The 41,724-nt window shown below is 60.5% G+C and carries 37 protein-coding genes (1 of these 37 running past the window's edge); 15 read left to right on the forward strand and 22 right to left on the reverse strand.

Annotated elements, in window-relative coordinates; all coding sequences use genetic code 11:
• The 10 genes from accD to leuC form a co-directional block, all read right to left on the reverse strand.
• Nucleotides 1–491, reverse strand: the 5' end (the start) of a protein-coding gene (gene accD, locus KG088_RS11320) for an acetyl-CoA carboxylase, carboxyltransferase subunit beta (RefSeq protein WP_213825635.1). It extends 529 nt beyond the left edge of the window; only the first 491 of its 1,020 coding nucleotides appear in the window; its start codon is at nt 489–491; the stop codon falls past the left edge of the window.
• Nucleotides 492–573: 82 nt separating this feature from the next.
• Complete coding sequence (trpA, locus tag KG088_RS11325; protein ID WP_213825675.1) at nt 574–1,389, reverse strand: tryptophan synthase subunit alpha; 816 nt, start codon at nt 1,387–1,389, stop codon at nt 574–576.
• Nucleotides 1,390–1,398: 9 nt separating this feature from the next.
• Nucleotides 1,399–2,613, reverse strand: coding sequence for a tryptophan synthase subunit beta (gene trpB / locus KG088_RS11330; RefSeq protein WP_213825636.1), 1,215 nt, complete (start codon nt 2,611–2,613; stop codon nt 1,399–1,401).
• A 53-nt stretch (nt 2,614–2,666) separates the two neighbouring features.
• Nucleotides 2,667–3,302 (reverse strand): phosphoribosylanthranilate isomerase, encoded by a 636-nt coding sequence (locus tag KG088_RS11335; RefSeq protein ID WP_213825676.1) that lies wholly within the window; start codon nt 3,300–3,302, stop codon nt 2,667–2,669.
• A 16-nt stretch (nt 3,303–3,318) separates the two neighbouring features.
• Complete coding sequence (gene truA / locus KG088_RS11340; RefSeq protein WP_213825637.1) at nt 3,319–4,266, reverse strand: tRNA pseudouridine(38-40) synthase TruA; 948 nt, start codon at nt 4,264–4,266, stop codon at nt 3,319–3,321.
• A 7-nt stretch (nt 4,267–4,273) separates the two neighbouring features.
• A complete protein-coding gene (locus KG088_RS11345) occupies nt 4,274–6,832 on the reverse strand; it encodes a FimV/HubP family polar landmark protein (protein ID WP_213825638.1) in 2,559 nt (852 codons plus the stop codon).
• A gap of 247 nt (nt 6,833–7,079) precedes the next feature.
• Nucleotides 7,080–8,192, reverse strand: a complete 1,113-nt coding sequence (asd, locus tag KG088_RS11350; RefSeq protein ID WP_213825639.1) for an aspartate-semialdehyde dehydrogenase — start codon at nt 8,190–8,192, stop codon at nt 7,080–7,082.
• A 95-nt stretch (nt 8,193–8,287) separates the two neighbouring features.
• Entirely contained in the window at nt 8,288–9,367 is a 1,080-nt protein-coding gene (gene leuB, locus KG088_RS11355) for a 3-isopropylmalate dehydrogenase (protein ID WP_213825640.1), read from the reverse strand.
• Between the two features lie 26 nt (nt 9,368–9,393).
• A complete protein-coding gene (leuD, locus tag KG088_RS11360; RefSeq protein ID WP_213825641.1) occupies nt 9,394–10,041 on the reverse strand; it encodes a 3-isopropylmalate dehydratase small subunit in 648 nt (215 codons plus the stop codon).
• Between the two features lie 3 nt (nt 10,042–10,044).
• Nucleotides 10,045–11,508, reverse strand: a complete 1,464-nt coding sequence (gene leuC, locus KG088_RS11365; protein ID WP_213825642.1) for a 3-isopropylmalate dehydratase large subunit — start codon at nt 11,506–11,508, stop codon at nt 10,045–10,047.
• Nucleotides 11,509–11,690: 182 nt separating this feature from the next.
• Here leuC and KG088_RS11370 point away from each other — a divergent pair, with 182 nt between their 5' ends.
• Both KG088_RS11370 and KG088_RS11375 read left to right on the forward strand, forming a co-directional pair.
• Nucleotides 11,691–12,602 carry a LysR family transcriptional regulator gene (locus tag KG088_RS11370; protein WP_213825643.1) on the forward strand — a complete coding sequence of 304 codons (912 nt, stop codon included), beginning with the start codon at nt 11,691–11,693 and terminating at the stop codon, nt 12,600–12,602.
• A gap of 26 nt (nt 12,603–12,628) precedes the next feature.
• Complete coding sequence (locus KG088_RS11375) at nt 12,629–13,954, forward strand: hypothetical protein (protein WP_213825644.1); 1,326 nt, start codon at nt 12,629–12,631, stop codon at nt 13,952–13,954.
• A gap of 41 nt (nt 13,955–13,995) precedes the next feature.
• On the opposite strand, the gene KG088_RS11380 is transcribed toward KG088_RS11375, so the two are convergent.
• On the reverse strand, nt 13,996–14,514 hold the full coding sequence (locus KG088_RS11380) for a zinc ribbon-containing protein (protein ID WP_213825645.1): 519 nt from the start codon (nt 14,512–14,514) through the stop codon (nt 13,996–13,998).
• A 214-nt stretch (nt 14,515–14,728) separates the two neighbouring features.
• Here KG088_RS11380 and leuS point away from each other — a divergent pair, with 214 nt between their 5' ends.
• The 6 genes from leuS to KG088_RS20050 all read left to right on the forward strand — a co-directional run bounded on the left by leuS (nt 14,729) and on the right by KG088_RS20050 (nt 20,761).
• The gene (gene leuS / locus KG088_RS11385) at nt 14,729–17,311 is read left to right on the forward strand and encodes a leucine--tRNA ligase (RefSeq protein ID WP_213825646.1); all 2,583 of its coding nucleotides are present in this window, start codon (nt 14,729–14,731) and stop codon (nt 17,309–17,311) included.
• Nucleotides 17,312–17,364: 53 nt separating this feature from the next.
• The gene (locus KG088_RS11390) at nt 17,365–17,853 is read left to right on the forward strand and encodes an LPS-assembly lipoprotein LptE (RefSeq protein WP_213825647.1); all 489 of its coding nucleotides are present in this window, start codon (nt 17,365–17,367) and stop codon (nt 17,851–17,853) included.
• Between the two features lie 54 nt (nt 17,854–17,907).
• The gene (gene holA, locus KG088_RS11395) at nt 17,908–18,966 is read left to right on the forward strand and encodes a DNA polymerase III subunit delta (protein ID WP_213825648.1); all 1,059 of its coding nucleotides are present in this window, start codon (nt 17,908–17,910) and stop codon (nt 18,964–18,966) included.
• A gap of 196 nt (nt 18,967–19,162) precedes the next feature.
• Entirely contained in the window at nt 19,163–19,561 is a 399-nt protein-coding gene (locus KG088_RS11400; RefSeq protein ID WP_213825677.1) for a PA2779 family protein, read from the forward strand.
• An 11-nt stretch (nt 19,562–19,572) separates the two neighbouring features.
• Nucleotides 19,573–20,568 (forward strand): PA2778 family cysteine peptidase, encoded by a 996-nt coding sequence (locus KG088_RS11405; RefSeq protein ID WP_213825649.1) that lies wholly within the window; start codon nt 19,573–19,575, stop codon nt 20,566–20,568.
• A 10-nt stretch (nt 20,569–20,578) separates the two neighbouring features.
• Nucleotides 20,579–20,761 carry a DUF488 family protein, N3 subclade gene (locus KG088_RS20050; protein WP_406565602.1) on the forward strand — a complete coding sequence of 61 codons (183 nt, stop codon included), beginning with the start codon at nt 20,579–20,581 and terminating at the stop codon, nt 20,759–20,761.
• A gap of 74 nt (nt 20,762–20,835) precedes the next feature.
• On the opposite strand, the gene KG088_RS11410 is transcribed toward KG088_RS20050, so the two are convergent.
• From KG088_RS11410 to KG088_RS11425, 4 genes are all read right to left on the reverse strand, one after another.
• The gene (locus KG088_RS11410) at nt 20,836–20,985 is read right to left on the reverse strand and encodes a hypothetical protein (RefSeq protein WP_213825650.1); all 150 of its coding nucleotides are present in this window, start codon (nt 20,983–20,985) and stop codon (nt 20,836–20,838) included.
• A gap of 159 nt (nt 20,986–21,144) precedes the next feature.
• On the reverse strand, nt 21,145–22,482 hold the full coding sequence (locus KG088_RS11415; RefSeq protein ID WP_213825651.1) for a UDP-glucose dehydrogenase family protein: 1,338 nt from the start codon (nt 22,480–22,482) through the stop codon (nt 21,145–21,147).
• A 356-nt stretch (nt 22,483–22,838) separates the two neighbouring features.
• A complete protein-coding gene (locus KG088_RS11420) occupies nt 22,839–24,422 on the reverse strand; it encodes a phosphohexomutase domain-containing protein (protein ID WP_213825652.1) in 1,584 nt (527 codons plus the stop codon).
• Between the two features lie 80 nt (nt 24,423–24,502).
• Entirely contained in the window at nt 24,503–25,639 is a 1,137-nt protein-coding gene (locus KG088_RS11425; protein WP_213825653.1) for a glycosyltransferase family 4 protein, read from the reverse strand.
• Nucleotides 25,640–25,959: 320 nt separating this feature from the next.
• Between KG088_RS11425 and KG088_RS11430 the strand changes: the two genes are divergently transcribed.
• The 5 genes from KG088_RS11430 (at nt 25,960) to KG088_RS11450 (ending at nt 31,974) form a co-directional block, all read left to right on the forward strand.
• Complete coding sequence (locus tag KG088_RS11430) at nt 25,960–27,126, forward strand: glycosyltransferase (RefSeq protein ID WP_213825654.1); 1,167 nt, start codon at nt 25,960–25,962, stop codon at nt 27,124–27,126.
• A 196-nt stretch (nt 27,127–27,322) separates the two neighbouring features.
• Nucleotides 27,323–28,480, forward strand: coding sequence for a glycosyltransferase (locus KG088_RS11435; protein WP_213825655.1), 1,158 nt, complete (start codon nt 27,323–27,325; stop codon nt 28,478–28,480).
• 148 nt (nt 28,481–28,628) lie between these two features.
• The gene (locus KG088_RS11440) at nt 28,629–29,294 is read left to right on the forward strand and encodes a response regulator transcription factor (protein ID WP_213825656.1); all 666 of its coding nucleotides are present in this window, start codon (nt 28,629–28,631) and stop codon (nt 29,292–29,294) included.
• The gene (locus KG088_RS11445; protein WP_250148214.1) at nt 29,275–30,597 is read left to right on the forward strand and encodes a sensor histidine kinase; all 1,323 of its coding nucleotides are present in this window, start codon (nt 29,275–29,277) and stop codon (nt 30,595–30,597) included. Before KG088_RS11440 ends, KG088_RS11445 begins: the two co-directional genes overlap by 20 nt.
• Before the next feature lie 216 nt (nt 30,598–30,813).
• Nucleotides 30,814–31,974 carry a polysaccharide pyruvyl transferase family protein gene (locus KG088_RS11450; RefSeq protein ID WP_213825658.1) on the forward strand — a complete coding sequence of 387 codons (1,161 nt, stop codon included), beginning with the start codon at nt 30,814–30,816 and terminating at the stop codon, nt 31,972–31,974.
• A gap of 93 nt (nt 31,975–32,067) precedes the next feature.
• On the opposite strand, the gene galE is transcribed toward KG088_RS11450, so the two are convergent.
• Nucleotides 32,068–33,078, reverse strand: a complete 1,011-nt coding sequence (gene galE, locus KG088_RS11455) for a UDP-glucose 4-epimerase GalE (protein WP_213825659.1) — start codon at nt 33,076–33,078, stop codon at nt 32,068–32,070.
• 206 nt (nt 33,079–33,284) lie between these two features.
• On the opposite strand from galE, the gene KG088_RS11460 reads away from it, so the two are divergent.
• Nucleotides 33,285–33,641, forward strand: coding sequence for a hypothetical protein (locus tag KG088_RS11460; RefSeq protein ID WP_213825660.1), 357 nt, complete (start codon nt 33,285–33,287; stop codon nt 33,639–33,641).
• A 111-nt stretch (nt 33,642–33,752) separates the two neighbouring features.
• On the opposite strand, the gene KG088_RS11465 is transcribed toward KG088_RS11460, so the two are convergent.
• From KG088_RS11465 to KG088_RS11490, 6 genes are all read right to left on the reverse strand, one after another.
• The gene (locus tag KG088_RS11465; protein WP_213825661.1) at nt 33,753–34,766 is read right to left on the reverse strand and encodes a hypothetical protein; all 1,014 of its coding nucleotides are present in this window, start codon (nt 34,764–34,766) and stop codon (nt 33,753–33,755) included.
• Between the two features lie 120 nt (nt 34,767–34,886).
• Nucleotides 34,887–35,429 carry a hypothetical protein gene (locus KG088_RS11470; RefSeq protein WP_213825662.1) on the reverse strand — a complete coding sequence of 181 codons (543 nt, stop codon included), beginning with the start codon at nt 35,427–35,429 and terminating at the stop codon, nt 34,887–34,889.
• Between the two features lie 298 nt (nt 35,430–35,727).
• Nucleotides 35,728–36,564 (reverse strand): CsgG/HfaB family protein, encoded by an 837-nt coding sequence (locus tag KG088_RS11475; RefSeq protein ID WP_213825663.1) that lies wholly within the window; start codon nt 36,562–36,564, stop codon nt 35,728–35,730.
• A 53-nt stretch (nt 36,565–36,617) separates the two neighbouring features.
• Nucleotides 36,618–37,043: a curli assembly protein CsgF gene (locus KG088_RS11480; RefSeq protein ID WP_250148215.1), complete on the reverse strand. Its 426-nt coding sequence runs from the start codon at nt 37,041–37,043 to the stop codon at nt 36,618–36,620.
• 20 nt (nt 37,044–37,063) lie between these two features.
• Complete coding sequence (locus tag KG088_RS11485; RefSeq protein ID WP_213825664.1) at nt 37,064–37,624, reverse strand: CsgE family curli-type amyloid fiber assembly protein; 561 nt, start codon at nt 37,622–37,624, stop codon at nt 37,064–37,066.
• Nucleotides 37,600–38,304 carry a LuxR C-terminal-related transcriptional regulator gene (locus KG088_RS11490; RefSeq protein WP_213825665.1) on the reverse strand — a complete coding sequence of 235 codons (705 nt, stop codon included), beginning with the start codon at nt 38,302–38,304 and terminating at the stop codon, nt 37,600–37,602. Before KG088_RS11490 ends, KG088_RS11485 begins: the two co-directional genes overlap by 25 nt.
• 1,086 nt (nt 38,305–39,390) lie before the next feature.
• On the opposite strand from KG088_RS11490, the gene KG088_RS11495 reads away from it, so the two are divergent.
• The gene (locus KG088_RS11495; RefSeq protein ID WP_213825666.1) at nt 39,391–41,184 is read left to right on the forward strand and encodes an acyltransferase family protein; all 1,794 of its coding nucleotides are present in this window, start codon (nt 39,391–39,393) and stop codon (nt 41,182–41,184) included.
• Nucleotides 41,185–41,724 lie beyond the last annotated feature (540 nt).

A 41,724-nucleotide genomic window follows, 5' to 3' on the forward strand; every position in this document is an offset into this window, starting at 1 on the left:
GAAAAACAGATCAGTGGAATTCGTTCTTGCAGGGCAAGAGTGGCAGCGCGTATGAATTTCTCGCCCACCACACTTCCCATCGAGCCGCCCATGAAGGTGAACTCAAAGGACACCACGACGACCGGCAGCCCATCGAGCGTACCCCTCATGGCGATCAGCGCATCCCTTTCCCCGGTCTCCTTCTGCGCCGCTGCCAGGCGGTCCTTGTATTTCTTGGAATCGCGAAACTTGAGTCGATCGATCGGTTCTACCTCGGTGGCCAGCTCCTCGCGGCCCTCCTTGTCGAGAAACCAGTCAAGCCGCTTGCGCGCCGTCAGCCGCAGATGATGGTCGCACTTGGGGCAGACGTTATGGTGTTTCTCGAGTTCGGGGAGATAGAGTACCGCCTCGCACTTGGGACACTTTCGCCAGAGACCATCCGGCACACTCGCCCGGCGATCATTGCGCTGAATGCGACCCATGGAGGGCACGATCTTGTCTAGCCAGCTCATGTCAGAAGAGGTTCCGTAACGTGGTTGGCGCCCGGGAGCACCGGGCGACGAAACAAATCAGGGGGTCAGGTCAAGACGGCCTTCAGCCGACGCTCAGTGCATCGATCGCCTGACGCATCTCGCCAAGCACGGCCTTGAGTTCTCCACTGATACGATCAGGTGTCTGGACATTTTCTGCAATACGATTGACCAGCGCGCTGCCGACGATTACGCCATCGGCTACCTTGGCGACTTCGGCCGCCGAGGCACCATCGCGAATACCGAATCCGACGCACAGCGGCAGATCGGACATTTCACGCAGCGGCGCCAGATGTTGTGCCACATCACCGGCATCGAGAATGGCAGACCCGGTGACGCCCTTGAGCGAGACGTAATACAGGTAGCCTTCGCCATGGTCACATATTGTAGCGGCCCGAGCGTTGGAAGTGGTAGGGGCCACGAGGAAGATCGAGGCAAGCCCTCGCGACTTCAACACGGGGCCGAACTCACTGGCCTCCTCCGGCGGCATATCGACGGTCAGCACACCATCCACCCCCGCTGCTGCTGCCTGCTCGGCGAAGGCCGCCAGCCCGATACGCTCGATGGGATTGAGATAGCCCATCAACACGATCGGCGTATGCGTGTCGAGCTGGCGAAACTCGCTTACCATGGCGAAGAGGTGCGAAAGGCGAACTCCGTGCGTCAATGCACGCTCGCAGGCCTTCTGGATCACCGGGCCATCGGCCATGGGATCTGAAAACGGGACACCCAACTCGATGATGTCGGCGCCCGCCTCCACCAGAGCATGCATGAAGCTAACGGTGTGCTCGGGGGCCGGGTCGCCGGCGGTGATGTAGGGAATCAACGCCTTGCGGCCCTGGGCCTTGAGGTCGGCGAAACGCTGGTCGATTCGATTCATCATGGTCCCTTAGATCTCGATACCGTCGAGCTTGGCGACGGTCAGGATGTCCTTGTCGCCCCGTCCGGAAAGATTGATGATGATGTTCTGTTCGGGGCGCATGGTCGGAGCCAGCACCTTGGCATAGGCCAGCGCATGGGCGGTTTCCAACGCCGGCATGATGCCCTCGACGTGGGTCAGTTCACGAAATGCTTCGAGCACATCGCTGTCGTTGGCGGCCACGTACTGGACCCTGCCGACGTCCTTCCATAGCGCGTGCTCAGGCCCGACGCCCGGATAATCCAGGCCAGCCGAGATCGAATGGGTAGTGGATACCTGTCCTCCCTCGTCGGACATCAGATAGGTGCGGTTGCCGTGGAGCACGCCACGCGGCGCATTGGACGCCAGCGGTGCCGCATGCCGACCCGTCTCGACCCCATCACCACCGGCCTCCACGCCGTACATGACGACATCGTCGTCTTCCACGAACGGGTAGAATAGCCCCATGGCATTCGAGCCACCGCCGACACAGGCGATCAGCGCATCCGGCAACTGGCCGAATTCCTCGAACGACTGACGGCGTGCTTCGCGCCCCGCCACTGCATTGAAGTCGCGCACCAGCATGGGGTAGGGGTGCGGCCCCGCCACGGTACCAATGATGTAGAAGGTGTCGTCGACGTTGGTGACCCAGTCGCGCAGCGCCTCGTTCATGGCATCCTTGAGCGTACGGGTCCCGGACTCGACAGGAATCACGTTGGCGCCCAGTAGACGCATCCGGTAGACATTGAGCTTCTGTCGCTGCACGTCCTCGGCGCCCATGTAGACTTCACACTTGAGTCCCAGGCGCGCCGCCACGGTGGCAGTCGCCACACCGTGCTGGCCGGCGCCGGTCTCGGCGATCACTCGCGGCTTGCCGCTCTTCTTGGCCAGCAACGCCTGGCCGATCGTGTTGTTGACCTTGTGGGCGCCGGTGTGATTGAGATCTTCACGCTTGAGCCAGATCTGTGCCCCGCCGAGTTGCCTTGACCATCGCTCGGCATGATAGAGGGGCGATGGCCGACCCACGAAGTGGGCCAGGTCATAATCGAATTCGGCCTGGAAATCCGGATCGTCGCGAAGACTCAGATACGTCTTGGTCAGATCGTCCAGGGCGAAGCTCAGGGTCTCCGAGACGAACCGACCACCATAGGCGCCGTAATGGCCAAGGGCGTCCGGTAGTCGGGTCAGGTCGCTGAACTTGCTCACGAAAGACACCTCACAGGGTCAAGGGCATTGAGGGAAATACGAAAACGGCGTAGTCATCGGTCGTTCAGGTTCGCGTGGTCTGCGCGTCGTACGGCGTCCATGAAGGCCAGCATCCGCTCTGGGTCCTTGATGCCAGCATCGGCTTCGACACCGCCGGAAACATCCACCGCAAAGGGCCGGACCGTGGTGACGGCGCCCGCTACATTGTCTGGCGTCAAGCCTCCGGCGAGAATAACAGGTTTTGCCAGACTTGCGGGGATTCGCGACCAGTCGAAGGTCTCGCCTGTGCCGCCCGGCACCCCGGGGCGATAGGCATCGAGCAACACGGCCCGGGCGCCGCCGTGCGCCTCGATAGCCGCGTGCAGGTCCAGGCCTTCTCGCATGCGCAGTGCCTTGATCCACGGGCGGGAAAAGGACGAACAGAACGCGGGTGGCTCATCGCCGTGAAACTGCAGCAGGTCCAGGGATTCGGCGCACCGTGCAACGAGGGCCGGCGACGGGTCGACAAAGAGCCCCACCCGTGTAACGAAGGCCGGTACGCGGGCACTCAGCTTGGCCAGTCGCGACTCGTCGATACCACGCTTGCTTCCCGGCCATAGCACGAAGCCCAGCGCATCGGCACCGGCCGCGACAGCGGCGTCGACATCCTGTTCCCGCGTCAGTCCGCAGTACTTGATGCGCGTACGCATCAACGGTAACCGGCGCTCACTCACTGCAGCCCTCCTCTACCGCTGGACCTGGCATCCGGAGCGTGGCTCCAGGCTTGCCACGGCGAAAGTCGATCATCGGACAGTCAGGCAGTTCTCGCTCACCGGTCCACTCGCCCAGAAAGGCGAGCAGGTTGGGACCGAGCGGCTCCCGTGGCAAGCCCCAGGCCTCATCATACAGCGAGTCTACGAAATGAAGGCCACATCCCGGCGCCGTGACATCGCCCAACTTACGATCCTGGTGCGCCAGCAGGCCGGTAAGGTAATCGGCTCCGCCACCACCGCGCCCGACAGTTACCAGTGCCCCGACGATATTACGCACCATGTGCTTAAGGAAGGCATTGCCCTGGACATCGATCACCACCAGCGGGCCATGTCGGTGGACCTCGATGAAATGCAGGTGGCGCCAAGGCGTGTTCGACTGACAGCCGGCGGCGCGGAAGCTAGAGAAATCATGCTCGCCGACCAGCGCCTGCGCGGCCAGGTGCATGGCGCCTTCATCCAGGGGGTCACGACACCAGGTAGTATTGGCACGCTCCAGCACCGGCCGGCTGGGCTGATTGAGAATGACATACCGGTAGCGCCGCGCCAGCGCCTTGAAACGGGAATGGAAGTCAGCCGGCACCGGTCTGACCCAACGCACGGCAATGTCGCGGGGCAGGTTGGCGTTGGCACCAAAGACCCAGCCCTTTTCCGACCGCAACACGGGAGGGTCGAAATGGATGATCTGGCGAGTTGCGTGGACCCCGGAGTCCGTTCGCCCACTGGCATGGACTGTGATCGCCTGGGCAGCCACTCGGGAAAGCGCTTTCTCGACTTCGGCCTGGACCGAGGCGGCGTGCTTGAGACGCTGCCAGCCACAGTAGGCGCTGCCGTCATACTCCACCCCCATGGCCAGACGTCCATGAAGGGGAAGATGTTCATCGAGTTGTCGAAATAGCGTCATGCGGCCTTCAGAGGTCGTGGCGAGTAAGCAGCGATTGCGCCTCCTCCCGCGTCGTCGCGTCGTCGGCGGCGGCCAGATCCGTCAACAGCGAGCGTGCCTGCCTGGCATCACCCGCCTGCAACAGTTCTCGAGCCTCGTCGAGTGCGTCAGAAGAAGAGTCATCAGCGGCAGGGGGTACATTATCCTGATCGAGAGACGGGAAGGCCACCTCCTCGACCTCCCAATCTTTCGAGAGGTCATTGCCGAAAAAGCTCTCGGTCGCTGAAGAGGCTGCCTCCGTCGGCTCGGGGGCGGGGGCTGGCGACTTGACGGAAGACGTAAATTCGATGCTGGGCTGCATCGGTGTCTCCTGCCGAGCCGCCGGTGCCGGGTCCAGTGTCGGCGGCTGGTAATCGATGATATCACTGTCCTGTTGGTCTTCCCGAGAAGGCAGCTCAGGCGTCACCGCAGACGGCTCGTTCGTGTCCGAGGCAACCTCGGCTGCTTCTGTCGCGTCTGTGGGTTGAGGCCATGACGTCGACGGCCTCACCATCTCGGTATCCTCCTGAGCCTCGTCAGCTTTCTTCTTGATATCTTCTCCTGTGTTGACAGGCGTCGCTTGAGCTTTGGTATCGGTGCTTCGGCCGTCTTCTTCGGCGAGTCGGTCGCTGTTGTCGGCAGTGAGCGTCGAGGATTCACCGAGCCTGTTCATCACTCTGGCGACTTCCGCCTGGATGGTCGGGTCTGTGCTTGCTTCCAAATGCTCGGCCTGGCGGATGGCGTCTTGCCGGTTACCCTGTTCTAGATTCACCATCAGCAGCTTGAGACGCAGGTCGTCCCGTTCCGGCTCCTTTTCGAGACTGGCATCCAGCAGCTCTCGCGCCTGGTCGAAACGCCCATAGGCGATGAAGATATCTGCCTCATTGATCGCTTCTGCCTGGGGCATGGACGCTCGCACCGGCGCCGTCTGATGCTCCTGACGACCGGTCGTACTGGGACTGACGACGCCGTCACCTTGCGGCCCGACAGCCTGAACACTATCGAAGGTATACGCCTCAGCCTGATCACCCCGACGCCGGTGACGCACTAACGCCCAGAGTGCCAACAGAGCCGCCAGTCCGGCGACTCCAAATATCAGCGAGCGATCCGTCTTCGCCTGGTGGAGGGCTCCCCACCAAGGCGCATCTGCTGCTTGGTCGGTATCGTCCATTGGGGACACGACGCCACCGACCCCAGGGCCAGTGTCGCCCTGTCCACCGGCGCTCAAGGCGGCCAGCATCGATCGCATGGTATCGATTTCGGCACGCATGTCGTCGAGCGATGCCTGAAGCGTGTCGCGTTCGTCACGCACGTTTTCCAGCGCATCCCGGCTTTTAGCCCATTGGCTCTCGAGACGCAGCAGGCGCGCGTCACGAGTCATTTCCCCGTCGCCGTAAAGCGCCTGCAACACGTCAGGCGAGATTTTCACCTGTCGGTCACCGGCAACGAGTCCTGTCTCGTCCGGCCCGGCCGCCCGATTTCGTCCATCCGCCCTTACGCCGCCACCGTCAGCTTCCGTGACGTTGGCGCTGACACGCGAGGCAGCCGCTTGCGCATCGGTCAACAGCGTCAGGCGGGCGCCCTGGGCATCCGACGCGGCGGGCTCTGTTGTCGACTCGGCCACACCGGAGGCGCCGGTATCACCGCTACCTACGGACGCCTCAGTCCTCGCTGGCGCATCGGCAATGGGCGACTCCTCCGAGGTAATGGCCGCTGCCACCTCACCCATTGCTTGAGGGTCACCCAGAGGCACGCTTACCGGTGTCCCGCTACCGCGGCTGGCCCAAGCCTGATTCATCGATTGCACGATACGCTGCGCGTCAGCGGTGGAGCGTGCTGCAATGGCATCGCGGGGCGGTACCACCAGTTCAAATCCGGCACGCATGGCATTGATATTGCCTGAGGGAAAGACGTCAGGGTTGGCTTCGACCAGCGCCACCATCATCTGCTCCATGCTGATGCCACTGTCGGGGCGCAGACGATCAGCAACCGACCAGAGGGTGTCGCCACTGCTGACACGAGTCGACGACGAGGACACCTCTTCCGTCGAAGTGCGCGGCGCTGAACGGGGTGACGATTCGGTATCACGGCGCGCTGAGGGAGAACCCGCAAATCGCCCCGCATTCGCGCCACCTACCAGTGCCGGCATGCTGTCGTAGCCCGGCGGATCCAACAGGAGCGTGACCTCGCGCAGTTGCTGACCGCCGGGCCATTCGAAGCGCAGCAACAAGTCCAGCCAGGGCTCGCGAATAGCTCTCTCACTGGTCATGTCGAGTATCAGCCTGTCCCCACGCTCCGAGACAGTCAGACGAACGCTCGCCGCCAGCGGGGTTCGATCCAGACCGGCGGCCGCGTAGGCCCGAGCGTCGGCAATCGACGCCTTGATCCGGCTGGGCTCAAGGCCCGCCACATCGGTCAGAGGAATACTGGCTCGAAGCGGGGCATTGAGGGTCGAACGCACCTCGACGTCTCCCACCCCCAAGGCCATCGCCAAGTGGCTGGTCGCGGATAGCGAAATCAGCATCGCGAGAGTCAGCTTGCGTTTCATCGATTTCCCTTGCGTTCATCGGCAGCATCGACCGTCGATTACATCACGGCAGCCACCTGTCACTATTTTATTAGCCTTTATAATATCTTTGCATCGTATCGCATTAGACCTAATGACTGTCTGCATTGTCGCCGCACCTCATGTTTTTAACGTACCTCATTACCAGGGGGCGAGGCGAATCTGAATGTATCCATAAAAAAACGGGGCGACTCCCGATGGGAGCGCCCCGTTAACCCCATAATCAACTTTACTGTTCGCGCAGGATCTTCAGCATCCGCTTGAGCGGCTCGGCAGCTCCCCACAGCAGCTGGTCACCGACGCTAAAGGCCGAGAGGTACTCGCCACCCATGGCCAGCTTGCGCAGGCGCCCCACCGGCACGGTCAGGGTGCCGGTGGCAGCCGCCGGCGTGAGCCCATCAATGCTGGCATCCTTGTCGTTGGCAACCACCTTGACCCAGTCATTGTGACGGGCCAGGCGATCCTCGATCTCGTCGATCGGGACGTTCCTCTTGAGCTTGATGGTGAAGGCCTGGCTGTGGGAGCGCATGGCGCCGATGCGCACGCAAAGGCCATCGATGGGGATCGGATTGTCTTGAAGTCCCAATATCTTGTTGGTCTCGACCGAAGCCTTCCACTCCTCCTTGCTCTGGCCGCTCTCCATAGGCTTGTCGATCCAGGGCAGCAGGCTACCGGCCAGGGGGGCACCGAAGTTATCGGTGGGAAAATTGCCACTGCGCATGGCCGCCGTGACCTTGTGATCGATATCCAGGATGGCGCTGGCGGGGTCGGCCAGCTCTGTCGCCACACTATCGCGCAGGCTACCCATCTGGTTAAGCAGTTCGCGCATGTGCTTGGCGCCTGAGCCGGAAGCGGCCTGATAGGTCATGGAGGTCATCCACTCGATCAGGTCCGCCTCGAACAAGCCGCCGAGGCCCATCAGCATCAAGCTGACGGTGCAGTTGCCGCCGACGAAGGTCCGGGCACCCTTCGCCAGTTGGGCATCGATGACGTGACGATTGACCGGGTCGAGGACGATGGTCGCCTCGTCTGCCATGCGCAGGGTGCTGGCGGCATCGATCCAGTACCCCTTCCAGCCGCTCTGACGCAGGTCGCCATAAACCTTCTCGGTGTAATCGCCGCCTTGGCAGGTGATCACGACATCCAGCGCCTTGAGCGACTCGATGTCGAAGGCGTCCTTCAGCGAAGGCACGTCGACGCCGACGTCGGGACCGGCCTGGCCTACCTGGGAAGTGGTGAAGAAGATCGGCTCGATCCCCTTGAAATCGTCATCGTCGAGCATGCGCTGCATGAGCACTGAGCCCACCATGCCCCGCCAACCGATAAAACCGACTTTCAACATGTGAAGTCCTCCCGCAATCGAATGTGAGACGTATTATACATGAGCCGCCCCCACCTGGCAGGCGGGGGCGGCTCATGGCATGCGCCAGGTTCACGTCAGAGCGCTTCGAAGGCAGCGAGCACAGCGTCGCCCATCTCGGACGTCGAGACCATCCGCTTGCCGGCCGAGGCGATATCGGCCGTACGCAGGCCGTCGTCAAGTACCTTGCCGACGGCGGCCTCGATGCGCCCGGCCAGCGCAGCCTCGCCTAGCGAGTAGCGCAGCATCATCGCCACGGAGAGAATAGTGGCCAACGGGTTGGCGATGTTCTGTCCGGCGATATCCGGTGCGCTGCCATGGCAGGGCTCATACATGCCCTGGCCGCTCTCGTTCAGCGAGGCCGAGGGCAGCATGCCGATCGAGCCGGTGAGCATGGCCGCCGCATCCGAGAGGATGTCACCAAACATGTTACCGGTGACCACCACGTCGAATTGCTTGGGCGCCCGCACCAGTTGCATGGCAGCGTTGTCGACGTACATGTGGGAGAGTTCGACATCCGGATACTCGGGTGCCAGCCGCTCCATCACCTCGCGCCAGAGGATGGTGACCTCGAGCACGTTAGCCTTGTCGACGCTACAAAGCTTCTTGCCTCGCTTCTGGGCCATCTCGAAGGCCACGCGGCCGATACGCTCTATCTCGCTCTCCGAGTAAACGTAGGTGTTGAAGCCGACCCGCTGACCTTCGCGCTCCTCGATTCCGCGCGGTTGCCCAAAATAGATACCGCCCGTCAGCTCGCGGACGATCATGATGTCGAGCCCCGAAACAATCTCGGGCTTGAGGCTCGAGGCATCGGCCAGCTGAGAATAGAGGATCGCCGGGCGCAGGTTGGCAAACAGCCCCAGGTTCTTGCGCAGTCCCAGTAGCCCTTTTTCCGGACGCCTGGCGAGATCCTCGATGGCATCCCACTGAGGCCCCCCCACGGCGCCGAGCAGGATGGCATCCGCCCCCCTGGCCTTGTCGAGCGTGGCGGCGGGCAGTGGCTCACCGAAGGCGTCGTAAGCGGCGCCACCGACCGGCGCCTCCTCGACCTCGATATCCAGGCCGCGCGCCCGGCAGGCCGCCAGCACCCGGCTCGCCTGGGCGGTAATTTCCGGGCCGATGCCATCACCGGGCAATACCAGAATCTTGCGTGTCATCTTTGCATCCTTGTGGTCTTGAGCCCTCAGGCGCTGTCGCGGAACAGCCAGGGACGCGCCGCGCGATGCTTATCCTGGAACGTACGAATGGCCGCTTCATCCTTGAGGGTAATACCGATGTCATCCAGTCCCTCGAGCAGGCACTGCTTGCGGAAGGCATCCACCTCAAATTCGATGATCTCCCCCGATGGAGTGGTCACGCGCTGGTTTTTCAGGTCCACATCGAGCCGATAGCCTTCGCTTGCCGCCGCCTCGTCAAAAAGGCGATCAACCGTCTCCTCGGCGAGCGGAATCAACAGGAGGCCGTTCTTGAAGGCATTGTTGTAGAAGATATCGGCAAAGCTTGGGGCAATCACGGCGCGGAAACCGAAATCCTCCAGCGCCCAGGGGGCATGTTCCCGCGAGCTTCCGCAGCCGAAGTTACGCCTCGTCAGCAAGACGCTGGCGCCCTGGTAGCGCGGCTGATTGAGCACAAAGTCCGGATTGAGCGGCCGCTGGCTGACATCCTGCCCTGGCTCGCCTTCATCCAGGTAGCGCAGTTCGTCGAACAGGTTGACGCCAAAGCCGGTGCGTTTGATCGACTTCAGAAACTGCTTGGGAATGATAAGATCGGTATCGACATTGGCCCGGTCGAGCGGGGCCACTAGCCCTTCATGGCGTTCAAATTTCTTCATGGTTCACGCCTCCTGCAAATGAGTAGGGTCATTGGCGGCACCATCGCCTCCCAACCCGCGAACGTCGACGAAATGCCCGGCGATCGCCGCCGCGGCCGCCATAGCGGGGCTAACCAGGTGAGTCCGACCCCCATAGCCCTGCCGGCCTTCGAAATTACGATTCGAGGTAGACGCACAATGCTCGCCCGCTCCGAGCTTGTCGGCATTCATGGCCAGGCACATTGAGCAGCCGGGCTCACGCCATTCGAAGCCGGCATCGAGAAAGATCTTGTCCAGTCCTTCCGCCTCCGCCTGGCGCTTCACCAGGCCGGAGCCCGGCACGACCATGGCAAGCATGATCGAATCGGCTACCTTCTTGCCCTTGGCCACCTTGGCGGCCTCACGCAGATCCTCGATGCGCGAGTTGGTGCACGAACCGATGAACACCTTGTCGAGGCGAATGTCGGTGATCTTCTGCTTCGGGGCCAGCCCCATGTACTCGAGGGCACGCGAATATCCGCGCTGCACGGTCTCATCGGCAGAATCAGCCGGGTCCGGCACTTCGCCGGAAATACCGGTCACCATCTCCGGGCTGGTCCCCCAGCTGACCTGAGGCTCGATCTCGGCCGCATCGAGGGTCACGACCTTATCGAACTCGGCATCGTCATCCGAGACCAGATCCTTCCAGTCTGCCACCGCGGCTTCCCACTGCTCGGCGGTGGGCGCGTAATGGCGGTCACGCAGATAGTCGATGGTGGTGTCATCCACGGCGATCAGCCCGACCCGTGCGCCGGCCTCGATGGCCATGTTACAGACCGTCATGCGGCCTTCCATGGACAGGTCGCGGATGGCGCTGCCGGCGAACTCGATGGCACAGCCGGTCCCCCCTGCTGTGCCGATACGACCAATGATCGCCAGCACGATGTCCTTGGACGTGACGCCAGTCCCGAGCTCGCCTTCCACCCTGACCTGCATGTTCTTCATCTTCTGCGCCAGCAGGCACTGGGTTGCCAGGACGTGCTCGACTTCCGAGGTGCCGATGCCGTGGGCCAGCGCGCCGAAGGCACCGTGGGTGGCTGTATGGGAATCGCCACACACCACGGTCATTCCCGGCAGCGTGGCGCCCTGCTCGGGACCCACCACGTGAACGATGCCTTGGCGAGGGTCGTTGATCTTGTACTCTTCGATGCCGAACTCGACGCAGTTGTCATCGAGGGTCTGTACCTGGATCAGCGATGTCGGGTCCTTGATGCCGGCGTTGCCCTCGGCACGTTCCTTAAGGGTCGTCGGCACGTTATGGTCCGGGGTCGCCAGGTTAGCGTCGAGCCGCCACGGCTTGCGGCCCGCCAACCGCAGACCTTCGAATGCCTGGGGTGAGGTCACCTCATGCAACAATTGACGGTCGATATAGATCAAGGCGGTACCATCGTCGCGCTCCTTGACCAAGTGCTGCGACCACAGCTTGTCGTAGAGTGTCTGGCCTGCCATATCATTCTCCCGGGCTCTTGGCCCTCATTTGTCCGGTCTCACAAGTAGTGTCCTGCGACTCGTTCATAAAATCAATTCATGTTATTTATGGAAGCGATTCCTTAAAGGAATTCGAAAGCAGGCCAAGGAAAACAACACCACGGCAAACCACTGCCATGGAAAAGTAACGCCACGGAGTCGTAATGGATACCCAAAGCCTGCAGGCCTTCCTCAGCGTGGCCGATACGGGCAGCTTTTCACGCGCCGCCGAACAGCTTCACCTGACCCAGCCGGCAGTCAGCAAGCGAATCGCGACGCTTGAGGGCATGATTGATGCCCGGCTGTTCGACCGCATCGGGCGCCGGGTCACGCTCACCGAGGCGGGCCGCATGCTGTTGCCTCGGGCCCGCCAGATCCTGGTGATGGTCGACGACAGCCGACGGGCGCTCGGCAACCTCAGCGGCGGCGTGGCGGGCAGCCTGACCCTGGCCACCAGCCACCATATTGGCCTGCACCGCTTGCCACCGCTGCTCAGGACCTACACCCGCGAGCACCCCGAGGTTCGCCTGGACCTGCATTTCCTGGATTCGGAGCAGGCGTATCAAGGGGTTCTCGATGGTGAGCTGGAAATCGCCGTGGTGACACTGGCGCCGACACCCGACCCACAGCTCGATGTCGTTCCCGTGTGGATCGACCGCCTCTGCTTTGTCTGCGCGCACGATCACCCGCTTGCCGCAAGCGAGCGACCCAGTCTCCATGACCTGTGCGAGTTCGATGCGGTATTGCCGGGCAAGCTGACCTTCACCCGGGGCCTGATCGAATCGCGGTTTGCCGCCGCCGGCCTGGAACTGCCGGTCGCGCTCTCCACCAATTATCTGGAAACCCTCAAGATGATGACCGCCATTGGCCTCGGCTGGAGCCTGTTGCCCGAAGGGCTGGTGGCCGGTGAACTTCACGAGCTGGCCGTCGATCATCCCCCCATCCATCGGCCGCTGGGGTATCTCGTCCACCGCAGCAGAACACTCTCCAATGCGGCCAGCGCCATGCTCGAACGCCTCGAGAGTGCCCGCGAATTGCAGGCCAGGGAGTGGCGCCAGTCTCCCGGGATTGGTTAGGCTGCTTTGTTTCAGGAGAACGCTTCGTGCCTGCCACTACCGCCACTCTCTCCGCACGACAGGCTGTTGCAGGTGGCCTGCTGTTCATAGGTCTCCTGTTGCAGATCAGCGGGTTTACCGATATCGCTGTCCCTTCGCCATTGGTGAGCGTCACGCTATGGCTGTCGGTGATATTGCTATGGCAGGACATCCCCCGTCGCACCCGTTGGCAGGCGGGCTGTCTGTCGGGCATCGGCGTGGGATTGTTGTTAGTGGCTCGATTCCACTACGGCGCAGACATCCGCTGGTCAACCATGCTCGATGGCAACACCTTTGTCGTGACCATGCTGATCGGGGTCAGTTTCGTCGGCTTGATCGGTAACCGTAGCAGCAGCGCGCGCCCGCTGGGTCGGCCCATCATGGGGGCACGCGGCATCGCCAGCACCTGGCTCGGCGTTCATCTGCTGGGCACGATTCTCAACCTGTCGACCGTCTTCATGATCGGGGACCGCCTGGCCCGACAAGGTCCCTTGAGCATGCCGCAATACCTGGCCCTCAATCGCGGGCTCTCCAGTGCCGCGCTGTGGTCGCCCTTCTTCGCCTCCATGGGCGTGGTGATTACCTTAGTGCCCGGCATGAAATTTCCGGTGGTGCTGGCCTTCGGGATGCCCTTGGCGCTTTGTGCGGGCCTGCTGACCTTACTGGAACTCACGCATCGGTTCGATCTCGATGAAACGGCGGGGTTTTCCTTGTCACCGCATAGTTTATTGATGCCAGTCAGCATGGCCAGCCTGGTCATGCTGTTTCATTACGGCCTGACACCCGAGCTGACCATCGTCAGCATCATCACTTTTCTACTCCCCCTGGCGGCACTGGCCAGCAACTTGCCGCGTGGCCCACGTTGGACGTTAAGGCGGATTCGTCAACACACCATGGTTCGGCTACCGGGCATGCGCGGCGAGGTATCCCTGTTTCTTTGTGCAGGCTTGCTGACGGAAGGCTTGGCCTCGTTCATTGCCGCCGCCACGGGGAGCGATTGGCAATTATTTGCGCGTTTTGGCGCATTGGAGGGCGTGTTGAGCTTTCTTGCCATCGTGGCCAGCGCCGTGATGGGACTGCACCCGATCATCGGTGTCTCGGTTCTAGCCTCGATGCTCGAACTCGATGGCAGCGGGCAAACGCTGTTCGCCTGCGTAGCGCTGGCTTCATGGGCGGTGGGGACCAGTGTGGGGCCGCTCTCGGGCATTAACCTGTCGTTGCAAGGCCGCTACGGCGTCAGCGGCGCCCAACTGATGAAGCACAATATGCTCTACGCCTCGGCAATGAGCGTGCTGACGGTGGTGGCCATCTCCGCTCTTGCGGCCTGGTTGTGAGTCCCGGTCGAGCCTTCCATCGTGAAGGGGTGAAGTTCAGCTCAATCCAACGAGGCGCGATGGAAGTAGCGATGCCCGCATTGGTGGCACGGCTCGATGCGCGTCACGCTCTCCAGCTCAACGATGGCCTCGCAATGCACACACGCCATACGACCCGGCACCGCCATTTCGCCTTCGCAATAGTCGGCGCGTGCCGCCTCCAGATCCTCCTCGAACTGCTCGCGCTGAATGCTGCTGCGATCGGCAATGGATAACAGCGACTCGACGACCTTGCGTGACAGCGCCGAGAGGTCGATACCCAACCAGGCTGCCACCCCCTCACCGCCAGCGCTGAGATAGCGGCGCATGTCCTTGAGGTCGCGCTCCACCCAGGCACGCAGTAGCGCGAGCTCGTCCTTGGTGAACTCCTCGAGTTCGGCCTCGAACTCAACCGCCTCGTCCAGTTCCTGCTGCAGGTTCTCCCAGGTAAGATCCTGGGCGCCTTCACGTAACCTCCCGAGCATGCGCGTATAGCTCTCGCGCAAGCGGTGCTCGTGTTGTGAATCCTGCTGTTCTCTCATGGTCTTCTCCTTCCGGTCGCGGTGCGCGGGAGATGCCGGCCGTAGCCGGACCCTGCCGTGCTGGGGTATCCTTGCTTACCATTTAGACTACATCTTCTCGGCAGTTCAATGTCTTGACGCATTTCGGGTCAGAACTGAGCCGCCGGGCATCATCCGTTGATCCCCCCGCAGCCCGCCTGTGTCTGCGACGACTCCAAGGTACCCGTTGACCGCGATGGACGCACAGTACAAGCCCCACGATATCGAACGCGACGCCCAGCAATTCTGGGATACCCACCAATGCTTCAAGGCCGTGGAGGACGCCGAGCGCGAACCTTTCTATTGCCTGTCGATGTTTCCCTATCCCAGCGGCAAGCTGCACATGGGGCATGTGCGCAACTACACCATCGGCGACGTGGTCTCTCGCTATCAGCGCATGCAGGGCAAGAACGTCATGCAGCCCATGGGTTGGGACGCCTTCGGCATGCCGGCCGAGAATGCCGCCATCCAGAACCGGGTACCGCCGGCCAAGTGGACCTACGACAACATTGCTTACATGCGCCACCAGTTGAAGGCACTGGGTTTTGCCTACGACTGGAGTCGCGAGTTCGCGACCTGCGACAGCAGCTATTATCGCTGGGAGCAATGGTTCTTCACCAAGCTCGTCGACAAGGGGCTGGTCTACAAGAAGATGTCCACCGTCAACTGGGACCCGGTGGACCAGACGGTGCTCGCCAACGAGCAGGTGATCGAGGGGCGTGGCTGGCGCTCCGGCGCCCTGGTCGAGCGCAAGGAGATTCCGCTGTGGTTTCTCAAGATCACCGACTACGCCGAGGAGCTGCTGACGGACCTGGACAAGGTCGACTGGCCCGAGCAGGTCAAGACCATGCAGCGCAACTGGATCGGCAAGTCATATGGCGTGGAGATGACGTTCGACATCCGGGAAGCCAGCGGCCATGCCCTCACGCCGGTCAACGTCTACACCACCCGCCCCGATACGTTGATGGGCGTGACCTACCTGGCGGTGGCGGCCGGTCATCCCCTGGCCAAGCAAGCGGCCGAAGGCAATGTTGAACTGACCGACTTTCTCGAGGAATGCGCCCAGGGCGGCACCTCCGAGGCGGCACTGGCCACCATGGAAAAGAAAGGCATGCCCACCGGGCATGTGGCCGTACATCCCCTCACCGGCGATGAGGTTCCCGTTTATGTCGCCAACTTCGTGCTGATGGAATACGGCACCGGCGCGGTAATGGCCGTGCCGGGCCACGACCAGCGCGACTGGGAATTCGCCACCCAATACGACATCCCCATCAAGGCGGTGATCGCCGACGCACATGGCCAGGCGCCGGACCTCACCGAGGGCGCCCATGTCGAGTATGGCACCCTGATCCATTCCGGCGAGTTCGACGGCCTCGCCTTCCAGGCCGCCTTCGATGCCATCGCCGCCAGGCTCGAGTCGCTCGGTCGCGGCGAGGTCAAGACCAACTTCCGCCTGCGCGACTGGGGTGTGGCGCGTCAGCGTTACTGGGGCGCGCCGATCCCGGTCAAGTACGGTCCCGAAGGCCAGACCGTGCCGCTCACCGATGACGAGCTGCCGGTCGAGCTGCCCATGGAGGTCACCGTCGACGCCACCGGCTCGCCGCTCAAGCGCATGCCGGCGTTTTCCGACCTGGGCGACGGCTGGACGCGCGAGACCGATACCTTCGACACCTTCATGGAATCGTCCTGGTATTACGCCCGCTTCTGCTGCGCGGACAATACCGATGCCATGCTCGACGAGCGCGCCAATTACTGGCTGCCGGTGGATCTCTACGTCGGCGGCATCGAGCACGCCATCCTGCACCTGCTGTACGCACGCTTCTTTCACAAGCTGATGCGCGACTTCGGCCTGGTGGACAGCGACGAGCCCTTCCAGCGTCTGCTGACCCAGGGCATGGTGATCGCCGAAACCTATTACCGGTCTACCGATAACGGCGGCAAGCAGTGGTTCAACCCTGCCGATGTCGAGGTCAAGCGCGACGACAAGGGCCGCCCGGTCAGCGCCGTGCTGGCCAGCGATGGCCAGCCGGTCGAGATGGGCGGCATCGAGAAGATGTCGAAGTCGAAGAACAACGGCGTCGACCCCCAGTCGATGATCGACCGCTTCGGCGCCGATACCGTGCGCCTGTTCATGATGTTCGCCGCACCGCCCGAGCAATCGCTCGAGTGGTCCGATTCCGGCGTCGAAGGCGCCCACCGCTTCCTCAAGCGCGTGTGGCGCTTAGTCGCCGAGCATCTGGAGGCAGGCGAGCCAGGGAATCTGGATGTCGAGGCACTCAGCGAGCCCCAGCGAGAACTGCGTCGCAAGACCCACGAGACCATCAAGAAGGCCGGCGACGACATCGGCCGGCGTACCACCTTCAATACCGCGATCGCCTCCGTCATGGAACTGACCAACGCACTGGGGCGCTTCGAGGATCGTTCACCGCTGGGCCTGGCCGTGGCGCGCGAGGCCATCGAAGCCAGCGTGCTCCTGCTGGCACCGATCGCCCCGCACGGCTGTCATGCCCTCTGGAAGGCCCTGGGACATGTCGACCCGGTGATCGATGCCGCCTGGCCCCGGGTCGACGACACCGCGCTGGTGCGCGACAGCATCGAACTGGTCGTACAGGTCAACGGCAAGCTGCGCGCGCATATCGAGGTCGCGGCCCAGGCCGACAAGTCGACCATTGAGACCGAAGCCCTGGCCGCCGAGAACGTCAAGCGACATACCGACGGCAAGACGATCCGCAAGGTCATCGTGGTGCCGGGCAAGCTGGTCAATATCGTCGTTGGCTGAGAAGCGATTCCCGGTGACGTCCAAGGCCTGAATGGCCTTCAAGGAGAGCGCCCATGCAACGCCGCACCTTTCTGAATCTTGTCCTGGCCGGTAGTGGCATCTTCGTGCTGGCCGGCTGCGGTTTTCGGCTGCGTGGGGTCACAAGCCCGGCAATCGCCCTGGAATCGCTCGCCCTCTCGGGGGCTGACAGCGATCTGATGCGTCTTGCCAGCGAACGACTCAAGGCAGCAGGCACTCGACTCGATGACGATGCCGATCTGGTACTGAACCTGGGAAACGAGACGTTCCGCGAGCGCCAGCTCGGCGTGCTGGACAGCGGTACCCAGGAGCGCGAACTCGAGCTCTCCGCCCCCTTCTCGGTACAACGCCGAGATGGAACCTACCTACTGGATCAGCAGCGCCTCGACGTTTCGACCCGCTTCACGGTGAGTGACGACAACCTTCTTTCGAACCAGGACCTGCGCGACGAGGCCATGCAGCAACTCCGCCAGCAAGCGGTTCAACAGCTGATGGATCGCCTGCGGAGCCTGGCCGAAGAATGACGGGCCGAGGCATGACAGCCCAACGCTTGCAGACAAGGCCATGAAGGAGCGGTTATGAAGGTCTTTGCCGACAAGCTTCCCGAGGCGCTGGCGAAGACATTGCCCCCCGTCGTGATGGTGGCCGGCGACGAGCCGCTTCAGCACATGGAAGCCTGCGATGCCGTGCGCCAGGCCGCACGTTCCGCCGGCATCGAAGAGCGCGACGTCCTGCCCGTTGAGGCCAACTTTGCCTGGGGGCGACTCACCGAGGCGGCGGCCAGCCTATCGCTGTTTGCCTCGCGTCGCCTGATCGAACTGCGCCTTACCGGTAACAATCTCGGTCAGGAAGGCGCCAAGGCCCTGAAGGAATACGCCGATGGCCTGAAGGACAGCGATGACGTGTTGTTGATCGGCATGGGGAAGCTCGATTTTCGCCAGCAGAAGAGCGCCTGGTTCCAGGCGTTGGACAAGGCCGGCCTCTTCGTGCCGGTCTGGCCGGTCGACGCCTCACGCCTGGGCTTCTGGCTGCGCGACCGTGCTCGACGCCATGACCTCAACCTGGAACTCGACGCCGCTCGCCTGCTCGCCGAACGCACCGAGGGTAATCTGTTGGCTGCCGACCAGGAGCTGCAGAAGCTTGCGCTCCTGATGCCATCCGGCGCCCGCGTCACGCCTCAGGAGATTGTCGGGGGAGTAGAAGACAATGCCCGCTACGACGTCTTCGTGCTGGTGGATGCCTGCCTCAAGGGCGAGCTCGGGCGGGTCTCACGCATCATCGAAGGATTACGAGGGGAAGGCGTCGAGCCGCCGATCATGCTCTGGGCATTGACCCGCGAGCTGCGCACCCTGCTCTCGCTGCATCAACACATGGACCAGGGGCAGAGTTTCGAGCACGCCTGCAAGGCGCAGAAGCCAATGATCTTCGACAAGCGGCGTCCCGCCTACCAGCAGGCACTGGGTCGGCTCCCCGTGAAGCGCTTGCACAAGCTGCTGCTGTTCGCCCAGCGCCTCGACCTTGCCGTCAAGGGCGCCTCGCCCTTGCCACTCCACGACGGCCTGCATGACCTTGCCTTGACGCTCGCCGGAGGGCGCGGCTTGCTGGCCGAGCTTCCGTCGTCCTACCGCATCGGCTGACGCTCCCTCGGAAGGAGCGACCTCGGGCTCTCGACTCGCTGGTTCGATCCTGACGTTGAGGGCCAAGGGTATGAAAGCACATGGCATTTTGGCCTATACTGCTGTCACCAGCATCGTACCTCTCGCCTCGCTTGAGCGCGACGCATGGCATATCGAGAAACCGGAAGCCGAACCAAAAAGAAGGATGCCCCTCATGATGAAGAAGATTTGCCGTTTCCTGAGTCCGTTACTCATCGCCGCCCTGGTGCTCGGCAGCCTTCCCGTGGTAGCCGCCAGCCAGCCGACGCCGGGAACCACCCTGATCAGCACCGAGGAAGCCTTGAGTGCCGAGCGCGGACAGAGCCATCGTGAGCGTATCCACACGATCCTCGCCCGCGACGATGTCCAGGAGCAACTGGTGGCACAGGGTGTCGACCCGGCGGAAGTCGAGGCGCGTGTCGCTGCCCTCTCGGATGCCGAAGCCGCGCAGATGGCCGACCAGCTTGAAGAGCTTCCCGCCGGCGCCAGCGTGGTCGGGGCACTGTTCGCGGTGTTCGTGATCCTGCTGGTGACCGATATCCTGGGCCTGACTAACGTCTTCCCCTTCACTCGCTGAAGCGTGACAAGATGTTGACAAGCCGAGTCTGGTATCTTGAGAACGCCCGCACAGCGGGCGTTCTTGTCTTGCGCAAGCGCCTACGAAAAATCCCGGGGCTCCGCTTTGCAGGGCTTTGTCTGGTCTTGCTGCTGTTGACCGGCTGTGCCGCCACGCCGCAACTGGCCGACACGACGCAGCAGCGACTTCCCGAGCGACTACTGCTCGATGATGTCCCCTTTCATGGTCAACGCGACTATCAATGCGGCCCTGCGGCTCTTGCCATGGTCCTCAATGCCCAGGGCGTCGAAGTATCAGTCGATGCGCTGATTCCCCAGGTATTCTTGCCCGGCCGCGAAGGCAGTGTGCAGCCGGAGATGCTGGCCACGGTTCGCCGACATGGGCGCATTCCCTTCGTGATCGAGGGCAATCTCGATACGCTGCTGACCGAAATTGCCGCCGGCCAGCCGGTTGTCGTGATGCAGAATCTTTCCCTGCCTGCCTGGCCACTCTGGCACTACGCTGTCGCCATAGGCTTCGACCTGGAGACAGACGAGTTGATCCTGCACAGCGGGGAAACACCGCAGCGAATCGAGTCCTTCAAGCGTTTCGATGCGACCTGGGCGCGCAGTGATCGGTGGGCCTTCGTGACCTTGGCTCCCGGAAAACTGCCCGAAACCATCAATGAAGATACTGCCATAGAGGCGACCACGGCATGGGAACGTCTTCAGGGTGCCGAGGCTTCTTTGCCCGCCTGGAACGCTATCGTGGAACGTTTCCCCGGCACTGCCATGGGCTACTTTGCACTCGGCAATGCCCGTCATGCTGTCGGCGATGACGGGGGCGCCATTCACGCCTTCGAACAGGCCGTGGCCAACGACCCGAATCTTGCCGTAGGTTGGCTGAATCTGGGTCTCCTTCATCGCGCCAGGGGTGAGAACAGCCAAGCACGACGGGCGATGCAACAAGCGGCTGACCTGCCGGGCAAATGGCAGGCGCATGCCGAGGATGCACTGAATAGACTATAGGAGCCGCCTGATCCCGCTGCTGCGCCATGCCCGACAGGGTCCGCTCACTCTGCTGACGGCGGCCCGCGACTTGGAGAGGACACATCTTCCCCTCCTCAGCGAGGCTATCCTTCAAGCGCTACACCAAGAGGACGCGGCGGATCGCGAACCGGCCTCGCCGCCCTGCTACCGTCACCAATTCGACGAGTCCTGATTCTCCTGGGAGTCGCGGTGATGCAGACCCACCATGCGTCCCCGACTGCGCAGTGGCCAGCAGCATCGGCACATTCAGGCGACTTCCTTCACCTCGGAACGGTGCACCTCTCTGGCGCAGTCGACACAGTGGTAGCGGCGCTCGAACCTGAGCATCCGCTCCCACCAGGATTGCTTGACCTTGTAAAGCCCGAAGCTGAAGCAGTGAGGGCACTGAAGTTTCATGGGAACTCCCGCGAGAAAAGGGTGATGGAATGGTTTCCTAGTCTAGCGCCGCAGCCCATAATCCCGGCAGACCATTTTTCTGATGCCCGACATCGGCCAGGCATCCAAAAAGGAAGCTAAGACAGAGTGAAACGCGAGCCAGTCACCGATCAGCTGGCTTCAAACCTTCAACGAATCGCCACGTCCCACCGCGTAATAGCGCAGCCCGGCCTCACTCACGCTTTGCGGATCATACAGGTTGCGTCCATCCACGATCACGGGACTGCCAAGTTGCGCCTTGAGCCAGGCGAAATCCACGGCGCGGAAGTCCTTCCATTCGGTACATACCACTAGCGCATCGGCTCCCTTAACCGCCTGGATGCGGTCGGCCACCAGTACCAGATCATCGCGCTCGCCATACAGCTGCCGGCACTCCTTCATGGCCTGGGGATCGTAAGCCTGGACGGTGGCACCGGCCTCCCACAGCGCCTCCATCAGGGTACGGCTTGGCGCATCGCGCATATCATCGGTATTGGGCTTGAAGGCCAACCCCCATAGCGCAATGGTCCGGCCTGACAGATCACCGTCGAAAGCTCGCGACAGCTTGGTGAACAGCGAACCCTTCTGACGCCGATTGACTGACTCCACCGCGGTCAGCAGTTCTGCCGGATAGTCGACTTGGTAGGCGGTTCGCGCAAGAGCCTGCACATCCTTGGGGAAGCAAGAGCCGCCATAGCCGCAGCCCGGGTAGATGAACTGATAGCCGATGCGTGGGTCGCTGCCGATGCCGCGGCGCACCTGCTCCACATCTGCTCCCAAGCGTTCGGCCAGGTTGGCGATCTCGTTCATGAAGCTGATCTTGGTGGCGAGCATGGCGTTGGCGGCGTACTTGGTCAGCTCGGCGGCCCGCACCTCCATGAACATCAGCTTGTCGTGCAGGCGGATATAGGGGGCGTAGCAGTCGCGCATCAGCGTCTTTACGCGCTCCGAATCGGTGCCAACGATGATCCGCGCGCCATGAGTAAAATCCTCGATGGCGGCGCCTTCCTTGAGGAATTCCGGGTTGGAACAAACATCGAAATCGACCGACTCGCCGCGCCCCGCCAGCGCCAGGCTCATCGTCTCGCGTACCTGGTCGGCGGTGCCCACCGGCACCGTGGACTTGTCGACCACTACCTTGTAGTCGGTCATATGCCGACCGATGCTCTCAGCCACCGCCAGCACATACTGCAAGTCGGCGCTACCGTCCTCATCGGGCGGCGTACCCACGGCGATGAACTGCAGCGTACCGAAGGCCACCGCCTCGGCCGTGTCGGTGGTGAAGCGCAACCGTCCCGCCGCCACGTTCGCCTTCACCATGCCCTCGAGGCCGGGCTCGAAGATCGGGATCTCCCCCTGCTCGAGCCGAGCGATCTTCTGCACGTCGATATCCATGCACATCACATCGTGGCCGACATCGGCCAGACAGGTACCCGTCACCAGCCCCACGTAACCGGTCCCAAAAATTGTGATCTTCATTCACTGTCTCCTGCAATCGAATCGGGTCGTTGTCGGCCACTCGAACCGCCGGCGCATTCTAGCCGGTGCCCTTGCGAAATTCATGCTGCCTGTCGCGTTGCCCCCCGGATGAGTTTCCTCCTGCCTCATGAAGCAGGCACGCCATGTATGACAACTCAGTAATTCCCGATGGCAGACAAAGATACAGAATGTAAGCTTTAGTTTCTATATGTGATGTGTTTCGCTACCCACACAAGAGTCCGTATGCTCAACGCTCTCTCCCTGGCCGGCCATCAGTGTTCGAACCCCACCGCCAGCTGCCCCAGAGCGACGGGCAGGGGCATCAATGGCAGGGCCGCCAGGCCCCTCACAGCCCCTCATTCATCTCTCAGGGCGGCGGCCAGGCACGCCTGGGCCTCCTCGATCAGCCGCTCCAGGTGCGCCTCGCTGACGAAGCTTTCCGCATAGACCTTGTAGAGCGGTTCGGTACCGCTGGGCCGCGCGGCGAACCAGCCGTTGGTGGTGATCACCTTCAGCCCGCCGATCGGCGCTCGATTGCCCGGTGCCGTCGTCAGTATCTGCTCCACCGGATCGCCGGCCAGGCGCTCGATGGCCAACGCCGAGGGGTCTAGCCCCTTGAAGGCCTGCTGCTGTGCGCGGCTGCAGGGCGTATCCACGCGACGATAGTGCGGCCGGCCGTGATACGTGGTCAGCATCTGATAGGCATCGCTGGGACGCCGCCCTGTCACCGCCATGATCTCCGCCGCCAGAAGGCACAGCAGGATGCCGTCCTTGTCGGTGGACCAAGGCCGCCCGTCGAAGGTCAGGAAGCTCGCCCCGGCGCTCTCCTCGCCGCCGAAGGCCAGCCAACCCTCGTGCAGGCCCTCGACGAACCACTTGAAGCCGACCGGCACCTCATGCAGCGGGCGACCGCGGGCGGCTACCACGCGGTCGATCAGCGAGGAGGAGACCAGCGTCTTGCCGACCCGCAGGGTCTCTGGCCAGCTCGGGCGATGCGTCAGTAGGTAGTCGACGGCCACCGCCAGGTAGTGGTTGGGGTTCATCAGCCCGTCGGCATCGACGATGCCGTGGCGATCGGCGTCTGGATCATTGCCGAAGGCCAGGTCGAAGCGCGACTTCATGGCCAGCAGATTGGCCATGGCCGCCGGGCTTGAGCAGTCCATGCGGATCCTGCCATCGTGATCCGGCGGCATGAAGGCAAAGGCCTCGTCCAGTTCGGTGTTCACCACCTCGAGCGCCAGCCCGTAGCGCGCGGCGATGGCCTGCCACACCGGCAGCGCCGTGCCGCCCATGGGGTCGGCCCCCAGCTTCAGGCCCGCGTCGGCAATGGCCGCCATGTCCACCACCTCGTCCAGGGCCGCCACATAGTCGCCCAGCATGTCGTGGCGCTCGGCGCCGGCCAGGGCCTCGTCCAGCGCCATGCTGGATGCCCCGTCGAGCCCCGCCGCCAGATAGGCATTGGCGCGCCGCTCGATCTCGCCGGTAATCTCCCCCTCGGCGGGCCCGCCATGCGGGGGGTTGTACTTGATGCCGCCGTCCTCGGGAGGGTTGTGGGACGGCGTGATGATCAGGCCGTCGGCGAATGCAACACCGGGCCTCGCGTTGTGCTGAAGGATGGCGCGGCTGACCAGTGGCGTGGCGGTCAACTCGCCGTCACGCTCGATGCGCACCGCCACCCCATTTGCCACCAGCACGCCCAGTGCGCACTCCCAGGCCGGCCGGGAGAGTGCGTGGCTGTCGCGACCGAGGAATAACGGGCCGGTGATGCCGGCCGCGCGGCGATAGTCGACGACCGCCTGGGTGATCGCCAGGATATGCCCGCGGTTGAAGGAGCCCGCCAGCGCACGGCCGCGGTGGCCCGAGGTCCCAAAGTCGACTGCCTGCCCCGGCTCGCTCGGATCGGGATGAATATCATCGAACGCCTGCAGGATCTGCTGCATCGGTCATGCCTCCATGCCTAGGGAAATCGAAGTTCGTCAGGCAGGAGATGATAGAGCAGTGGCCGGCCAATGCCACCCGCTCATGTTGCCAGGCACTCGACCTCGGCCTCCCGAAGCAGTTGCAGGGTGGCCGCCACCACGATCCGCTCGTCGAACTCCTCCTCGATGCGCCGCCGCGCCGCCGTGCCGGCCTGCTGCAGTCGCTCGGGGGACATGGCCAGGCACTCGCGCATGCGCAGGGCCAGGGACACGGCGCTCTGCACCTCGCACAACCAGCCGGTCTCTCCCGCCACCACCGCCTGACGACACCCCGGCACATCGGAGACGATAGACGGTCGCCCCATGGCGGCGGCTTCCAGCACGGTACGCGGCATGCCCTCGCGGTAGGAGGGCAGCACCAGCACATGGGCCTGCTCGAGCCACGGCCGTACATCGTTCTGCTCGCCCTGATACTCGATCACCCCGGCGGCCTGCCAGCGGCGCACCTCCTGCTCGCCGATCGCCGTTCGATTGCTGGCCCCCAGCGGGCCGATCAGCAGGAAACGCGTCTCTGGATATTCGCGCCTCACTTGCTCGGCGGCCTGCACGTACTCGCGCACCCCCTTGTCGCCCAGCAACCGAGCGATCATCACAAAGGTGAACGGCGACTTCGCCGGCAACGGCGAGAAGGCGAAGCGTGAGGTGTTCATCCCCGAGCCCGGCAGCACCGTGCTCGGGGTATCGCGCAATAGGCCGTGAGCCTGGAAAAGCTCGTGGTCCTCGCGGTTCTGGAAGAACACCCGCCGCGCCCCGCGGTTGGCGAAACCGTACAGCGAGCGCACCCGGCGGAACAGCCAGCTATCGTGGAGGAAGGCGGTGCCCAGCCCCGAGACGTTATTGGCGTAGGGAATGCCTAGCAGGCGACAGGCCAGCCCGGAGTAGATGTTGGCCTTGACCGTGAAGTTGAACACGAAGACCGGCCTCGTCTCCCGCAGCGCAGCGACCAGCGTCAGCAGGCTTTTGCCCTCACCCAGCAACCGGGTACTCTTACCCTCCATGGCTAGCGGCCGGTGCTCGACCCCCAACTCCTCCACCAAACGGCGCGTGTAGACATCGTGCGGCGCCAGACTAATCACACGGAAGCCGGCGTCACGCAGGGCCAGCAGGGTACCGCGGCGGAAGTTATAGAGATACCAGGAGCTGTTGGAGACCAAGACCACCGTATCCCTGCGATGCATATTATGCCCTCGGCGCTGTCGTCATCCTCATAGCAATGCCAGGTATCGCTCGGCGGCTGACGAATGTAAATAATAGCTTACAACGTATATACATATTATTACATTTAAGACCACGCCTTACTTCCTGATATCTCTCATCGGCGGGCATGAGCCGCCTGCCAAAGCGATGACGCCCTCTCCCGCCCCGCGGTGACTTCAAAGCCGATGACGATATTGCGTCTTGACGATTACAAAGGGAAACACTTCAATAAGCACGAATGACCGCCGAGGACCGCAACCCAGTCCGCGAAAATCGCCTCATTCTGGAGAAGGAGCTAAAGTTGAAAATCGCCTTCATCACGACCGGCCTGGACACTGGCGGCGCCGAAGTTTTCCTGATCGATCTACTCAAAAGTCTTAAGGCCTCGGGCGTCGACCCGCTGGTGATCAGCCTCACCGGCAAGGGGGTGCATCACGACGGAATCGTCGAGATCGGTGTACCGGTGATCGCCCTGGAGGGCTACAACGCCCTGATGCTGCCGCTGCTCAAGAAGCGTGTACTCAAGGAGGTGAAGCGCTTCGCTCCCGACCTGATCCAAGGCTGGATGTACCACGGCAACTACATCGCCTCCGACGTGGGCGCCCGCCTAGGGGTACCGGTCGCCTGGAGCGTGCATCACTCGGTATCGGACATAAGCAAGGAAAAGCCAGTGCTGCGCCTGCTGCTCGGCGGCTCGAAGAAGCGCTCGAGCGAGGCGCGCTTCATCCAGTACTGCTCGCAGGTCAGCCGCACCCAGCATGAGCGTATCGGCTTCGACGCGACCCGGGGGCGGATCATCCCCAATGGCTTCGACTGCGACAAGTTCTCGCCCGACGAATGGAAGCGGGCCACGGCGCGGCGTCGGCTTGGCGTCGTGGCGGAGCACTTCCTAATCGCCCATATCGGTCGCTACCATCCCATGAAGGACCATGCCAACTTCCTACGCGCCGCCCGGCAGGCGCTGGATGTCGATGACCGCTTCCGTTTCTTTCTAATCGGCCCCGAGGTGGACGCCTACAACGCGGAGCTAGTCCACCTGAGGCGCGAACTAGGCATCGAATACGCCGTGCACTTTCTGGGGCTACGCAATGACGTGGACCGGCTGATGCACGCCTTCGACCTGGTCTCGACCTCCTCGGCCTGGGGCGAGGCGTTCCCCATCGTGCTCGGAGAAGCCATGGCGTGCGGCATTCCATGCACTGCCACTGCCATCGGCGACTGCCACTACCTGATCGGCGAGACCGGCAGCATCGTGCCGCCCCGTGACCCCGAGGCCCTGGCCTCGGCCTGGGTAGAGCTCATGCTGGAAGACGCCACTGACCGCCGGACCCGTTCGCAGGCGGCGAGGAAACGCATTCTCGAGAACTTCAGCATCGATGCCATCGCCGAGCAGTTCCTCGCCCTCTACCGCGATACGCTTCCCGCCGCAAAGGGTGATGCTTCTCATCAGCACGTGAAATACTCGTGAATTAGACATACTTTGCGGCCGCTGATGATGCCGGATTCAGCGTTATCAACTTCACCACACTCGCAAGGTGGTTTTTCTAGCGAATGGCGCCTGTCGCATTGACCGCTTACGCTCGACACCATTGAATGACGGCGACAAGGGAATGGCAAGTCGCAACTCGAGTCCGCCACATTCTCCATGATGTCGAGATGACTAGATGTTGAAAATCGCATTCATCACCACCGGTCTGGATACCGGCGGTGCCGAGGTGTTCCTGATTGATCTGCTCAAGAACCTGAAAGCCTCGGGTATCGATCCCTTGGTGGTCAGCCTCACCGGCAAGGGGTTACTCCATGACGAGTTGGTCGAGTTCGGGGTGCCGGTGGTCGCCCTGGAGGGCTACAGCCCGCTGATGCTGCCGCTGCTCAAGCACCGCGCCCTGCAGGAAGTCAGGCGCTTCGGCCCCGACCTGGTGCAGGGCTGGATGTACCATGGCAACTACATCGCCTCCGACGTGGGCACCCGCCTCGGCGTGCCAGTCGCCTGGAGCGTGCACCATTCACTGTCAGGCCTCAGGCAGGAGAAGAAGTCCTTGCGCCTGCTGATCCATCTCTTGCGCAAGCGCTCCGGCAAGGCGACTTTCGTCCAGTACTGCTCCCACGTCAGCAAGTATCACCACGAACGCATCGGCTTCGCCACTCACAACAGCCGGGTCATTCCCAACGGTTTCGATTGCAACAAGTTCGCCCCCGACCCGCCGCAGCGCGCCACGGTCAGGCGACAGCTGGGTCTTTCAGACGAGCATTTCGCCATCGCCCATATCGCCCGCTACCACCCCGTCAAGGACCATGCGAACCTGCTGCATGCCGTCAAGCGAGCCCTGGCGGTCGATGATCGCTTTCGCTGCTACCTGATCGGCGACCAGGTGGACGACGACAACGCTGAGCTGGTCGCGTTGCGGCGCGAGCTGGGTATCGAGCACGCAGTGCACTTCCTCGGCCTGCGCAAGGACGTGGACCGGCTGTTGCCTGGCTTCGACCTGGTCACCACCTCATCGGCCTGGGGTGAGGCTTTCCCCATCGTACTCGGCGAGGCCATGGCCTGCGGCATCCCCTGCACGGCCACCGACCTGGGCGACTGCAGATACCTGATCGACGACACCGGCCTCGTCGTGCCCCCCCGGGACCCGGCGGCCCTCTCCGCCGCCTGGCTGGAATTGCAGCAGGAAGCCCCCGAGGTCAGGGAAGAACGCTGCCGTGCGGCACGACGCCGTATCGTCGAGAACTTCAGCATCGATGCCGTGTCGGCGCGCTTCAAGGCCCTCTACGAGGAAGCCCTGCGCAGCACTCCCGGCCCCTTCGCTACCAGAGCCTAGCATCGGCAACCGGAGGAGCCGCTCGGGCGGCTCCGCGTGTGTTCATGGGTTCAGATTCGATTCAGGTTCGTGCGGTATGGTGTAATGTCCATGACGTCATGGGGCAGGCATGTTCGATAACATAAAACGCCAAGGATCACACTGACACATGAGGCTGTTGCTGCTCGAAGACGATGGCCTGCTCGCTGAGAGCTTGTCCGAGAGCCTGAAGGACAGCGGTTACCAGATCGACCTGTCCACGTCGCTGGAAGTGGCCAGGCGCTTCATGGCTAGTGAAGATTACCTCCTGGCGATTCTGGATCTCGGCTTGCCGGACGGTTCCAGCCTTGGCTTGCTCGCCGAGTGGCGCCAGAAAGGGGTGGATCTTCCGGTTCTGATCCTGACGGCGCGGGACACCTGGGAAGACAAGGTCATGGGTCTGGAATCCGGCGCCGATGATTATCTGACCAAGCCGTTTCATGAGGCGGAGCTGCTCGCCCGAATCAAGGCACTATTGCGTCGTCGCTCGGGCAATATGTCTAAGATGCTAACGCTCAACGGTGTGTCTCTGGATGAAGACAATCAATGTGTCAGACTCGACGGCGGTCCCTGGCAGTCCTTGACGGCAACGGAGTTCCGCCTGCTTCGCTATCTGATGCATCACCCCAACCGCGTGATTTCGAAGGAACATTTGCTCAACCACCTCTACACGCTTGATCAGGACGCCGCGGCGCCTAACCTGGTGGAGGTATATATCGGTCGTCTGCGGCGCCACCTTGGCAAATCGATGATCCATACACGTCGTGGGCAGGGTTATGTCTTTATTACGCGTTGACCGGCGCAGCTTGCGCATCCGTCTGCTGGTCTGGCTGATCGGCTTCGCTGCGCTGGCGGCGGGAGCCAGCTGGTTGTTCCATGATAGATTACACAATGACCTGGCACGTGATTTCCTGAGAGAACGCCTGCGAAGTGAAGCGAACCATGCCATCGATCAGTTACAGAAGGACTGGCTTTCCGCGCCGGCACTGATGACATCATCCAGCCAGATCTATCTGATCTTTCATCATCTTTACGTTCTTCGCCTCGGAGACACCATCATCGCCTCGGAAGGCCGTTGGCAGGATGCTCTGGCTTCCCTGCTCGAGGAGGAGCAAGAGGCACTGGTGGAGGTCAGGGATGATGAGTATCACCTTCTCGTTTACCGCCAGCCATTCATGCTGAACGGAGAAACTGGCGTATTGCTGGTGGCGGATGACTTTTCTCATGTGGAAGCGGGGCTGTTCAAGCGACACTGGTGGGTATCCGTGATCGCCGCTGGCCTGATGTTGCTTCTGGTGATCCTGAACCTGCTGGCGGTCAATCTTGGACTGGTTCCGCTATCGCGACTCCGCGACCAGCTGGTTCAACTTCAATCGGGCAAGAGAGATCGACTCTCTCTGGATGTACCCTCCGAGCTGGACAGCCTGGTCAACCAGCTCAACCGGCTGATCGACGAGATCGACGATCGGCTGCGGCGCTCCCGCGAATCCACGGCAAACCTGTCTCATGCGCTCAAGACACCCCTGACGGCGGTCATCCAGGTACTGAGGGGGACGCGCCCCATCGATGATGAGCGGCGCAGGAAACTGGTGCAACGACTGGAGGCGATGCACGCCCAGCTTGACGCGGAACTTCGGCGTACACGAATCGCCGGCCCCAATGCGGGGCGCATGTCACAACTGGATCAGGACTGTGGACGGCTGCTGGAGATGTTTCGAGGCCTCTATCCGGAAAAGTGGTTCTGTTTAACCTTGCCGACGGTGAAGAGTAATCGGGTACCGATCGAGTCACAGGACCTTTCCGAGATGCTGGGGATCGTCCTGGACAATGCGGGCAAGTGGGCGAGCCGCCAAGTGAACTGTACTATCTCCCTCGACAAGGCATTGAGGATCACCGTCGAGGATGATGGTCCCGGGGTCGCGGAGGACGAACTGCCACACCTCGGCCAGCGTGGCAGGCGCCTCGACGAGCGCCACCCCGGATACGGCCTGGGGTTATCAATCCTGAGACAGCTCGTCACACGGTATGGGGGACAAGTAGCGTTCGATACTGGAAAACTTGATGGCTTGAGAGTGAATATTGCCATTCCCATCGCCTGATAATCCCTCTGGATCCCGGCTTTTTCAGCTGGGATTCAGCTTCTCCCGTCATAATGGTCAGCATCAGGTATTGATGGAAACCGTCTGGAAAGTTCGCGAGTCATCACGCCCCCGCTGCCACGCCGTTGGCCTCTGAAAAGCGATGCGGCACTCGGACCCGCGTCAGGCGGATTCATGTCGATGAAGCCTGGGCGATTCGATGAGGAGAGTAAAAAAATGGACGTTTGCCTAGTCAACGATACGTCTGACGACCCCAACCTGGGAGCGATCGCCACCTCCAGGGCGCTGCGGGAGCTGATTCAAGAGGCGGGTGGCTCGGTGGCATCCACCCTGTATCAGTACCGTCTCGGACTCCCGCAACCCGACGATACGCTCGAGGCAAGGCACTCGACATCGGAGGGGTGCGCCGACCAGGAGCTGCCCGATATCGCCCCAGTGAGCTGGAACGCCTTCGACGCATGCGCGGCGCGAGTCATGGACGGGGAGTGGTTTGCGTGGATCTACCGGGCGCTGAACGACTGTGATGCTGTGCTGATCAACGGCGAGGGGTGCATCTTCGATTGTACGCGACAGAGCCGGATGATCTACTTCATCGCCTATCTGGCCAAACGCTATCTGGGCAAGCCCACGGCCATCGTCAATCACAGCATTGTGATGAACGACCCGGTACTGGTAGAAATCGCGGCCAATGTCTACCCCTGCCTTGATGACATCGTGTTCCGCGAACCGGATTCAGCAAGCGCCTGCCCCGGTATAGCGGGGCATGTGGGGGCGGATGCCGCCTATATCTACTCTCCTCAACCGCTAGCGGATTGGAGCGGTCCGCATCTCGAACATTTCGATCCCGAGCGGCCCTATGTGTGTGTTGGCGGAGGGTCGGTGTTCTTCCGTGGAGTGCGCCCCGGACACGATCCGATTCCCGATTTCATGCGGCTGTGCAAGCGATTTCGACAGGAAATCGGGCAGGTGGTGTTGACGGCCTCCTCCCACAAGGACTTGCGCCTCATGACGCCGGTATCGCGAGAACTCGGGCTGCCGCTGATCGGTACCGACGACACTTTGCAGGCTACGATCGATGTGCTTGGGCATGCCACGGCCTACATCGGCGCGCGGTGGCATCCCAGTGTGTTTGCCCATCGCGGCGGCACCCCCGTGATCGCCTGGACGGAACATACGCCCAAGATGACGGCCTTCCTCAGGCAGGCCGACCTGCCCCTGGCAAGGTTCGATCCTTTTCGCATCGAAGCGCAACTTGAGGCAATCGTGAGGCTGGCAAATACCTACCTCCAAGAAGGCGAGGTGCTTCGCAAGCGGCTACGGGCCGGTGCACAACGTCTGGAGCACAGGGCGAGTGACAATATCCGGATACTCGGGTAACCACTCCCTGCCTGGATGGGCGGGCAGCCGACACACGCTCACTCGCCCCGCCGGGCGCCTGACGGCGCCATTCGCTCGGCGAAGCACCAACACCTACGCATACCCGTGCGGGTTATGCTGCTGCCAATGCCAGGTGTCGGCCAGCATGTCGTCGAGGCCGCGCCGGGCCTGCCAGTCCAGTTCCTCGCGCGCCTTGCCGGGGTCGGCCCAGATCGCCGCCACGTCCCCCGCGCGCCGCGGCGCATAGTGAAACGGCACGGGCTGCCCGGTGACCTGCTCGAAGCGCTCGACCATCTGCAACACCGACACCCCCTGCCCGGTCCCCAGGTTGTAGGCGTGGGCCCCCGGCCGCGACAAGCTCGTCAGGGCCTTTACATGCCCCTCTGCCAGGTCCATCACGTGCAGGTAGTCGCGCTCGCAGGTGCCATCCGCAGTGGGATAGTCGTTGCCGAAGATGGAGAGCCGCTCGCGCCGCCCCACGGCTACCTGGGCGATGAACGGCATCAGGTTGTTGGGAAACCCCTGGGGGTCCTCTCCGATCCGACCGCTCGGGTGTGCACCGATGGGATTAAAGTATCGCAGCAGGGCCACCGACCAGCGGCTATCGGCGCGGCACAGATCCTCCAGCACCTGCTCCACCATGGCCTTGGAGACCCCGTAGGGGCTGCTGGACACGCCACGCGGCAGCGACTCGTGGCACGGCATGGGCGCATCGGGCCCGTAGACGGTGGCCGATGAGCTGAATACCAACCGGCGCACCCCCGCCGCCTGCATCGCCTGGCACAGCGTCACCGTGCCGGCCACGTTGTTCTTGTAGTAGGCCAGCGGCTGTTCGACGCTCTCCCCGACAGCCTTCAGGCCGGCAAAGTGGATCACCGCCTCCGGCGAGTGCTCGGCCAGCAGGTCATCCATGCACTGACGGTCGAGAATATCCCCCTCGATGAAGGTCAGCCGACGCCCGGCCAGTTCCTCGACGCGCCGCAGGGATTCCCGTGAAGCGTTGACCAGGTTGTCCAGCACGACTACCTCGTGCCCCGCCTCCAGCAGGGTCAGCACCGTATGCGAGCCGATGTAGCCGGCCCCGCCTGTTACCAGAACGATCATGATGGCTTGCCTCTCGTGAGATTACATATAATAATCAAGTGTAACAAAACGATGCCAAATCACCCATATAACTTACCTCAATACCGCTTTCGAATCGGTGCACCGGGGCTTCTCATTGTCCAGTAGCAGGATCCTCATTGAGGCCCGGACGCCGATACCCGTTATAAAGTACTGACACATATCCGGCGCATCCTGAGGACGCAACGATGAAGCTCACCACCTGGCTGACCCTGGCTACCCTGGCGATGGCGCCACATTCTCATGCCATGGGGACCGACCGACTTCACAGCGAACACGGAGACGACATGATCCAACTCGATATCACCGGGAAGGAGGGCACGCGTTTCAACGGCAACGTCACCATTCATGCAGGTGGTGATACCCAGCATCGTCAGCTGGATGGTTCAGTGCCTACCCGGCTGACGTTCCAGGGAGAGGGTATCGACCTGGAACTCACCCAAAACAGCGAGGGGAACCTCTTCATCGAAGTGCACAAGGGCGGCAATCGCAGCAGCTCCCGAGTCACCGGCCAGGGCAGCCGGGTGCGGCTATCGGTCCAATAGCCGGTGCAGCGGATAGAGCCCGTCGCCTAAGGAAGGACAAGAGCAAAAACCTCCAAAAAAAAACCGGCCTCCGAAGAGGCCGGTTTAGGTACTGCGCCAGGCAAGGCGCGTTTACTGAACGACCGAAGCGGTGTTGAAGCTGCCGCGCTGAGTGGTGCTGGCAGAGTTGGCTACGCCCGTCTGGATATGATCGGCGGTGTTGGCAAAGCCGCCAGACTGGGCAATGGCTGAGCTGTTGAACATCCCCTTCTGATAAACATAGGCCGTGCCAAAGGCGCCGGACTGGCTCACAGATGAGGAGTTGGCGAAGCCATACTGGCGGATATCCGCATCATTGTCGTAGCCGCTCTGTTCCACGAGCGACTTGTTAAAGATGCCTTCCTGTTCGGTCTGGGCCATATCAGCGATGCCGCTCTGGCTGATATCGGAGTAGTTCTTGACGCCCTGCTGGGTGATCTTGGCATTGTTGCGGGCGCCGCCCTGATCAACCTGAGCATTGTTGGCGAAGCCTTCCTGCTCGACCCTGGAGACTCCGAAGAGACCCGACTGGGAGACATCGGCATTGTTGTAGCCACCGAACCAGCCCGAGCCGTTGCTCTGGTCCACAGAGGACAAGTTGTAGGAACCGGTCTGGCTAACATTGGCAGTCTGTTGGTAACCGCTTTGGTCGACGTCGGACTCGTTCGACGCGTTGGTCTGCAGCACGTTAGCGTCCTGACCGGTGCCACGCTGTTTAACGTAGGATTCGTTGCCCCAGCCGTACTGCTGGACATCGGCGTCGTTGCGGCTGCCCCGCTGGTCGACTTCGGAGCTGTTGTAAGCCCCGAACTGGGTTACGTTGAGATCGTGACCGCGGCCAGTCTGGTAGCTTTCAGTCTCGTTACCCCAACCGCGCTGGAAGTGGGTAGCGTCCTGGCCGCGGCCGGCCTGCTCAACATCTGCCTCATTGCGGATACCGATCTGGGTTACGCTGGCATCCTGATTGCCATAGCCAGACTGCTGGTCAATCTGTGCATCGTTACCCCAACCGGATTGGTCGACGGTGGCGTCGCTGTTGTCGTTTGCGATGGCATAGCCACTAGACATGGCAACAGCAGCAGCCAGCAGAGTCATCTTGAATTTCATGATAGTTCCCCTTACATGTTGCCCTGGCATAGCAGTCGTTGTTGGCAGTTACCAGGTCGATTTATGAAGCCGCTTGTCACCAAGACGGCCTCACTGAATCAGGTAACCCATGATGAAACATCAGTGCTGGATCACCTGAATTGCTGCCTTTCCACGCGAGAACTGTGTGACTTCAACAGGCGTCCCACGTGAGGCATTCAGTTGCATGACATCCACCCTACCGCGGACGCCACCCTGAATAATGTTGGCTTCCTTCCCGTATCCCTGCTGCAGGAGATTGGCCTCGTGTCCCTGGCCATACTGGACGATGGAACCCTCGAGATAACCTCCCGACTGAAGAATCCTGGCGCCATGACCAGAGCCGCTTTGTACGCTCAACGCACGGTTACCGACGCCGTCCTGCATGACCAGTGAGTCATTGTTCATGCCAGACTGCCGGATGGTGCTATCCTGGCGATTTCCGTGTTGATCGGTTACCGCAACATTGCCGAAAGAATACGCCGCATTTCCCTGAGCGAGCTCGGATGCCTGATGAAGATCGAGAGCGGAGGCTGTTGCCGAGAACCCCAGCATCGCCACGCATGCAAGGTGTACAAATGGCTGCAAGGCCTTCATTGAAGTCCTGGCCTGGATCGGGGTCTTCGTGTTCATCGAGGTTTGCATCGGGGTGATTCCTGCTCGTTAAGCTTGTTACAAGTATTTACAAACAGGACACACACAGCAATCAAATGTTTCTATGAATCTTCACCATCAGCAAACTCAGCACCTCGGCCCCCAGACTCATGACTTGGTTAATTAGCCAGAGTCGGAAAGTCTTAGCATTAGATGACCAAGCCGCAGGGACCTAAGTACCGGTACACCGGACCGCTCCCTTCGGCAGGAAAAAGCCACGGCCAGGTACGATGACCAAAAAAAAGCCGGCCCAGAGGGCCGGCATGAACTAGTGGTTACGCGTGTCGGATCAAAGCATTGGGATAGGAGCATCACGATAGGCAGTGAACACTTCGTGTTCGATATCCTCCGGATTTTCCAGCGACCATAGCCCCCTGTCGACGCCTTGGGTAACCAAATGAATGACGGCTGATTCGATGGCCGACATGACGGCCATCTGCACGGGCTCGTTGTGGGTATAGCCAGCCTCGGCTTCAAGCAGGCGCTGGAAACTGATAAAGCGATAGACCCCGGCCCGCACCTCATGGGAGTAAATCGTCTTGCTGGTGGTCACGTTGCCCAGCACTTCGCCCGTGGCAATATCCACTGCGCGCAGATTAATCGTCACCTGATCGACCTGATATTCTCCTGAGGCGCCAATACCAAAATATTCGGCGCCTATCCCCCCCGTCTTCATGTTGGAATCGTAGGCGATGATGCCGCCTTCAAGGAGTAGTCGTGCGGCGTTCAGCGACGACAGCTCGCCCTCTCTACCCACACGCTCCAGATTGGCCCTGATGATACGCCGCTCGGTCAGCAGGTTCTGCAGCCCCACCCGTTCAAGGGGGACGAACCACCCTGACTCCGCCAATGCCGAACTCAACATCGCCGCCCCACCCTGGGTAACGGCGGTCGAGAAGGTACTGGCAGGTGATGGGCGATACTGCCCGGTCTGATCGCGGAAGTCGTACACGGCCGCCCGTATCGGGGCACTGGGCCTCGGCAGCCGGACCAGATCCCTGTAGGTGTCTGTTCGAGGCGTCAAGGTGGCTGGCTCCCCCTCCAGGTGATCATAGGAGGTCACCACGCTGGCACAGCCGCTCAAGGTCAGTAACCCCGCTGCCATTAGAGTCGTGATCAATTTCATGTTTCTGCTCCCTGTTCCTTTGTATTTTTTCGTCTCAGCTCATCAGCGCCACGTCAGAACTGTCCCGAAGGCTGTCCGAGATTTATCGTTGTCTGTTCACCTGAGGTGCGATCCAGGATGTTCATCACAAAGCCACCCCCGCCCAGGCTACGAATTCTTATTCTCAGGTTTGAACTTTCGATCAGGCTGGTGCGTCCGGGCTCACCGTCCACAGCATCCTGAATCGCATCTTCCACCAGTCCGGCCCTCAAGTCCTGGAGAAACAGGTCCGTCTCGGAAAAGTTGCCGAAATCGGGGGCATCTGGGTCGGTATTGTCATCCTGTGACTGAGCCTTGTTCAGCAGGTAGTTGCCGACTAGCGGGTCTCCACCGAAGGAAGGATTGATGGGCTTGTAGATCAGCTCACCTGAGTAAGCGAGGCCCGCCGTGAACGTCATGCCTGTCGCCAGTGCTACGGATGCAATGTATTTAGCCTTCATCGTTATTCTCCTCTAACGAGCTAGATTTCTTGGTCAGCCAGGTCCGGATCATTATCAAGCGCCTGAAGAATGGTTTCCCTGATAACCATCTCCTCAACTTGCTCGATGGCGACTTTGACATACTGGTCAATGTCACTGAGCCTCGGTGGCATGGTGGCTTCGAATATCACTTTGTTATCAAGCATTATCCAGATCTGGCTTCCCCATCTGGCGGAGGGCCTCTCGTAAATTGCGAGATTGGCTTCTCTTATTACCGGATGCTCCAGGCTCAATTTGCCGAACTGCCTGAAAAATGTCTTCCCGGTCATGGTAACGGTGCGGTCGATAAGCACACCCTGAATTCCGGGCTCACCCAGGCTGAACTGTCGGTCCAGTTCCTCTTCTGCTTGTCCGGGCTTCTCCACGATCCCTTCCTGTTCCTCCTCGACAATGCTCTCCTCCTCGACGATGGGTTCCTGCTCCTGAATCAAGCCCCCTGGGTCCAACTCGACCTGGGCATATGCGCTGGTAGCAATAGCCAGGGGTATCGTGAGAATGCAGAGCAGTGCAAAAGTCTCTACCGAATGGATTCGAGGTTGCATTCCTTTACTCTCCTGCGATTGTTCAATTTCTGTAGCGGAGGTGGAGCGCCAAGATTCTGCCTTGCCCAATTGACCGCTTGAGTTCTATTGTGGACATCGATCTTCTTGAAGATATTGTACAAGTGCGACTTTACCGTATGTTCGCTGACAAAAAGTCCGTCGGCGATCTGCATATTTGACGCACCAGAGCCTAGTAACCCGATGATTTCCAACTCTCTCTGCGTAAGACCGCAAGCGGGACGATAGGAGTTCAGCGACTGTTTCCTGAAAAACTCTATAAGGTGTGTCATTAGCGTCCTGGACATCCAGAGGTGTCCTTCCAGAAGCTTGTCGATGCCTTTGCAGATCAACTCGAGAGAGTCATGACGGTAGAAGACCCCCGAAAGATGCATGAAGGTCAGCAATTTTGCCGCATGTGCTTCATCTTGCATGTTGAGAGCCACAAGACACATATCGTCATATTCGGCGAGCATTTCCTGCCATATCAGCATATGGCTTTCGTCCAGATAACCCGCATCCATGATCACGATGACCGCATCGTCTGGAAGGCTCGCTGCGCTGTCTTTCGGTGAGAGCTGCGACACAGCACAGTTGATGTTGTTCTTGATGAAATCGATGAAGAGGCTCAATTGTGGGTTGTGCTCCGACACAATCACCACACTCCCTTTCCTTAGATCCATGCTTTTCTCCCGTATGATCATGCTCTAACCATTGTTCGCGGTTTTTCTTCATGGCAGTCGGAGGGAAGTATGGTACGAAGCTTCATTTATGTAAATATATGTTACCTATTGTATTTTATGGTCATCCAAAGAACTAGAATTCTAACACTTTAGTAATCCTTTTTAAAACATATGCTTAACATTTATCAATGAATCATATTCAATTTTATGGTATTCTAATATGAATAATATTCAGCGATAGGCAGCACAAATTAGTGGCAAACCGTCACTCATACGGCTTACCCGCCACGCGGCGGCTCACTTTTGTACCCACCGGGCCATCGACACCGAGCGGCTGTACCAGCTGCAGTAATGCCTGATCGCCGATCCGTGCATCAAACGCCGCCTGGGACCGTTGTCGCGCCCGCCTCCCCTGCTACTGGGTAGGATCAGTTTGCTCCTCCACCCCTACATCTGGTGGTCACCAGTCGTAGCCATGAATCACTCGCGCTTTCGTCCCACGCCGCCGACAAGTGTCTCATCGGGTTCAACCGTGCCGGAGAGTCGTTCGCGTCTTGTCCAGGATGGATGCCGCAGTCACTGTCCTCTGATAGCAACAGGACGAACGCACAAGGCGCCCTCGCGAACGCCGCCACGGCACCGCTGCAAACCCGCACTTTATGCAGACGAGGCCATTGGGCCAGGGGAGTTATTCCAACCATGCAGCGCAGACCGCGTCGTTGGGAAACATGTCAATGAACTCGTGTTACTTGCACGGATCGTCACGACCGGCCACTATCGCGCCCAACGCGGTGTCACTACATAGTGCAGGAGGAGAAAACCGTTCACCGGTTTTAGTGAAATAGATGCTTAAAATTGGCCGAAAGCCCGGAATTCGCAATAAATAAGCATTAAGTCTGACAGTCTTCTGATCACAAAGATCATAAGTACCATACCAGCCATATCACCCGACTCCCCATGAATAATGATGAAATAATAATCGGAAGTCTTATAATGATAATATTGTGTTGTTTTGTTTTGTAAATTATTTTATGGTCTTTGTAAACTCTCTCTCTTCGCGGGTGCGCCACCGGAGTGAACTTCATCATGAAATTTCGAAAAGATATACAGATGGTTAGAGGAATATCGGTCTTATTTGTTGTCCTTTACCATTTGCAAATCGCCTCCATGCAGAGCGGTTTTCTCGGCGTAGATGTATTTTTTGTAATAAGTGGATTCCTGATGGCGGTACTCTATCAGGAGGGCAAGGCGAAAGAATTTTTCCGTAGGCGTGCCAAAAGGCTCCTTCCTGCCTATTTTGTCACTATATTGGCGAGCTTGCTTTTAGCCATATTTATCACACTTCCCACCGAGCTGGATCAGGTGGTGGAGCAGTCTTTATTTGCTACCTTCTTCGCGTCAAACCTTGGTTTCTGGATGCAGAATTCATATTTCGGCACCAGGGAGTTTGCCCCCTTGCTCCATCTCTGGTCCCTGGGGGTGGAAATTCAGTACTATCTGTTGGTTCCCTTGCTTTTCTATGTATTCAAGAAAATCAGATTTTCCTACTTTCTGATTCTTGTGGGGTCTGCCTCATTATGTTTTGTCATGACGACCATATCGCCGAAGACATCATTCTTCATGGTGCCGCTGAGGCTGTGGGAATTCTTGTTGGGGTATGGGGCAGCAACATTTCTCACTCTAAACGGCAATGTGAAATATACCAACAAGTCCTGGATGGGCGGGGTTGCTATTATTGTACTTGCCGCCATCCCCTTCATGCCTGTAGACGGCCAAGCACAAAGCGTCATAAGCGGTCATCCGGGTATAGCTGCGTTGATTGTGTGCTTGGCAACGACTGCGGTGATGAGCTTCGGTCTCCCGGTTCGCCTCCAGGCTTCATGGGCTGGCGACTCGTTAACCTTGCTCGGAAAATATTCCTACTCTATCTACCTGGCGCATTTCCCCGTGATCGTCCTGTATCTCTATGAGCCGTTCTCGGGGACGGTGATGAGTACTGGCAGCTTCCAGGATACGCTTATCCTGTGCGGGCTTATCGCCGTGCTATCACTCGCGCTCTATCATGGTGTAGAAAAACCAAGCCAGAATGTGAACGTAAAAAAAGTCTTGCCTGCTACCATGCTGGCAACACTGCTGCTTTCCCTTACTGCACACGCTTCAGAACGGTTCAGGTATGATTCGAGCGAGCGAGCCATCTTCAACGCCTGGGAGGATAGGGCCACTTATCGTTGTGGGAAAATCTTTAGATTATTGAATCCGCTTTCCATAAGCTGCGAATTGTCAGGCGACAGGGATATGGAACACGGTGATGCCGTCATGCTGGTTGGCAACAGTCATGCGGATTCCATTAAAACGGAGTTTGTGGAGGTGGCCGAGGATTATGGAAAAAAGGTATACTTTATGGTGCCCAACAATCCACTAATGCCTGGGGGGCCTTCAATCGAAGCGGTCCTCAATGAAGCTATCGAGAGAGACGTAAGTGAAATTGTGCTTCATTATGATGCCGATGGACTGGAACAGGTTCCCATGGAGAATTTGGTGAAAGATGCGGGTGAGAAGAACATCATTGTCTCACTCATCATGCCCGTGCCTTCCTATGATAGTCATATACCCGAAGCTCTGTGGCACCAAAAGGAATCGGGCAGACCCATCCCCAGGAAAACTATTGAGGAATATGTAGAAGAGAATAAAAAAAGTTTTGATCTGGTCGAAAGAATAGATGCACTAAATTTCTTTTACTATGAAACGGCGGATTATCTCTGCAAAGAGGAGTGCTCCGTGACCGATGCGTCGGGAAAACCCCTCTATTTTGACGCTCATCACCTGACATTGTCCGGTGCCAAGGTAATCGACGATGCCTTTGAGCTTTCGCTGGAGTAGGCCCGGTGTGGGATTCATCCCCTGAGCTGAGCCTGGATATGTGTTCCCTGAATCCTGGATTCATAGAATAACCGCAGCACCTGCTGTGTTGAACCGTACCGGGATTCCCGGAGGCCCCATACCTTAGAGGATGGATCCATGAACCCTGCGAAGCGATATTCCCCCGTATTCCCCCGAGGTACGTCAGCGGGCATTCCATTAGGGTAAGACGCGCAACCTTCCCGCTTAAGCCTGTCGGATTTACGTCATGGTGTTCCGTACAAGCATAGGGCTTTGATGAGTTGGGCCATCTCACCCCACCATGATGCCTCGTATCCGCTTCCTGTTCGACTAGGCGCCCCCGTCGAGCCAGCGTTTTGCCTCGGGCTGCCTTCAGATTCCCCCTCGCGGGAGACACCCTTGCCTTCGGCTAGCACTTCCCCTTGCCGGGCGTGCAGGGGACTTTCACCCCCGAGTCATACCGGGGTGTCAACGCCAATGAAGGCTGTCCGGATTTCATCACTTTAGATTGTCCGTTTTTTATCAGTGCTCTTTCATCGG

Source organism: Halomonas jincaotanensis, assembly GCF_018448785.1.
GTDB lineage: Bacteria > Pseudomonadota > Gammaproteobacteria > Pseudomonadales > Halomonadaceae > Halomonas > Halomonas jincaotanensis.

Excerpts from the sequence above, each read along its gene's own strand:
- trpA (WP_213825675.1), bottom strand. The coding sequence starts at position 1,389 with ATGAATCGAATCGACCAGCGTTTCGCCGACCTCAAGGCCCAGGGCCGC.
- KG088_RS11335 (WP_213825676.1), bottom strand. The coding sequence starts at position 3,302 with ATGCGTACGCGCATCAAGTACTGCGGACTGACGCGGGAACAGGATGTC.
- truA (WP_213825637.1), bottom strand. The coding sequence starts at position 4,266 with ATGACGCTATTTCGACAACTCGATGAACATCTTCCCCTTCATGGACGT.
- KG088_RS11345 (WP_213825638.1), bottom strand. The coding sequence starts at position 6,832 with ATGAAACGCAAGCTGACTCTCGCGATGCTGATTTCGCTATCCGCGACC.
- asd (WP_213825639.1), bottom strand. The coding sequence starts at position 8,192 with ATGTTGAAAGTCGGTTTTATCGGTTGGCGGGGCATGGTGGGCTCAGTG.
- leuB (WP_213825640.1), bottom strand. The coding sequence starts at position 9,367 with ATGACACGCAAGATTCTGGTATTGCCCGGTGATGGCATCGGCCCGGAA.
- leuD (WP_213825641.1), bottom strand. The coding sequence starts at position 10,041 with ATGAAGAAATTTGAACGCCATGAAGGGCTAGTGGCCCCGCTCGACCGG.
- leuC (WP_213825642.1), bottom strand. The coding sequence starts at position 11,508 with ATGGCAGGCCAGACACTCTACGACAAGCTGTGGTCGCAGCACTTGGTC.
- KG088_RS11370 (WP_213825643.1), top strand. The coding sequence starts at position 11,691 with ATGGATACCCAAAGCCTGCAGGCCTTCCTCAGCGTGGCCGATACGGGC.
- KG088_RS11380 (WP_213825645.1), bottom strand. The coding sequence starts at position 14,514 with ATGAGAGAACAGCAGGATTCACAACACGAGCACCGCTTGCGCGAGAGC.
- leuS (WP_213825646.1), top strand. The coding sequence starts at position 14,729 with ATGGACGCACAGTACAAGCCCCACGATATCGAACGCGACGCCCAGCAA.
- KG088_RS11390 (WP_213825647.1), top strand. The coding sequence starts at position 17,365 with ATGCAACGCCGCACCTTTCTGAATCTTGTCCTGGCCGGTAGTGGCATC.
- holA (WP_213825648.1), top strand. The coding sequence starts at position 17,908 with ATGAAGGTCTTTGCCGACAAGCTTCCCGAGGCGCTGGCGAAGACATTG.
- KG088_RS11400 (WP_213825677.1), top strand. The coding sequence starts at position 19,163 with ATGAAGAAGATTTGCCGTTTCCTGAGTCCGTTACTCATCGCCGCCCTG.
- KG088_RS11405 (WP_213825649.1), top strand. The coding sequence starts at position 19,573 with ATGTTGACAAGCCGAGTCTGGTATCTTGAGAACGCCCGCACAGCGGGC.
- KG088_RS11410 (WP_213825650.1), bottom strand. The coding sequence starts at position 20,985 with ATGAAACTTCAGTGCCCTCACTGCTTCAGCTTCGGGCTTTACAAGGTC.
- KG088_RS11415 (WP_213825651.1), bottom strand. The coding sequence starts at position 22,482 with ATGAAGATCACAATTTTTGGGACCGGTTACGTGGGGCTGGTGACGGGT.
- KG088_RS11420 (WP_213825652.1), bottom strand. The coding sequence starts at position 24,422 with ATGCAGCAGATCCTGCAGGCGTTCGATGATATTCATCCCGATCCGAGC.
- KG088_RS11425 (WP_213825653.1), bottom strand. The coding sequence starts at position 25,639 with ATGCATCGCAGGGATACGGTGGTCTTGGTCTCCAACAGCTCCTGGTAT.
- KG088_RS11435 (WP_213825655.1), top strand. The coding sequence starts at position 27,323 with ATGTTGAAAATCGCATTCATCACCACCGGTCTGGATACCGGCGGTGCC.
- KG088_RS11440 (WP_213825656.1), top strand. The coding sequence starts at position 28,629 with ATGAGGCTGTTGCTGCTCGAAGACGATGGCCTGCTCGCTGAGAGCTTG.
- KG088_RS11445 (WP_250148214.1), top strand. The coding sequence starts at position 29,275 with ATGTCTTTATTACGCGTTGACCGGCGCAGCTTGCGCATCCGTCTGCTG.
- KG088_RS11450 (WP_213825658.1), top strand. The coding sequence starts at position 30,814 with ATGGACGTTTGCCTAGTCAACGATACGTCTGACGACCCCAACCTGGGA.
- galE (WP_213825659.1), bottom strand. The coding sequence starts at position 33,078 with ATGATCGTTCTGGTAACAGGCGGGGCCGGCTACATCGGCTCGCATACG.
- KG088_RS11460 (WP_213825660.1), top strand. The coding sequence starts at position 33,285 with ATGAAGCTCACCACCTGGCTGACCCTGGCTACCCTGGCGATGGCGCCA.
- KG088_RS11465 (WP_213825661.1), bottom strand. The coding sequence starts at position 34,766 with ATGAAATTCAAGATGACTCTGCTGGCTGCTGCTGTTGCCATGTCTAGT.
- KG088_RS11470 (WP_213825662.1), bottom strand. The coding sequence starts at position 35,429 with ATGCAAACCTCGATGAACACGAAGACCCCGATCCAGGCCAGGACTTCA.
- KG088_RS11475 (WP_213825663.1), bottom strand. The coding sequence starts at position 36,564 with ATGAAATTGATCACGACTCTAATGGCAGCGGGGTTACTGACCTTGAGC.
- KG088_RS11480 (WP_250148215.1), bottom strand. The coding sequence starts at position 37,043 with ATGAAGGCTAAATACATTGCATCCGTAGCACTGGCGACAGGCATGACG.
- KG088_RS11485 (WP_213825664.1), bottom strand. The coding sequence starts at position 37,624 with ATGCAACCTCGAATCCATTCGGTAGAGACTTTTGCACTGCTCTGCATT.
- KG088_RS11490 (WP_213825665.1), bottom strand. The coding sequence starts at position 38,304 with ATGGATCTAAGGAAAGGGAGTGTGGTGATTGTGTCGGAGCACAACCCA.
- KG088_RS11495 (WP_213825666.1), top strand. The coding sequence starts at position 39,391 with ATGAAATTTCGAAAAGATATACAGATGGTTAGAGGAATATCGGTCTTA.